We start from the raw sequence: 57,671 nt of genomic DNA on the forward strand, positions 1-57,671 counted from the left end.
CAACATCTTTATCCAGTTTTTGAGGAGGAGGAATCTGTTAGTTCTAATGCAACATTTTAGCTGTGTCAGTCCACTACTCTCTATCAAAAACTACTTCTATCTAATGCCGCTTCAAATTCTTCCAAAGCTTGTACAGTTCCTACTTGCCAAGCTCGTTCAACTGTAGCGGCAATCATTTGAGTTAGAGGGATATTTGGAAAGTTAGGACTCTTATCTGATTCGATGTAATGTCCATCCCTGAGTAAATAAATCCTCAGCTTTTTACTATCGTAAATCCATAGTTCTGGAACAGCGATCGCAACGTATGCATCAAGAGTTGTTTTTGATGTCACATCTGTTTCAATTGCTAAATCAGGAGGCGGATCGTTTGGTTCCAGTTTGCGACGACCAATCATTCTTTGGTAATTTTGGATGTAGAAGCAAGCATCTGGTTCTACCCCCGCTATATTTTCCCGCTTGAAGGTAGTTGAACCGAAGGGTTCATAACTTTTCCCTGCCATCTTCAGCAAGATTTTGACAATATCCGAAATTAAGTCCTTTGATTTTTCGTGTTCGGGTAGAGGAACCATAATTTCTAACGTAGACTTGCTGTAAGCAACTCGTAGCGATCGCTTTTCACCCAATTCCTGCAAAATAGACTCAAATTCCTGCCAACTGATATCCTGGATATTCACTGTACTACCAGGCGCTAGCCGCATTTGGCTAACAGGTTTAACAACGGGGGATACAGCAGTCATAAGCATTTTCCTTAGAAAGGAACTATTCTCAAACTTGAGCCTAGATTAGCTTTAGCGTAACCTAATCAGATCGTTTAGAGGCTATTTGCAAAAATTTTACTCCATTCCCTAAACTCTTTTTTTTCTCAGTACCAGCATTTTGATAAGTTAGTACATAATCTGAAACAATAACAGTTAATACAAAGAGGGGATTACGTTGAGTCACAATCAAGATGCTATAGCCCCGCACGGTGGACAGTTGGTTAACCGTATCGCCACACCAGAACAAAGAGCAGAGTTTCTCTCAAAAGCTGACTTTTTACCACGAGTGCAACTAGACGATCGCGCCGTTTCCGATGTAGAAATGATTGCGATCGGTGCTTTTAGTCCACTCACAGGTTTTATGAACCAAGAAGACTACGATCGCACTGTTACCGAAATGCGACTAGCTAATGGTCTTGTGTGGTCAATCCCAATTACACTATCGGTCAGCGAAGAAGTAGCTTCCCCGTTGCAAGAAGGTGGCTTAATCCGTCTGGATAACTCCAGAGGTGAATTTATTGCAGTTTTGCAACTCACGCAAAAATATAACTACGACAAAACCCGCGAAGCCATTAAAGTCTACCGCACTGATGATGTCAAACATCCCGGCGTACAAGTACTCTATAACCAAGGTACTGTACATCTGGCGGGTGACATTTGGCTATTACAGCGCCAACCTCATCCCCAGTTTCCCAGTTATCAAATCGATCCAGCTGCCTCACGGCAACTATTTAAAGATAAGGGTTGGAAAACCATCGTTGGCTTTCAAACTCGCAACCCCATCCACCGCGCCCATGAATATATTCAAAAGTGCGCTTTAGAAATTGTTGATGGTCTATTTTTGCACCCATTAGTCGGAGCAACAAAAGAAGACGATATCGCCGCCGATGTGCGGATGCGTTGCTATGAAATTTTGCTGGAACACTACTACCCCTTAGACCGGGTAACTTTGGCAATTAATCCAGCCGCAATGCGCTATGCTGGGCCTCGTGAAGCAATATTTCATGCTTTAGTCCGCAAAAATTACGGCTGTACTCACTTTATCGTCGGTCGCGATCATGCAGGCGTTGGTGACTATTATGGCACTTACGATGCTCAATATATCTTTGACGAATTTGCCCCAGGTGAATTAGGCATTGTGCCAATGATGTTTGAACACGCTTTCTACTGCACGCGCACTAAGCAGATGGCAACATCTAAAACCAGCCCCAGCAGGCCAGAAGAACGCATTCATTTATCAGGAACAAAAGTCCGAGAAATGCTGCGACGTGGTGAACTACCTCCACCAGAATTTTCTCGTCCTGAAGTAGCAGCAGAGTTGGCGCGGGCAATGCGGATAGAAGTACCTGTTTAGGGAATTGGGAATTGAGAATTGGGCATTGGGAATTGGGCATTGGGAATTAATTATTTCTCCCCCTGCTCCCCTGCTCCCCTGCCCCCTTGCTTCTTCCCCACTCCCCAAAGTTTTGTAACTTTACAATACAGAGTTCAGCCCTGTAAGCTGCTAGCTAATAGGCTTAGGGCTGATAGCTAATTATGAAACGCCGCACGTTTTTACATAGAATTGGCTCAATACTCGCGGTATTGGGGGTAACTGAAGCTGAGTGGTTGACTTTAGGAAATCGCTATTATCAGGCTTTGGCACAACCCAGTCCGCGAAAGTTGGCATTGTTGATAGGTATTAACCAATACCCCAAAATCCCAAACCTCAATGGTTGCCTGACGGATGTGGAACTGCAAAGAGAACTTTTGATTAACCGCTTTGGTTTTCAAGGGTCAGATATTTTAACCTTAACTGATGAACAAGCTAGCAGGGAATTCATTGAGGCGGCTTTTTTAGACCACCTGGGCAAACAAGCTAAACCTGATGATCTGGTTGTTTTCCACTTTAGCGGTTATGGCAGCCATGTCAAATTAGAAACATCGCCAGATATAATCCAAAATGCTCTTGTGCCAGCAAATGTGATTTCTACTTCACAAGATGAAAAAATAGTCAATTACATATTAGAAGAAACTCTACTGCTATTATTGCGATCGCTCACCACAGACAGAGTAACCGCAGTATTGGATACTAGCTATGACGCTCCTAGCACAGTAATCGGATTAAAAACTCGCGCCCTTCAGGAGTCAGTACCAAAGTTAGCAACAGAAGAACTCGACTTTCTCAAACAACTTAAAACTCAGAAATCCAGCACTCCCATTGTTTTAGCAGCTACCTCAGAACCAAAGCAGCCAGCAAGGGAAGGACTATTTTCTGGTTTTAGTGCTGGGTTATTTACCTATGCCTTAACACAGTATTTGTGGGAATTTACCCCAGCTACCAAAATTCAAATCGCCCTTTCCCAGGTAGAAAATTCTCTATCCAAATTGGGTAGTAAACAACAACCAGCGTTATTAAGTAGTCAGACTTCAGATGTAACGTCTCTACAATCAGATACTATCATTGGTGCAGAAGGCGCGATAAGTGCTATTGAAGAAGATGGTAAAACAGTCCATTTATGGTTAGCAGGATTACCGCCACAAGTGCTGCTACATTATGGAGTTAATTCTAGATTTACTTTAGCAACAACAGAGCAATTAATATTGCGATCGCGCACTGGGTTAACAGCAAAAGCCCAAATTGCCAAAATTGAAGGTGCAAATCCTTTACAAGTTGGGCAACTTATCCAAGAAGCAGTCAGAGTTTTACCCAGAAATATTAATTTAACAATAGCTTTTGATACTGGATTAGAAAGAATTGAGCGGGTAGACGCAACAAGTGCCTTTGCTGGATTTTCTCATATATCCACCGTAGTCGTAGGAGAAAAACCATCTGACTATGTATTTGCCAAGCTACAGGAAACTCCGAGCCGCTATGGCCTATTTTCTCTTGGTGGCGAGCTAATTCCCAATACTATGGGGGAAGCAGGAGAAGCAGTAAAATTAGCAGTGCAAAGGTTAGCGCCAAAATTATCAACCTTGCTAGCAGCCAAGTTATGGCGACTTACAGAAAATCAAGGTTCTTCTCGCTTGCCTCTCAAGGCAACCTTAGAAATAATTAGTAACACATCGCCTCCCGTCGTCATGGAGCGCGAAACAGTGCGAACCTTCAAAACTGAAACTTCGATTAAAAAACCAGTAAAGCCGCAATTAATCGCGTCTCTCGCCACTCCTATAGTGCCTACTGGTAGTCGAATGCAATATCGAGTGGAAAACCAGAGCGATCGCCCAGTATATTTAATCTTGCTGGGATTAAATAATAATCATACAGCAGTTGCCTTCTATTCTTGGGAAACCCCCAAAGAACCAAACACTACTGACACCAAACCCATCCTAAAAGAAATCGTCATCGCCCCAGGTGAAAGCCTCACCCTACCCCAAAATACTGCTTCCCAATGGGTGATTTCCGGGCCATCTTTCTTTTGCGAACAACAACTTATTTTTAGTACTACACCCTTTAGCGGAACTCTCGCCGCCTTGAACACTGCTAACCCGGATTTCACAGCCGAAAAACAGCCGATTGTCCCATTGTTGAATCCCTTAGACGTTGCACAAGCCTTGCTACAAGACTTGCATAACGCCAGCGCTCTCAAAACGGAGATGAACGTTACAGCAACCGACTCATATATTTGGGATGTGAATAATTGGGCAAGTCTTAGCTTTAGTTTTCAAGTAGTATAATACAATTTATTTTTAATAATGAGCTTAATATAATTTGATTAATTTTTGCTCCTTTGAGTGAGTTATACCAGTTCTGTATGAAGGTGCGCTGAACTATATGAAGAACGAACTGCCTCCGGCTTCCCTCTCCTTAATAAGGCTACGGTGTGGACGCGAGAGATAGACGGGTGGGGTAACTTCCCTCAATCTACAAATAACTTCCCTAATCTTATCCACCACACCATCAATATTTTGATAAACTTCTTGATTGGTAAATCTCAAAAACCTCGTACCTTTTGATTCCAAAAATGCTTGGCGATCGCGGTCATATTCTGGAACTCCATCTTGATAGTGACTATCACCATCAGTTTCTATGGCAAGTCTCAATTCCGAAGAATAAAAATCCACTACAAATCTGTCAATACTGTATTGTCTGCGAAATTTACAGCTTTCAATTTGTTGATTTCTAAGTTTTGCCCAAACTATTTTTTCAGATGGGGGCATGTTATTTCTGAGAGTTTGCCGTTTATACCTTTCTGAGGTTTGGTTATAAAGTTTTGTCATCAGCGTTTTCATATCCCTGGACTGTGCTTATTATTCCCAAGATTACCCCCCTTAATCCCCCCTTGGAAAGGGGGGAAAAAGAGAATCTAGTTCCCTCCCCTTTACAAGGGGAGGGTTAGGGTGGGGTAATTCGAGGATTGGTAGTGATTCGATAACTTGTGTGTACACCGTAGCCTTAATAAGGAGAGGGATTGAGGGTGAGGTTTGATCTTATATTTAATTGCGCCTACCTACTTATGAACAATTACTCCTGTCTTGAGGGTGGTGAATTTAAGAAACCACTACTGATGAAATATGAGAAGTATTTATCTAGCAGATTAGCATCCATTGGTGGACAAACAATTCCAGAATCTGCCAAACCATCGAGCGTATTTTGATAGTCATAATCAACTGTATTTTGATACAACTCCATGATTGTCAAAGAATTTTGATAGACTTTTTCAGACATCATCGATAAAAGTGGATGTAAAACATTTTCCTGAGAGTGCTTGAGATTTGCAATTAGCTCATCTTTCCACTGACTATATGGTAACTTCTTCAGTTGATAACCATAAGAACAAATAAACTCAAAAAGCTCGGTGACGCTAATATTTTGATCTTGCGGCGGTACTATATGGAAAGTTTTTCCTAGAGATTCTTGCTTTTTGGATAAATGGACAATTGCTCTGGTGGCGTAATCCACAGGAATCAATTCTTCTTTTTGATCTATGAGTTCTGGAAAACTACCAAGCTGTATGCATCCTTTAATAATTCTAGGTACAAAAGCATCTTTTGTATGAGCAATAGCTGTACCGCTATGTCCCATGAGAAATCCTGTTCTGAAGATGCTCACAGGTATTCCCCTAGACTTGGCAACCCGTACAATATTTTCGGCTACCCATTTGGTTTGAGCATAGCCAATATCCAGAGCAATATAGTCTTTACAAGACTCGATATCGTCATCTTCGTAAACTACTTTTAGTCCTGTAAAATGGTTGATTGCACCAAAAACAGCAATGGTAGAAATGTAATTGACTGGTTTAAGTTTGCCCAGACAAGCTAATCTGAGAACTTCTTGAGTTCCGAGAACATTGGATGCTTTGAGTACAGAGTAGGGTTTAGCAAAATTGATTTGGGCAGCACCGTGATAAATAGTATCAATTTGCAGAGCCAGCTTTTCAAACTGTTCTCTAGGAAGACCCAAATATGGCTGTTCTAAGTCTCCCGGAATCGCAATCATCCGAGAGCTAAAGTTTGGGTGATGAAGGGAATATTTTTCTAGGTTTTGTTGAAGCTTTTTCAATCCTTCATGCTCGTTCGGAGAGCGCACTAAGCAATATATTTTTGCTTGAGTTTGATGTAGCAGTTCATCAACCAAAAAAGCCCCTAAATAGCCTGTAGCTCCTGTGATAAAAATATGACGCAGTTCATCAACCTGAGCAACAGTCCTTCCTTGAGAATTAATTGCGGGATCGAGTACTACCTCAGATTTTAGATCGATCGCACTAGCTAAAGCAGCAACGCCATCTTTACGCACTGTCTCTACTACCTGAGCCAGGGCTTCGACAGTGGATTTCTCAAACAGGCTTTTTAGGGGTAAATCTACTTGAAAGGCTTCTCTGACAAGAAAAATCAACTGGGCTGCTAGCAGAGAATTACCGCCAAGCTCAAAGAAATTATCATGAATCCCAACTTCTGCGATCGCTAGAACTCGGCTCCAAATTTCAGCCATTTGTTCCTCAATCGGGGTACGAGGTGTGACAAATGCTGCCTCCAAATCGCCTCTATCCATTTCTGGCTCTGGTAGACTGCGAAGGTCTACATGACCGTTGGATATCCACTTAGCTTGGCGATCGCCAGGGACTGTTAACAGGGGTAAGTTGGAAATTATCTGGTCTGGGTTAGAGACAATACTCTCTAATAGAGTAGAAAAATGTTCCACCATTAGAGCGATCGTCTCAGCTTTAAATAGGTCAGTACTATATTCCAAGTTGCCCGATATTCCTGCTGCTGTCTCGCGCAGTTCGAGGTATAGATCGAACTTAGATGTCCCGTTGTCAATTCCCAGGCGGTTCATTGTCAATCCGGGAGCAGTCAGCTTAGGCATTGGGGTATTTTGCAGATGAAACATCACTGAAATCAGTGGATTGTGCTTCAAGTCCCGTTTGATCTCTAGAGCATCAACTAGTTTCTCAAACGGTAAGTCTTGGTGGGTATAACCCGATAAAGCTACTTCCCTGACTCGGCCTAACAACTGGCGGAAACTTGGCGAGCCAGACAAATTGGTTCGCAATACCAAAGTATTGAGCAAAAACCCAATTAGTCTTTCTAACTCAGAACGGTGGCGGTTGCTAATAGGAGCGCCTACTAAAATATCTTCTTGCCCTGTGTAATGAAATAGGAGTGTCTGGAATGCCGCCAACAAGGTCATAAACAAGGTAGTTCCCTCTTGACGCGACAGAGCATTGAGAGCATCGGTTAGGGATTTGGGGATAACGACCGATTGGCGTGCGCCCTGATATGTTGGCTCCAATGGTCGTGGATAATCGGTGGGCAATTTTAATATGGGTATGCCACTCAAATGTTGCTGCCAATAAGCAAGTTTATGATCTAAAATTCCACCTTGCAGCCACTGCCGTTGCCAAGCTGCAAAGTCTGCATACTGAATAGCTAAGTCAGGAAGAAGAGAGGGGTTTCCAGTGGAGAAAGCTTGATAGAGGTGTGACAGTTCCTCGAACAAAACATTTAAAGACCAATCATCACAAAGAATATGATGCAGGTTGAGGAGGAATATATGCTCCTCTGAACTCAATTGCAGCAATGTTGTTCGCAGCAATGGCCCTTGAACTAAATCGAAAGGACGTTGGGCTTCTTCAAGTGCGATCTGGCGGATTTGAGATTCCTGGTCATCTGGAGACAGCCCTTGGAGGTTTACTACTAAGAGTTTGCTCGGAAAAGTTGAGTGGATGACCTGTATGGGTTGGCCGTTCGCGCTGGAATAAGTAGTTCGCAGGACTTCATGACGGTTGATAATTTCATTCAAGCTCTGCTCTAATATTGTGGCGCTGAGTACACCTCTGAGGCGAAAGGCTTCGGGAACATTGTAAAAAGCATGGTTGGGCACTAACTGGTCAATAAACCACAACCGTTCTTGCCCAAAGGAAAGCGGTAAATCGCCATTACGCCCAATGGATTGTATTGGCACAGAACATTCTTTATCTTCCTGTTGTGCTTGTGTAATGCTTTGGGCCATTTCAGCGATGGTGGCCGCTTCAAAGAAATGCCGCATTGGTAACTCAACTTGAAAGATATCGCGGATGCGGCAGAGAATCTGGAAGGCTAGTAAGGAGTGTCCTCCCAACGCTAAGAAATTATCATGAATACCAATGTTTTTTAGACCCAATACTTTAGACCAAATTTCTGCTAGTCGTTCCTCAATAGGGGTACGAGGAGCAACAAACTTCTCACTTGCATTCAAAGTTTGAGCGGCTGCTGGGAGTGCCTTACGATCGACTTTTCCGTTAGCTGTTAAGGGTAAAGCACTCAATTGCATGAAGCGAGAAGGGATCATGTAGTCAGGCAATTTCTGTTTGAGAAAACGGCGTAAATTACCAACATTAGTGTCTGGTGATTCGGGCTTGGGAACTACATAAGCTACTAGGCGTTGGTCGCCAGGGGCAAATTCTCTAGCAATCACCACAGCTTCTTGCACGTCAGGATGTTGCCACAGCGCAGTTTCAATTTCTCCTAGCTCAATACGGAAGCCACGAATCTTTACTTGTTGGTCGATGCGCCCAATATACTCAATGTTGCCATCTGGTAAGTAGCGAGCTAAATCCCCAGTTTTATATAATTTTGAATTTTTAACTTTTAATTTTGAATTATTGAAGGGGTTGGGGATAAATCGCCGATCGGTTAGTTCTGGGCGGTTGAGATAGCCTCTAGCTAGTCCCTCACCAGCAATGTACAGTTCCCCAGAAACACCTGTGGGTACTGGCTGCATCTGTTCGTCCAATATAAGACAGATGGTGTTGGTGATCGCGCGCCCGATTGTCACACTGCTGTCACCTTTCTTCACTAAGGCAAATGTGGAATAGGTCGTATCTTCTGTAGGGCCGTATAGATTGAAGACTTTTTGAATATTGTCCAACTCATATATCTGCTGCACCAAACGATTCTGGAGAGGTTCGCCTGCTAAGTTAACGGTGCGTACAGAAGTGGGAATACCATTAATTCTTAGCAACTCTGCGATCGCAGATGGCACTGTATTGATCAAGGTAACTTCTTGAGCAGCAAGTAAGCGAGGTAAATACAAGGCATTTTCTGCCAAAATCACCTTACCACCCCAACAGAGGGGAACAAATATCTCGAAAACTGACAGATCGAAGCAAATAGATGTTGCGGCTAGAACTCCAGCTAGATCCTCGTTTGTAAAAACTTCTCTTGCCCAATGCAACAGAGCTACTGTGCTGTGATGTTCGATAGCTACCCCTTTCGGTTTACCAGTCGAACCGGAGGTATAAATCACATAGGACAGGTTTTTATCTGTTACTATGCTAGTTAAATTATCCTGGCTTTGTTGAGTAATTGTCTCTTCATCACTATCTAGACAAACTACATGGGCCTGATGCTCTGGAAGCTTTGAGAGTAGATGTTGTTGCGTCAATAATATTGGTAACTGTGAGTCCTCTAACATCAAGGCTAGGCGCTCTGAGGGATAGGCTGGATCTAGGGGGACATAAGCTTTGCCTGCTTTGAGAATAGCTAATAGTCCAACGATCATTTCCAGCGATCGCTCCACGCAAATGCCAACTAGAATCTCAGGTTTGGCATTCAAGGTCTGTAGATAATGTGCTAATTGATTAGCTCGCTGGTTAAGCTCTTGGTAAGAAATCTGCTTGTCTTCAAAAATGACCGCAATTTGCTCAGGTGTCTTTTCTACTTGATATTCAAACAACTGATGGATACATACATCACTTACGTAATCTCCTGGATTTTCATGCCATTCCAGAAGCAGCTGCTCTACCTCTGTCTTGGGTAGGCTGAGGTCTTGCTGAGAATTTTCAGTAGAATTTTTCATCACAAATTAGTATTTTTTATTACTAATATTTTAGCCATAAATACTTAAAATGGCTAGTCACTGTGGAAAGTGTACAGTGACTAATTATCTATAGTTATGACAAATGGTTGTCGCCAAAAAAGCATGTACAGCAGGGTTTTTAAAACTTAAGATTCTCAATCCAGTATTTTTCTCTTGCAGGGATCTCGGCTCCATGCAATTTACGACTTTAGTTATATTCCTATTGATTATCTAAGCGTTAAAATGGAGCATTTAACTCAGAAAACATGAATCATAAACTAGAAAATATCTCAACTGAATTCAGTCGCCAGCAGGATGAAACTCAGCACAATATTTTTTATACTAATGAAAATTATAAACAACCTGGAAACAGCGTATGCCTCTTCACAAACTTGAAATCTTTGATCCAAACTATCGAGAAACTTTTGGTGGAGACGACGTAAAAGCACTGGAACTTTATACTGAGGGAGGAGACAGAGTTGGCTCAGTAGCTGATGTTTTAGTTGATGATGATGGTCATTTTCGGTATTTAGTCATTGACACAAGCGTAGATTTTTTTGGTAAGAAAATCTTACTACCAATTGGTCTATCTCGAATTGATTATCCTGCAAGACGTATCTATGTAGATGGTTTAAGTAGACAGCAAGTAGAAGGTTTAGTTGAGTACAAAGAAGATACAATCTTCGATCACCATTACGAAGAAAAAGTACGTAGTGGATTTCGTTCTCCAACTAGCGGGGTAACTTACGATCGTGATACATATAATTACCAGACAGAACCAGCTTTATACGGATTAAATGAGCAATCCCATCAAACTTTCAAACTCTATGAAGAGCGATTGATTGCAAATAAACAGCGCATCAAAACCGGAGAAGTAACGGTTGGTAAACATATTGAAACAGACACTGCAACTGTTACAGTACCTATTCAAAAAGAACGAGTTCTAATTGAGCGAATTGTGCCAACAGAAGCAGGAAAGGTTGTAGATCCCAATGAACTTAAGTTTCAAGAAGGCGAAGTCGCACGCATAGAAGTGTACGAAGAAACGCCTGATATACGAAAAGAAGCCTTTGTGCGTGAAGAAGTTCGAGTTAAGAAAGTAGTAGAACGGGACATTGTGGAAACACAAGAAACCATTCGTCGAGAAGAGTTAGATGTTGATACTGCGGGTAATTTAAACGTGCAGGAACATGGGACTACTACACATGAAGCTATTTAATTAGCACGTCGGTAAATTTATCTGAAATAATTATGCAGGCAAAGTTAATTTTTATCTCTGCCTGTATTTTTTTATTAAACAACAAAATTCCAGATTTCTCTGAGAGGATGTTTAAAAAATTTTTTGCTGTAATTTTAGGCATTTGTCGATTCCCCCTAACCCACGCAGTCAAGATCGCAAGACCGCGCTAGCTCCCCTTAAGAAGGCTACCATGTATACACAAATAGAATTACCCCCTTAATCCCCCCGAGGCATTGAGGGGAAACCGGAAAATCCAGTTCCCTCCTCTTTATAAGGGGAGGGTTAGGGTGGGGTAAAATCAATATTTATCAATTACTTCAGACTTATGTATAGAGAGTAGCTTAAGAAGAGGGAACCGACATGAAAGTTCCCCTTAAAAAGGTGGATTTAGGAGTAACTAAAACTTTTGATACCGATAAGAGGAATTTTCAAATAACCTCTAAGCTGAAAATCTAAACTTTAAAAAAATTTATCTATTGATAAAATATTTAAAATACTAAAATTGCACTTCCTTCATATTGCAATACTTTTACATCTTTACTTAGTCCCTTGCTCTACATCAAAAACTAACTATAACTTTTGATTATTGATCTTTTGAAAAACTTCATTCGCCAGAAGGAGGTAAAAAATTAATTAAATCGTTAATTTAGTTATTAAGAGATGGGAAGAAAAGTTTTGAGGAAAATATTATGGTTCTTTACAAATTACAAGATTTTGAACCTAACTATCGTGATACCTTTGAAGGCAAAGACATCAATGGACTTGGAGTTTATACACAAGGAACTGACGAAAAAGTTGGTACTGTCAGTGATGTTTTAGTTGATGAAGAAGGTCATTTTCGCTATCTGGTTGTTGACTTAGGCTTCTGGATTTTTGGTAAAAAAGTATTACTACCAATTGGTCGTGCCCGTGTTGACTATAATGTTGATCGCGTCTACACAATTGGCTTGACTAGAGAGCAAGCAGAAGATTTACCTGAGTTTAACGAACGTCAAGCCCTTGATTACGACTACGAAGAACGGGTACGTGGTGTATATCGTCAACCTACAGGCTCCACCCTTCCCTTAGAAGCATCAACACCTGTAGATACAACCTATCAGCAAGCGGCAGCTACTCCAACGCCAACTTATAATCGTGATAGCTACAATTACGAACATGAGCCTTCTTTATTTGGGTTAAATGAGCAAGATAATCAAACTCTGAGATTGTATGAAGAAAGGCTAATTGCCAATAAACGCCGCCAAAAAACTGGAGAAGTAACGATTGGCAAGCATATTGAAACTGAGACTGCACGGGTTGCAGTGCCAGTAGAAAGAGAGCGAGTTGTAATTGAACGTGTAACTCCAGCAGATGCAGGTACTGCTGTTTCAGGGCGCGAAGCAGATTTCCGTGAAGGTGAAGTTGCTCGCTTAGAAATCCATGAAGAAACCGCTGATGTTCGTAAAGAAGCATTTTTACGTGAAGAAGTCAGAGTTAGAAAAGTGGTCGAGCAAGACACAGTTGAAACGCAAGAAACTGTGCGTCGTGAAGAGTTAGATATAAATTCTGGCAATCTTCCGATTGAAGAACGCTAATTAAGAGAGTCGTTAGTTAATAACTAATGACTAATAATCAATTCGATACAGTACAGGTGAGGCTGTATAATTAGCTTTGCCTGTGCTTGCAATATCAACATTGCTTTAGCTTTTGGATTGCGAATATTGATCTGAATATGAGTTAGAGAAATGCATTGATTATAAAGATTTTCTAAATGTTATTCAGATGACTAATACATTTAATTTAGCTAAATAGAAACATTATGAATAGCCAACCGATGACAAAAAACATTGGACAGGCAAGGTCTGACTTTCGCACTAGCACCTCACTAGCAGATTTAAGAAAGAAGGTGAACAACTTTACTGTGTTCGATCGGCAAGGTCAGCTAGTAGGGGTAGTTCATGATTTAATTGTGGATAATAATCGCCGATTAAACCTAGTTATATCTAATCAGGTGAGTCCACAAACCCTAGAATATGGTCAGCAGTTAGCCAATAAACATCCTTCTTTATTTAGATTGCAGAGCCAGAGAATAAAAAAAATCGATAAGCCGACTAAATCTGTTTTCATAGACTTAAACAAATCAGAAATTGAATATATGCCTGAATATTTAGAAACAGGAACACCAGGCGATTCCTATCAGCAACCTGCTCCGTATGTTGCCCCACTATCAGATAACTCAACTGAGCAACTAGTCAACGAGCAAACTATAAATAGCCCAGTTGAGGCAATAAACTCAGAAGAAGTCAGCGAAGAACAGATCATTCGTCTACTAGAAGAACGCCTATTAGTTGAAAGCAGTAAGCGAAAAGTTGGTGAGGTGATTGTTCGCAAAGTAATCGAAACCCGGATGGTACAAGTTCCTGTCCGGCGTGAAAGGCTGATTGTGGAACAAATTAGCCCAGAACACAAACAACTTGCAGAAATTGATTTAGATCAAGGGGAAATTTCTGGTATTGACTTGACGGGAGTAGAAGGACTTGAAGTGACACCTTTTGACAGTGGTTTAACGGTAAGCGGCGAATTTAGCTCACCGAAAACTGCTAGTTTATTGTTGAATGCGATCGCACTAGAGCAAAATCACAGCTGCGATCGCGTGCGTATTACCATTGCTGTTGAAGATGAGTCACATCAGCAAAAATACCAGGAGTGGTTTGACCGTTGTTCTCAAGGTCAATCACCAAAGCCTGAAAAATAAGTTTCTAGCAGATAAATTAGTAGGGTGGGCATTGCCTACCCTATTTTTTTTGCTGATTTAATAACTTCAGCCCGGAGAATGTCAAAATACTAAGCAGTTGCCGTTCTTTTGGCTACTTGCAATGAAATTTCGACTGAAGAGACTTTCACGGAAGAAACAACAGCGCCAGCGTCTGATCCCACCTATTCAGATTCAAGTTAAAGATGGAAAATTGGAGATTATTGGTATGGGTGCATGGTATTCTTACTGGCGCGATCCCTACCATTTACTCTTAACAATTCCCTGGATTGGCTTTCTATTCATAATTTGTAGTTCTTATGTAACTATTAATGCTCTATTTGCCCTAGCTTACTTAATAGGGGGAGATTGTATTGCCAACGCCCGACCTGGCTCTTTTTTAGATGTCTTTTTCTTTAGCGTGCAAACCCTAGCATCCATCGGCTATGGGGCAATGTATCCTAAAACAACTTACGCCAACATTATTGTCACCATTGAAGCAATGATCGGTTTGGTAGGAATCGCTGTGATGACGGGACTAGCCTTTGCTCGATTCTCCCGACCTACAGCCCGTGTGCTTTTTAGCCGTGTTGCTGTAATTACACCTCATAATGCAATGCCGACTCTCATATTTCGCACCGCTAATAAGCGTCGCAATATGATTCTGGAGGCGCAAATGCGAGTCTACTTAATGCGCGATGAAGTAACTTTAGAAGGGCAATTTATACGTCGGTTTCACGATCTCAAACTGCTGAGAAACCAAACACCTAGCTTCACATTAAGCTGGTCAGTAATGCATGTCATTGATGAGTTTAGTCCTCTATATGGGATGACACCAGAATCGTTAACTCAAACAAATACTATGCTCGTTATCTCTTTAAGTGGCATTGATGAAACGGTTGCACAAGTAGTCCATGCCCGTCATAGCTATAGTGCTAATGAGATTTTATGGAACAATCAATTTGTTGATATCTTATACCACACAGCCGATGGACATCGCTACATTGATTACAACCGCTTCCACGATGTCTTACCTTTGGATTAAATGCTTTAGATTCCCAATGGGAATTGGGAATTGGGAATGCTTTAAATACCTGAAAATTAATCGGCAGCCTGATTCGGCGAGGGTTGTAGGGCTTTAACAATAACTCGACCATTTTCAACTACAGTGCAATTTTTAACCACACTCTTGCTGTGGTTAACTGGTACATCCTGGCACTGGTTTTGGTGTGAGATATTTTGCTCCTGTTGTTGGTTGAGGACAACAACACAACAGGCGCAGGAGGAAAGGGACATATAAATTATTTTGATCTCTATATCTATTATCGCGCTACTGATGCTGTTTGGCTGAAAAATTTGCTATTGATGTAAGTATTTTCTTTCTTCTGCTTGTAGCCTGTTTGATATATCTATAGCGGTTATCGTTTACGTTAGGTATACCCATAAGGAACGGTACTCGCAATATAATCTTGTACCGCTATATAACTTTTCCCGATCAGATGAGGTGTATCATAGCCCCCTCCTTGCTTGCGGGGAGGGGGTTGGGGGTGGGGTTCTTGTATCTCACCAGACTGGAAAACGCTATAAACCAATTAAATAGGAAAGCGGTTATACATACCGCCCCGCTTTCCTTTCTATCCACAATTGTTTGCCAGGGTTAGACAGTAGGTTTTCTAATGAAAAAATTTTTGAGATACCTGGGTTTAGGTTTGTTATCTACTTTTTTGACTTCTACTCCCGGATTGGCAGCTGAACGCATTAGCTTTTTTTATCCTCCCTTTGGCGAATTCTCGTTGTCGGTAGACTCGCTGGAAACTTTTGCGAAAGTTGGTAAAATCGATCAAGATTTTTCATTTTATGCTAGCCGTGCTACGCCCCAACAACTCGCTCAACTGCGGGATCTGCTCCAGCAACGGTTCAATATCACTCCTACTTTGGTGTCTCAGGTGACTTACTCACCTATAGGCAAACAAGTAATGGAACAACTGGGAAAATTACTCCTCACTGAGTCTCGACAGAATGGCTTCTATGCCATACGTGCCTCTTTGATTTTGGCTGCTGCTGACAAACAAGAGGGTTTAACAGTTGTGAATTTGCTGCGGAAATTTCCTAGCAATACTGTGCGGGTGAATTTCACAGAGGGGTTAAGGATAGTTGATGACTTGTCACAATTAATCAAGAAAAAGGATGAAGTTGTAGCTTCTCTTCAAAAAGAAGCGATCGCTCAAGCAGCCAATTCAACCGTTGACTTCTCAAAACAACCAGATTTGCGATCGCCAGGAAAATTACTCTGGCAGAAAAAAAGCCTAGAGTTAAATGACTTTTCTCGTTCGCGCCGTCTACCGATAGATATCTATTTACCTACAACTCAAAACTCAGAACTGGCTGAACGTCCCGCTAATACAGATCAAAGTTCTCTGTCGTCTCCCTTTCCTCTGATTATAATTTCTCATGGCATCGCCTCAGACCGCTCTACCTTTGTCTATCTGGCTGAACATCTAGCATCCTATGGTTTTGCGGTTGCTGTACTAGAACACCCTGGTAGTAATGCCAAACGCTTTCAGGATTACTTTGCGGGTTTGGCAAGGCCACCAGAACCAGCAGAATTTATCAACCGATCTTTGGATATCAAGTATCTACTCGACGAACTCCAGCGTCTAGATAAATCCGATCCCAGCCTCCAGAGAAAACTTAATTTTCAGCAAGTTGGGGCGATTGGTCAGTCTTTTGGCGGTTATACTGTTTTGACTCTAGCAGGAGCAAAGATTAACTTTGAGCAACTGCGCCAAGATTGTAATCCCAATTATTCATCCTTTAATTTGTCGCTCTTGTTGCAGTGTGAAGCAATTAAGTTGCCTCCAAAAGATTATGAACTCAAAGACGATCGCATCAAAGCAATCATGGCGATTAATCCGATTGACAGTTCAGTTTTGGGTCAGAGCAGCCTGAGTCAAATTAAAATACCTGTAATGCTGGTAGCAGGTAGTCAAGATATTTTTGCCCCACCCGTATTTGAGCAAATTCGCCCCTTCACGTGGCTTCCTGAATCCAATAAGTACCTAGCTTTGATCGAAAACGCCACCCACTTTTCAGCGATCGCCGAACCTACTCCTGAAAATGATGTCTTACCTGTGCCACCTGCCTTACTAGGCCCCGATCGCGATGCTGTTTATTCCTATCTCAATGCCCTCAGCGTCGCTTTTATGGAAACTCATCTCCTCAATCGCCCTGAATACCGTTCCTATTTGCAGCCATCTTATGCCACTTTTATCAGTAAAGAGCCGCTTAATCTCAGTATTTTACAGTCGTTATCGATAGCTCAACTTAATCAAATATCGAGTGAGTCAACTCCCCAGTCAGGCAAACTATCAAATCCTCAACCTACCCCGCGTTAGTTATAAGGGACTTCCAAATAAAAAACGCTTTAAAGGCAGGGGGCAGGGGGCAGGGCAATACGGTTCGGATAAGCATTTTTCATTTTCCTTGTGATCTGGGGAAAGGGTAAGGGGTAAAGGGTAAAGGATGTATTCAAAACCTTTCCCCTTTCCCCTTTTCCCTTTAACCGACAAGTATTGCCTTCTGCCTTTTTAAGTAAATATACGGTATGTGTTGGAAGGCAGAATATTAGAACTTACAGCAAGATCCCCGGTTTCTCTAAGAAGTTAGGGATCTTGCTATTCAGGAATGATTTAAATTTGCGATGCTACAAGTCTCAAAGATTCCTCTGATAAACTCAAAGCTAAACCCAAACCAATTACTATTTACACTAAAGTTTCAACAGATAAAACGCTGTTGTAATTTGCATTAATAATGATGTCATAGCCCTCTCCTATTATTTAAAAATATCCAAGCTCAGAAACCTTTATTGTCAAAAAATCAGTAAATATGCTGATAGAAATATGCCGATAAATCAGTAAGTCTAACTATTGCAACCATCAACCAAAATCCTATAGGTCTTTTTTGTTCCTAAAGGATGAATTAGATATAGAAATTGCCCAAAACAGAGCTATTTGTCATGAAAATGAGATATTCGTACTTAGGGATTTATAAAAACTTATTTAAGAAAGTCTTTTATATATATATGCTTGTCATGAAGAACTATTAAGAAATCCTATTAAAGAATATTGCAATACCTTGATTTAATTGCTAACGTGTGTATGACAACGATGCTGATGAACGCTCTGATCTAGGAGAAATAAAATCTATGAGCTATACCCATTCAGCCAAGTGTGTTGAGCTTTGAGGGGTTAAAAACGAGAGGTTTCTGCCTCGTATAGACAATTATGAGGGATTGCAGATTAACCAAGAAATATCTCGTTGCTATTAGTTTCAGTTTGATTTTAATTACGATTAATTATTTGTCTTACCTTATGCCAACAAGTGAGTAGCTCAAGATTTGTGTGTATCGGCAATAACGAAGAGGTTGGTAAGACTTAGATTTTGGAGGATAAAACTAATGGAGATTCAAGGTAAAGTTGCCCTGATTACAGGGGCTTCGCGTGGGATTGGACGAGCGATCGCTCTGGAATTAGCGCAACAAGGCATCAAACGACTGATATTGGTAGCACGCGATCGCCAAAAGTTAGTTGAGGTAGCTAACGAAATCAAGGCGATGGGAACAGAAACAGCGATCGTGGCATTAGATTTAACTCAAACAATTGAAGTAAATATCGCTGTTGCCCAACTGTGGCGCAATTTTGGACAGATTCACTTGCTAGTTAACTGTGCGGGAGTCGCATACCAAACTTCATTTTTGCAATCTAAAATGCCCCAAGTTCAAGAAGAAATTTCTGTGAACTTGTTAGGGATGTACAACCTTACTAGTCTGATAGCTAGACGTATGGCTAGCCAAAGACAAGGCACAATCGTCAATGTATCGAGTCTGATGGGGAAAGTTGCAGCCCCGACAATGGCGACTTACTCAGCTACTAAGTTTGCCATCTTAGGATTTACCCAAGCTTTACGCCAAGAACTCGCTGAACACAATATCCGAGTCATTGCATTACTACCTTCCCTCACAGACACAGACATGGTGCGCGACTTAAAATTATTTCGCTGGGTGATCCCCATGACTCCCCAGGAAGTGGCTAAAGCACTCGTCGCCGGAATGCAAAATGATTCACCAGAAATTTTAGTCGGATGGCAAAGTCATTTAGCCGTATTATGTCAACGCCTCGCCCCTTGGTTGCTAGAACTAATTTTACGAATCGCAACTCCGCCAGCACGAAAAAGACAACAGCCTGGTGAAAGGCTGAACAAGCTGATCCCGAAACTGAGCTTTTTGACGAGAATCCATCGTTTCAGTGATTTGTTCTTGTCAAGAACATGATTTGTTACATCTACATTTTTAGAGGCGATCGCCTCCTTAATCTGCGGTCAATTGCTTTTACCTTTAAAGTTAAAACAGGACTACCCGACCCAATTAACTAGATTGACTGCAATCGGCAATCCTTACACTACCCAACGCAATCGGCTTCTAATACCGTTTAACTTTAATAACGATACAAATACCTTAGTAGAGCCACGCGATTTATGTAACGTCGGGTCAACTAATCTTTGCAGGTCGATGCATTGGCATTGCAGGTCGATGCATTGGCATTGCAAGTCGGTGCATTGGCATTGCAAGTCGGTGCATTGGCATTGCAAGTCGATGCATTGGCATTGCAAATCAAGATGTGGGGTAGCTTTAAAAAACTTGTGTGTACGCCATAGCCTTACTTGCAGTGAGCAGAGTGGGGAACTTGAGTATATCACTCACTTGAGAACCATTATCTCAACAGATGGTAAATAAACTTTATCAATAAATATGTTATTAGATACTCATGTAGATTTTATAGACATAACTTATTTCGGAGCAGCCAAAAATGCTTTCCTTCCCTACAACTCTCACTCCTTTGCCCGAAATCATTGATGGCTTACCGAATATTTCTGGTTGGGAGACAGAGGTTCTCTCTGTAGTCAACCACGATCGACCAGTATTTTTACCAACAACTAATATTCGCTTAGAAGATGTAAATGCTGTATTTGCGATCGCCTTACACATGCACCAGCCAACTATACCTGCTGGAAATGGCGGTACACTGATCAGCAATCTGCAATATATGTTTGAACATCCCAACGAGGGGGATAACCACAATGCAAATCCGTTTGCATATTGTTATAGCCGCATGGGAGACATGATCCCCGAACTTGTAAATCAAGGTTGCAATCCGCGTGTGATGTTGGATTACTCAGGTAATCTGTTGTGGGGACTGCGCCAAATGGGACGCGGTGATGTTCTCGATAGCCTTAAACGAATTACCTGCGACTCAACCTATCAACCTTATGTAGAATGGCTGGGCACAATGTGGGGTCATGCAGTTATTCCTTCCACACCCATAGCAGATATTAAATTGCATATCGTTGCATGGCAACATCACTTTGCGGCAATTTTTGGCTGGGAAGCACTAGCGCGAGTCAAAGGATTTTCGCCTCCAGAAATGCACCTCCCCAATCATCCCGACGCTCTCTTTGAATTTGTAAAAGCGCTAAAAGAATGTGGATATCGCTGGTTACTCGTTCAAGAACATTCTGTAGAAACAATTAGCGGTCAATCTCTTACCCACAAACATTTACCACATCGTCTAATTGCCCGCAATTCTCAAGGCGAAACAATTAGTATTACAGCCTTAATTAAAACTCAAGGTTCGGATACTAAATTAGTTGCACAAATGCAGCCTTATTATGAAGCTAAAACATTATCTAAACAACAAATTGGCAGTGTATTTGTACCACCAATAGTTAGCCAAATTGGAGATGGTGAAAATGGCGGCGTGATGATGAATGAATTCCCAAGTGCTTTTAAACAAGCTTGGTGGGATATGGTCAATAACGGCGGAGGAAAATCTGGTGTAGTCGGGATGTGCGGTACAGAATATTTAGAATTAATAGAAGCTGCTGGATGCAACCCTGAAGATTATCCAACTTGCCAACCAGTAGGACAACATCAGATTTGGGAGAGAGTTTCACCAGACAATAATCAACCGGAAGCTGTAGAAAATGCAATTCAAGAATTAAAAAAAACAAACTCTAATTTTCATCTAGATGGAGCCTCATGGACAAATCATATCAGTTGGGTAAAAGGATATGAAAATGTCTTATCTCCTATGTATCAATTAAGCAGTTTATTCCATCAAAAATTCGATCCATTACAGCAAACGGATTCAGCAGAACCTTTTACTAGACAATCACACTACCGTAACGTTCTTCTACATAATCTTTTGCTAGAAACCAGTTGTTTTCGTTATTGGGGACAAGGTGCTTGGACTGATTACGCACGGGAAATTTATCAACGTGGCGAAAGCTCGCTAAAAACGATATTTTAATAAAAATTGAAGGAGGCAGGAGGTAGAAGGTTCCGATCAGTTTGGGATTCAAACGCCTCCTGTTGCGCCAGCTTCTCGAAGGGTACGGGAGTCACCAAATTTTAAATTTGATGGGGTCTTAAACTTATAAAATAATCATTGAAATACGATTTCATGCTGATTTCAAAATCGGTATTTTAAGAGTATTTTTCTGAAAAATTTGTTCACGTTTTGGTCAATTTTATAAATGTATATTACTACACCAAAGGTAACAATATTTCAAATTTTGTACCTATACCAATCTGTGAATGGAAATTTAATTTACCACCATGTCTCACGGTGATAATTCGATAACTTACTGCTAAACTAGTATTTTTACTATTCTTTGTTTCGAGAGAGAAAGAATCCATAATTTGCTGTTGTAATTCTTGAGACATTCCAGGGCCATTGTCAGCAATGCGAATTAAGATCCAACGAGAATCGGGTGCATTTGAGTTACTTGCTTCTTGCGAAATTACTTCTGTAGTAATCTCAATTCTAGGTTTTTGAACAGTCTTTGTCTCTTCTGAATGCAACTGCTGTCGCACTGCTTCATTAAGTAAAGTATCTACAACTTCGCTGAAAATATTCATCAAAACCTGGTTTATCTGCCCCATAAAGCAATACACTGGGGGCAATTGACCGTAGTATTTGACTATTTCAATTTCTCCTTGAAGGCGACTATTAATTAACAGTATAATACTATCTATACAAGCATGTAAATCTACTGGTTTTGGATAAAGCTCATCAATATGACAGAAATTTTGTAAACTAGTAACGAGTTTTTTTAATCTTTCTGCTCCAGTGCGGATACTAGCAAGCGATCGCGACAAATCTTGTTCTAAAAAATCAAATTCAATCTCTTCTTTAATCTGATTAATTGTTTGGGAAACTGATGGTAACTCTTGCTCGTAAGCAGCTATCAGCTTGAGTAAATCTTGACTGTAGTTTGAAACATAAGTGAGATTACCCCAAATAAAACCCACTGGGTCTAAAATTTCGTGTGCTACGCCGTCTACTAAACGTCCCAGATTTGCCATTTTATCATTTTGGATCATTTGGGCTTGACTGCGTTCATACCGCACCAAATTGTCAATTCCTCGAATTTGCCAAGAAATAACGTTCAATTCTTGGATATCTAACAGTTTATAAGCACCAGATTCTGTCTCTACTACAATTGGTTCGGCTAATAATTCTGGCGATCGCTTTAAGCTAAGTTGCATCGCAGTTAAAATCGATGTTGTATCAGCAAGGACTAACATCGGTATCCGCGCATAGCTGTAGAGAACAGCTAATGGTTCCTGAACAAATAACTCTTGTCCGAATGGGCGAATCAAAAATTCCAGCAGTCGCAGCCGCGAAATCATCCCAATGAACTTTCCCTGTTCTACCAAAATTACTCCTGGTAGCAAGGGGTATCTTTCCAAAAAACTAGCTACTTCCATACCAGTGTGACTTGTTTCCACTGGAAAGTCATACATTGGTAGTTCTTGGAGGGTTGAATCTAAACTGAGTTCGCGATCGCTACCAAGAGACAAAAATGGCGGTGATATTTGGCTACTGTATTCTTCTGACACTAGACACCCTGATTTTTTCCAAGCTTGGGTAAACAATAAGTTAATATTTTACATTCTGCCACCCGAGAAATTCGGTTTCGTTTCAGGTATCTAATAAAACTATTGGTATCTCAGCGTGAAAATAGTTCTCAGGTAACTCGAAGTAATTGGCGTGCGATTTATAAACTGAGTGGAGAATATTTAGAGAGCGATGTCTACGACGGGCTACGCCTACGCAAGCTAAACTTAAAAATAACCTTTACAAACAGTGCAAAGGTAGTGTTATGACTTCTGTAACCAATCCACCCAGCGCCCTCACTCCTTTCCCTGACCATACCCAGCTTCCAGAGTCTGATGGAACCTTTGTGAAAAACTGGCAAGAGCATCCCCAAAGTCTCCTACTAACTGACTCGATTACGCCCATCCTCAAAGAATTAAATCCTGACGATCAATATTGCATTGGCCAGGATTTAGGCATTTACTGGCGGTTGACCGATCCCCTTGAAAAAGGCGCAGAAGCACCAGATTGGTTTTATGTACCAAATGTACCGTTTTTGCTAAATGGGCAAACGCGACGTTCTTATGTATTGTGGCGAGAGTTTATTGCCCCGTTGATCGTCTTGGAATTTGTCTCTGGAGACGGTAGCGAAGAACGAGATAAAACTCCTTGGAAGGGTAAATTTTGGATTTATGAGCAGGTAATTCGTCCTCCCTTCTACGGCATTTATGAAGTGAATAAAGCCAGTATAGAAGTTTATCATCTGATTGAAGGACAGTATCAGATTTTACCCGCAAATGAACGAGGACATTATCCTATCGTTCCTTTGGGTGTTGAATTAGGTTTATGGCAGGGAGTTTATCAAAATGTGGAATTACCCTGGTTGCGTTGGTGGGATTCACAAGGTAATTTGCTGTTGAGTGGCGATGAAAGAGCCGAACAGGAATCCCAAAGGGCTGAACAGGAACGCCAAAGGGCTGAACAGGAACGCCAAAAGGCTGAACAGGAATCCCAAAGGGCTGAACAGGAACGCCAAAGAGCCGATCGCCTAACTGCCCAACTGCGATCGCTTGGCATTGAACCAGAAGCCTAGTATTTTCCTGTAAATTACGAATTACGAATTAAATCTGTGGCTTAATTTGTTTAGACACAATGTTACTGCTACCAGGGTAATCACAATGACAAATAGACCTCCTTCTGAACCGGAGTCATCCCAAAGAACTGCTCTTGGCTTTGATGAATTTATAGCTATTCTGGTTGCCTTTAGCACTATCGGAGCGATTCTTTTTTGGTCATTGTCCCGCAGGGATTCTAGCTGGAACTTCAACGGGCTGCTGTCTTCTTCCACTCCATCGCCTAGTGTTCAACCAAATCAACTATTGCCCTCTACTCCCAAAGTAGAACCCAATGTAGTCCCCAACAACGTTTTGCCTTCTTCTCCACCGCAGGCTGTTGTTGAACCCACTACACCTTCATTACCAACGAACAGCGCCCCAACCCGCGCAGTGGTACTACCTGCTCAGGTAATCCCGGCTCAACCACAACAACCACAGACACCTGCATCCTCTTCAGCAGGAGTTCAGTCATCAATTAAATCATCAGCATTGCCTTTAGTAACTCCAGCAAAACAAAAATCTATTATTCCGCCGCCAATTGCATTTAACGATGTACCGACTAACTTTTGGGGTCGGCGTTTCATAGATGTTCTTTCTTCCCGTAGTATTCTCAAGGGGTTTCCTGATTATTCATTTAGACCAAATCAGCCTGTAAACCGTGCTGAATTTGCTGCTATAGTCCAAAAAGCCTTTGACCAAGAACCATCTAAGACTGCGATCGCATTTCAAGATGTACCAGCAAAATTCTGGGCAACTCCAGCCATTAACCAAGCCATCAGTGACGGATTTCTCACAGGCTACCCGAAAAAAACCTTCAAACCACAAGAAAATATTTCACGAGTGCAAGTTTTAGTTGCCCTTGTTAGTGGGTTGAATTTGAAAGCACCCACTTCCCCAAATAAGATTTTAAGTGTCTATAAGGATGCTAAAGATATTCCACCTTATGCTGTTGGCAAAATAGCCGCTGCTACAACCAATGGTCTGGTAGTTAACTATCCAAATCCACAAATCCTTGCTCCCAACAAAGTAGCTAGTCGGGCTGAAGTTGCAGCGATGATTCATCAAGCTTTAGTAAAACGGGGCAAGCTGGAGGCAATTTCATCTCCAAGTATAGTGCGATTGCCCAGCGCCTCTCCAGAAATTTCGCGCACTCCCAAGGCTAAAGTATCCCCAAAATCACCATCTCAACAATAATTCGTAATTCGTAATTACAGCAGTTTGCAACTTTGAAAGAAGTCTGAACGCTGATTTGCGGCGTTCAGACTTCGGTGATTTAGAATTAGAACGTACTCTTACATAGAAGTACGTCTCGTAGAGAAGCAATAATTAGATATTAAGCTTCTGGTATTTGTTTACCAACCACTTGTGATTTCAAAGTGGTGATTTCACTAGTTAGCTCTTTCCTGGTTGAGGCTTTGAGTAAATAGCGGTAAACAAACCAGGCAGAGTAACCAATACCTATCAATTCAAAAGTAGGCGCTACTAAGGGAATATCATTCAAAGCATCTAATATTGCCAACAGTACTTTAACCCCAACAATCGATCCCACAATTAAACCAACTGTTACCAGGGGTTGCTTATATTGATTAAAGAAGCTTCCCAAATATTCTGGCAATGTTGCTAAAAAGGTAGAAATTTGCTCCCCGTATTTTAGCCATTCGTCTTGAGACTGTGCGGGAGGCTGAAGTTTAGTGATGGTTCCCGTTTGGGCGTTAATCTCTGCCACTGTAGTCTCTTTGGATGCGGTTTCAGTAAATTCTTGTTCTGGCATTTTCACTCCCATTAATTTGACAGTTGAGTTTTTCTAATCTGGATAATTACAACCAAAAAGTTGTTGATTAGGTAATGCACAAGTGCATCAGTACAAATTGGTTAAAGGGCACAAAAGGGTTTTAGTGTCCTATAACTATAATTGCCCGTAATATCTACTGCATCAACTACAAGGTAGACAGTCAGTAGGGGGATAGAATTCAGAAGGCAGCAGGATGTATTATAATCGGCCTTCTAAGTTCTTTTCTGAATCAACTAGAATCCTCTGGTTGTGATTATCCCATTCCGTGTCATTTGCTCATAATCGTACTAAATCTAAGTACAAATCAGGCAAAAATCAGCCCACCTCTCATTTATATAAGCCTAAAAGCCGATTTTAGCCAATATTAAAGCTATCTTAAGCCGCGTTCGTCCATTAACGCATTCGTCTTGATATTAATACGTAACAAAACTTTTTTTATATACCTAAAGACTTGACTTTTATGTTGTCTTACGATATTGGTGTCTTGGGATTGGATATAAGGAAGAAATAATCAATGCCAATACTTCTCTACGAGAGGCTGCACCCTAAGCGTTCGCGTAGCTTGCTTCCTCGCAGGGGACGCTCAGTACAACTACCCCATACCCCATGCCCCATGCCCAATACTCAATGCCCCACAATCAAACCTTTTGTTTTTTCCTGATTGTATTAATTTTAGAAGGAAGCAGTAAGGTAGACTAGTGGCGTACCTGATGCCAAAAACTCATTACTATCAACTGTATATCGAGGAAAGTGTTGTGGGAAATAGAAGACAGTCTGAGGCTGATCTTTAGTGCAGTAAATTATTCATTGCTGCTGAAAAAAGTGAATTCTATTCCTATCAGTAAGTGTACTTAGCAACATTGCTATCAAAATAACTCATAGTATATAAGGTTGTGCTAATTATCTAGGGATCTTTGATTTGCTATTGCTATAAAACAAGATAATGTAAATGTTAATCACCAATTAAACTGTTTGTACAAGCTAAACCGATTTGGTAATTTTTGCGGGAAGGCAAGGAGGTTTGAGAAATGCCAACTCAAAAGCCAACCCCTATCGACAGCAGTTCAGAAAGCAAAAAAGTGTCAGCCCAAGAGCAATCGACAGATGAACTACCTACCATAGAATTTCCCTCAAGAGGGAAGCTCAAAGCCAGTTCTTGGCGTATACATCAAAAAATTGGCTATGGGTACTTTGTAGCTATAGGAATTGGCTTTTTTGGCTCACTAACTGGGTTAGTGATTGCCAACTACTACCGGGGAACGGAAGTTAGACAATTTAATCAGGCTTATGCACAAGGACAACTACTGAGTAATTATAAAGATGCAGTAGTAGGGGCACAATTACATAGCTCTAATCTGGTTGCTGTATTAGAAAATTCACAACAGCTGCAAAGCAAAAAAGCTGATTTTCTAAAAAATGTTGAAAAAGCCAAGGAATTAGAGTCAGAAATTTCTGGATTTATCGACAGTAAACCTAAAAGACTAGCAGCAACAAGTTCGACTTTACAAACCTTATTGCTGGATTACAAGAATAATTTAAAAGCTTACGTTGACCAAATCGAGGCCGTCTTAGAGAAAATTAACTCCCAAAAAGTTCAGCCTCAGCAGATTTCTTCTGCCCGATCGCAGTTATTGACAATTATGCGTGGTGAAACAGCCATGCGGCTCGATCAGCTTTCGCAAAACTTGGCTAACATCCTACAAACTGCTGAATATCAAGAGCAAGAAAGGCAAAAAGCGGTTGAGCAGGCAAAAGTAGTTGAGCGCTTCATCGTGATTTTGAGTATGCTCGTTTCGGTAGCGATCGCAGCTATTGTAGCTTGGCGTACTAGTCGGGCGATCGCTGAACCAGTTATCACCGTCACCCAGGTAGCTGAACAAGTGGCGCGGAAACATAATTTTGATTTACGAGCGCCTGTCACCACTGAAGATGAAATTGGCCTACTCGCCAAATCTCTAAATCGTCTGATTGAGCGAGTATCTGAGCGAACCAAAGAGCTACAACAAGCTAAAGAATTAGCTGAAGCTGCTAGCAAGGCAAAAAGCGTATTTTTAGCCAATGTCAGCCACGAATTACGCACACCACTAAATGCTGTCATTGGCTTAAGCCAACTTCTAGAAGACGACGCTACCGATCTTGGTTTATCGCCAGACTTTATCACCGACTTAGAAACAATTAACTCTGCTGGTAAACATCTACTGCACTTGATTAACGAAATCCTCGACTTGTCAAAAATTGAAGCGGGGAAAATGACTCTCTATCCAGAGACATTCGAGATTGCAAATCTGATTAATAACGTTGTTCTCACAGTCAAACCAGCGATAGAAAAAAATGCCAATGTTTTAGAAGTAGATTTTGATGACCAACTTGGCACTATGTACGCCGATCAAACTAGGATGCGTCAGGTGTTGTTAAACTTATTAAGCAACGCCAGTAAATTCACTACAAACGGCAAAGTGACGCTGACAGTCAACAGAGAAAAGGATGAAGTACGCCTAGATGCTCCTTTGGGAATGATTACTTTTACCGTTACCGACACAGGTATAGGTATGTCTAACCGTCAACAGCAGCAGTTATTTCAACCTTTTACACAAGGAGATACTTCGACTACGAAAAAGTATGGAGGTACGGGACTGGGGTTAGCAATTAGCCGTCATTTTTGTCAGATGATGGGTGGTGAGATTATTGTTAAAAGTCAGCCGGGACTTGGTTCTACTTTCACTATTCGTCTGCCAATGACTGTGCAGGATTGAAGGGATTGGGAATTGGGAATTGGGAATTGGGAATTGGGGTAAAACAGTTTTGAGTTCTGAGTTAAGGAATGAGATTCTCCGCTCAGGACTCAAACTATGAATTAAGCAATTATACTTACTTTACCTGTGTCCAAGTCGTAACGACCGCCCACAATCTTCAATTTACCGGACTGCACCTGCTCATTTAAAAGCTTTGATTTTTGCAACCGTTCAATTTGATATTGCACATTTGCTACCACAGCATTTTCAACCGCATCACCGGGCTGATCCTTGACCTTTTTCAGGGCTGGCTTAATTGCCTTCACAAAAGTACTAATATCACCGGGTAACGATTCCTTTTTTACAGCTGCGGTTACTGCCCCACAACGCTCATGGCCCATCACCATCAGCAGTGGAGAACCTAACAAGACAACGGCATATTCAATACTACCGATCGCTTCATGTGTGGCGATATTTCCGGCAATCCGAATATCAAAGATATCTCCGATGCCTTGATCGAAAACAATTTCTGCGGGTACTCGTGAATCCGCGCAACTAAGAATAGTTGCAAATGGATGTTGAGCTTGGGCAACTTCCTTCAACCGCAGTGCTGATTGATCGGGATATTGGGGTTGATGCTCAACAAATCGCTGATTTCCTTCTATCAGCTTTTGCAATGCGGCATCGGGATTCAGAGGTTGAGGGAGGTTTGGAGGTGTTTCGTCAGCTTTAGCCTGTTCCACCCGCCAGAGGAAATCACTGGCAGTTAATGCCATTCCAAATGCCCCAGTGATTCCCAACTTTAAAAAGTCACGACGTTCTATAAAATGCTTCATTGAATTTATAATTTTTTACATTGACGCGACACATCTGACAGAGCGAATTTCCATCACATCCGAAACGTAGCAAGTACCTCCGAATTTGTTGAGAAGTGGTTTGAGATTTTCTACAACACGCTTGAGTTCTTCTGGCATACAAAACGCGAGGATGTAAACATTATCAAGCATGGTCATGTCTAAATCTTCTGTCGTTCCTCGTAATCCTTTGCCAGCAACATTTCGGATTATGGCATGGTTATGTACACCCGACTTGTCTAAATTATCTAAAATTTTGGCAAGTTCAAAGGAGTTAGCGATAATTTCTATCTTTTTAACTACGTGCATATTATTACCTCCAAAATAGGTTAATTCCGTAGAGATATAACGGAATTCCCACAATAATATTGAACGGGAATGTCACTGCTATGGCGGTAGAAACATACAGGCTGGGATTTGCTTCGGGAACAGTCATCCGCATAGCCGCCGGGACAGCGATGTAAGAAGCACTGGCACACAATACAGCGAATAATAGCGAATCTCCGCGAGGCATACCGATCAATTTGGCGATCGCTAACCCAATGCCTGCATTGACTATTGGAATTAGTATGGCAAATAAAATCAGGAAAACTCCGGTTTTTTGCAAGTCTTTAATTCTTCTAGCAGCGACTAGTCCCATGTCCAGTAAAAAGAAGGTGAGAACGCCATAAAACAACCCTTGAGTAAAAGGTTCTAATGCGTGCCAACCGCGTTCTCCTGTCAAGACACCTATTAATAGACTACCGACTAATAGAAATACTGAACTATTAAGAAATGCTTCTTGCAAAACTTCCGGCCACGAAAACTCTCGTTTTCCATCGGCGGTGAATATATTCACCAAAATTAGACCAACTATAATCGCTGGAGATTCCATCAGGGCAAGGGCTGCCACCATGTAACCATCAAAAGCAATGCCAAGCTCAGTTAAAAAAGCGCTAGCTGTGATGAAAGTGACGGCACTGATAGAACCGTAGGTTGCTGCGATCGCAGCCGCATCGTAAGTATCCAATTTCCACTTTAGGATAAAAAAGGTGTAAATTGGAACAACACAAGCCATCATCATCGCTGCCGCGAGTGTTAGAATTACATCCTGAGTTACACCGCTTTTGATTAGTTCTACTCCCCCTTTAAAACCAATCGCCATCAGCAGATACAACGAAAATAGTTTGGGTACTGGTGCAGGAATTTCTAGATCGGACTTGACAAAAACAGCAGTCATACCTAAAAAGAAAAATAGGATTGGCGGATTCAAAATGTTGGATACAATTAAGCTGAGATCCATATCCACCCCTCCTTGTATTGGTTAAACCTGAAATTAAAGAAAATTTGCATCTTTAAAAACTTACCGGTTGAATCATGATGTATTGTGTATCGATACCTAATATCAATTGGGTACTCAAGGAGCGATCGTCCTTTTGGTAACAATACTTATTGGTTAGGTGTTAATTAGGGCTGAGAGCAAAAAAGTTAAAGCTTGTCCAGCATTTTTTAATGTTAGATTCCCCGTCGCTGATCTTACGACAGAAAGGGTAAGCAGAACTCGTTAGCGACCTATTTAGCTTAGAAAAAATTAACGTATTTTAGGGGCAATTTATGAATTGCTTCTACACAAACCTTGCTTAAATATCCTGCTTGCTCAAAATGACGGTCAGATGTAAAGACTTGAGTAATCTAGGCAGATGTGAAGACAAAAACTTTCATCAAATTTATGATTCTCGCTTTGGCATCCCATAGAGATAATGGTCATGCTGGTGTGCCAAATCGCTAATATCTGTATCAACTGCACAATTTTGAATCAACTGCCTCAGCTTATCCCAATCTGAGTCTTCTGGCGTTGCTGGCTTAGGTGTGCGGTTTTCTTCGACAAACACAATTATCACTAAATGCCCCTTATGCCCTTCAATTAGTTCATTACGATGAACCACACCGTTTTGCAATGTGCCTTTAACTGACAGCATCGCTTTTTCTTGCTTCTACATAAATTATGATAAAGTACCATTCTGGTTAAGAATATTGCCACACAATCTTTATTGACCAAGTTTCGTTAGGATATTGTAACCTGGGCAATAGCAACTCTCTATTGATGTGACACCAGGCGACGGCGAATAGCCCGTCGTAGACATCGCTTTTTCACATCCATGACAACAACCATCGACTTTCTCAGCCACCTTAACCCCAGCCAACGTCAAGCTGTCGAACACTACTGTGGCCCGTTGCTAGTTGTTGCTGGCGCAGGTTCCGGTAAAACACGAGCGCTGACTTATCGTATTGCGAATCTGATTCTGAAACACCATGTTGATCCAGAAAATATCCTGGCGGTTACTTTTACCAATAAAGCCGCGCGGGAAATGAAAGAACGGATTCAACGGCTGTTTGCGGAACAACTGGCGATGAAACAACACGGTCAGAGATTGGATTTGTTGACAGAATATCAACAAACGCAATTGCGATCGCAAGTTTACAAAAACACGATCAAAGATTTATGGTGTGGCACTTTCCACAGTCTATTTTCTCGCATCCTCCGCTTTGATATTGAAAAATATGTAGATGAAAAAGGACGCAAGTGGAATCGCAATTTCTCTATCTTTGATGAATCAGATGTGATGAGTTTGATCAAAGAAATCGTCAATAAACAGCTAAATTTAGACGATAAGAAGTTTGATGCCCGCTCCGTCCGCTACGCTATTAGTAACGCTAAAAACCAAGGTTTATCGCCCCAAGAATTTGAGCAAGATCAACCCAATTATCGCGGACGGGTAATTGCTCAAGTCTATAGTTTATATCAAGATAAGTTAGCAGAAAATAATGCACTCGATTTTGACGATCTCATTCTCGTACCAACTAGATTATTTCAGCAAAACGAGCAAGTATTGGGTTATTGGCATCGTAAGTTTCGCCATATCCTCGTAGATGAATATCAGGATACTAACCGCACTCAGTATCAACTTATTAATTTATTAGTTACTAATGGCGAAACTAAAAAGAGCGAATGGGAATGGCAAAATCGCTCAGTTTTTGTTGTTGGTGATGCAGACCAATCAATTTATAGCTTTCGGATGGCAGATTTCACCATCTTGCTAGGATTTCAGGAAGATTTTGGTGATGGTTTGGTAGATGATGATACCCGAACGATGGTTAAGCTGGAAGAAAATTATCGTTCTTGTGAAAACATTCTGCAAGCAGCTAATGAACTGATTGAGAATAACACCCAACGGATTGATAAAATTCTGAAGCCAACGCGGGGGCCGGGTGAGCAAATTACTTGTCACAAAGCCGATGAAGAACTTGCAGAAGCGGCATTTGTAATCGATCAAATTAACACTTTAAAAAACCAAAATCCAGAGTTAGACTGGGGCAGTTTTGCTATACTTTATCGGACAAACGCCCAATCTCGACCCTTTGAAGAATTGTTAGTGAAATATCAAATTCCTTACACAGTTGTAGGGGGAATGAGATTTTACGATCGCAAAGAAATCAAAGATGTCATCGCGTATTTAAGAGCGATCGCTAACCCATCTGATACAGTCAGTTTATTACGAGTTATCAATACTCCCCGGCGAGGAGTTGGCAAAACCACTATTGATGCTTTGATGAACGCCTCCCAGCAACTAGGGACAACTTTGTGGGAAATACTCAGCGACGAAACATCAGTTAATACATTAGCTGGACGGGCAACAAAAGCTGTAAATAACTTTGCCGCAATGATTAGCCGTTGGCAAGGGCAAATTGGCACGCTTCCTGTGACAGAGGTTTTGCAAGGAATCCTAGAAGATTCTGGTTACGTTCAAGACTTGATGAATCAAGGCACAGATGAAGCCACAGATCGGGTACAAAACGTTCAGGAACTTTACAACGCCGCACTGCAATTTCAAGAAGAAAACGAAGAGGTTTCACTACAGGACTTTTTAAATAGTGCCGCCCTCAGTTCTGATTTGGATAACTTAAAAGAAGGACAGACAGCCGTTTCTTTGATGACTTTGCACGCTTCCAAAGGTTTGGAATTTCCCGTAGTATTTTTAGTGGGATTAGAACAAGGGCTATTTCCTGGCTACCGTTCCCTAAGCGATCCTGCATCTTTAGAAGAAGAACGCCGCCTATGTTATGTGGGGATTACTCGCGCTCAAGAAAGGTTATATTTATCACACGCGCGGGAACGGCGTTTGTATGGTTCGCGGGAACCTGCTGTGCGATCGCAATTCCTCGACGAACTCCCAGAAGAATTATTATCTACCAAACGCGCAAGCCGTCAAAGTTATACCAAAAGTGCCTCTACTTCTAATGGCAAACAAGACGCAACCCAGACTTGGCAAGTAGGTGATAGAGTCTTACACAAAACTTTTGGTCTTGGTGAAATCACCCATGTCTTCGGAACAGGTAATAAAATGTCTGTAGCAATCAAATTTGCCAGCTTGGGACAAAAAATTGTTGACCCAAGAGTAGCACAGTTGCAAAAAGTTTGAAAACAAAATTCTCAACTTTTCAAAAAAGTAGGGGATCTTGCTTTCATATTTCAACTTCTTCAAAGTGTTCAACAGTGGGAAATGGATCATAAAAATGATGCAGAAGTTTTTTCCACTCTTGATACTCAATAGAATTTCTAAATCCTACAGTATGAGAGTCTAAAGTTTCCCATCTGACAAGTAATAGATATTTACCTTGGACTTCTATACATTTATGCAATTCATGGGATAAATATCCATCTATTGAAGAAATAATTTTAGAAGCTTTTTTGAAAGCAGCTTCAAAATCGGATTCTAGATCATGTTTAACAGGAAGTATAACTACCTCAAGAATCATAAAGTTTTCCAGTGAGTATTAAGCTAATGTTATTTAGTATAATGTGATGTCTACAACGGGCTACGCCATTAAGACTAATTTTTTAGTAAATAGATAATCGCAGCACAAAACTCTTCGTAATATCCTTTAGAATCAGTTTCACTAAAGCCTAAAATTAAGTCTTGTCTCTCTTCCTCTGTGATCGTATTAATAATTTCTAATATTGGCTCAAGAGCTTTGGCACGTAAATCTTTCAGCTTGTTAATATTGAGTGCAAGTTTATCAATTGTTGTTTCAGCAGCTAATTACTTTTCTGAATGATTTGTCGCCAAAATCTGGCCATCATCAGTGTACCTAAAGAACTCAGCACAGTTGACATCTAGAGGTGAAATCATCAGATTGTCATCGTACCATTTATCTTTTATTTTCCCACAATGGAGAGGTTCTTTACGTACTGTATCTTTTTGGCATGATGCCAGTATATTTGTGTATTCTAGCGCTAATTGAGGATAAGTTGTTCTTGGTTTTAAATGTTCAAAATGGCTATCATCAATATTAATCCGTCTTCCACAGTAACAGCAAATAAAACCTTGCTCTTGTAACAAGGAATTATGTACATCGGTTTTTTGTGGTTTGCTGAAGTCGTACCAACTTGGTTGCCAATCCTCATTTGCTAGATTTTTCCAAACGGTAAAACTTTCTGGCTCCTCACTTTTTTTGATATATTTCACCGCTTCAAAATCTCTTTACGTCGAATAGATACACTTGCTTTTACTAATTCTGGTTCATCTTGCCCAATAATATCAGCAATTTCCTGAGATAATTGTCTAGCACCATCAAGATTTCCTTCATCAATGAGTCTAAATAACTCATGTAGACGATCTTTAATTTCTTGTGGACGTGCTGGGACACCCATAAGGTCTTCTAAGATACGATTACTATCTCTCCCAAAGGAACTTTCTGGTCTTTTAACAACAACACCCTCGTCTGTCTTTTCTAGAATATAAATTCCTTCCGGCTTGACTTGGCTAATTACTTGAGGAGAATGGGTGGTGACAATAAATTGACAATTCGGGAATGTTCTTGTCAAAGCCGGAATAATTTCTCGTTGCCATTTAGGGTGTAGATGTAGTTCAATTTCATCAATTAAAACAACACCATTACCCTGGAGTGGATCTGGTAAACTAGGGTTAGCGATCGCTAATCGTCTTGCTAAATCTCCAACCATTGCCAACAAGCATTTCTCTCCATCAGATAGTTGATTGATAATTAGTTCCTTACCCTGTTTCTGTACAGTCATTCTTAAGGGCGATCTCTCAACTCGCAACTTTGAGAAATTGGGTTCCAAAGAACCAATCGCTCCTCTGACCGATTCCAACTGTCTATCTCGATAATTCAGGTGATCCCGCCGCAGTTCATTTTCTAAATCTTCTCGATTTCTGAACCATTCAAAAAAGCTTTTGAAATCAATTTTTCCCCCTGTAAGTGACTGTTCATAGGAATCTATCTGCTTAAATTCATATTTCTCTGCAATCTCCAAGGGAATATCAATAACTGCACGATTGACTGGGTAGTAAACTGCCAAGGGTAAATTCACTTGAGGATTAGATTCTATCTGAATACGTAGCTCATCTATCACTAATTTCAAGTCTTTTGGTAGTACACCGACTACATTATCTTCTAACTCACTGGGTAAGCGTTTAAAATTTTGTCCTAACTCTGATTCCAAGATAATCTTCAAAGATTCATCCTGCTGCAACAATGCCATTGCTGCTATTACCTGAGTCAATGCACTAGTTAAACTTTTACGAACTTCATTTTTAATTTGAGTTAGCGATAAAGTAAATTCGCGCAATTCCAATAAAACTGTAATTTCGTTCTTTGTATCCTTGACTCCATTGCTAATGTCTTGTTTGTTAAATGATCGTATAGAATCAAGTGAGTTTTGAATACTTCCTGTAATTTGTGATACAAGAATAGCGAGACAATCAAGAATACTTGATTTCCCAACGCCATTGATGCCAATAAGTACAGTTGGTTCAGCTTCATCGAAATCAAGAGTCAAATCGCTGATTCCACGGAAGGATTGCATTTTCAAGCGCTTGACTTTCATAGCTTTAACCAGGCTGAACGTAATTTAATACAGTTAAGAAATCGGTAAGAAAAATAGCTAATCAAAAGTAGACTTGACATAATCAACCGCAATAGGCGTAATTTTCTCGACAAGATTATTAATCACTCCTCGTTCATATTCAGTCCAAATTCTAGGATGACCAAAAATGCAGGGTTGTAAAATTCCCCAAAGTTGCGAATCTTGACGGATATGAGCATGAATCAAGGCGCGATGTCCAAAATACTTCTGTTCAAATTCCCGATTCAAGACTTGAGGTTCAGCAGTTTCCACATCTTCGACAAAGATTGAAGGTTTGGCACGTAGCGCAGCCGCAAACATCGGATCATCATCTACTAAAGTTGGGGGTTGTGCTGCCCATTCTTCATTATAAACAGTAGGTACATCTGGAGTTCGAATCCAACAAAAGGCGACTCTACCGAGGTTATTTTCTGGATTGTGCAAGTATAAAAAACATCTATCAGACTGTAAAAAATCGCCTACAGCTGGTAATAGTGCAGAAAATATAGCATCTGGTGTTTGAGATGATTCTACAATATTTTTGAGTGCAGAAGGAAGTTCTTGCTGAGTCATATAACTAAGCTGATTTTAATTGAATAATACCTTTATCGAAAATGCGATTATTAGTAGCGATCGCACTTATTTCTATTCTATCTTTATACACCTCATAAGAAGCAAAACTTAAATCGCTGGTAGAATACCCTGTCCACTCTGAACGCCCTACAGGACGATTACCAGCACCCGCACCACAAATTAAATAAGTTGTACCATCAATAGCACGAGTGCGTTCATAATTATGTTCGTGACCATTGATATAAAGTTGAACGCCGTATTTTTTAAATAGAGGAGTAAAAGTTTTAATAAAATCTGGATTACTCCCATACTGACCCGATGAATAAATCGGATGATGACCAAACACCACTTTCCACGGAGCATTACTAAGACTTAATTCTTTTTCTAACCAAGTTAGCTGGTTTTTCCAATCAGCATTACTGTTAGTATCTAAAGCAAAAAATTGTACTTGATTACGTTTAAATGTGTAGTAACGTCCCTTCATATTAAAGCCAACATATTTCACTTGTAAATCGCCATTAGCAGTGCGAATATCGTGATTACCTAAACAAGCCTGAAATTTCACACCTTGTTTCAGCAAAGGTTGATAAGGACGCTCAAAAACTTCGCCTATTTTTTCAATTTCGCCGTTGTTGTAAATGTTGTCTCCAGCTAAAACAACTAAATCATAAGGATTTTGTTTGTGATAGGCATTCATTGCCCCAGCCACAGCATACTGTCCTTTAGCGCCAGTCCCCGTATCAGCCACAGATACAAAACGTAATAACAAATCTTTTTTCGGTGAATTGGCGGCTATAGCTGTCGTTGAATCGGTAATATCAGCACTTGAATGATTTTGATGAGTAAACATCCAGCTTAAAAATCCTGTACTAATGGCGCTGAAGCTACTTAAAAATAAAAATTGACGACGTTTCAGGTTCATAATTCACCAAATTTAATAAATAGTCAGTTTAGCGGAAACAATGAGCAATGAAGTGATACATTAAGGCAAAAGAAGGCAGCACCAGTAATAATGTACGTTGTTTGTCTTTGATTCGCTGCTTTTGGTGAAAGTTCCATGTCACAAGACAATCAATCAAAACCGACGGATGAGCAGGTACAACCTCCCCAAAAACCTTACCAGAGAGTTCAGCCATTTTGGAAGGCTAAAATTATCCAACTTCTCCAAGGAACGATTGGGGTTTTAGAAACAACAGTGGAGAAACTGGAGACAGCACCCCCACCTGGTAATGAGGAAAAACCCAGTTTTTTCCAGCAGCTTCAGTTGCGATGGGGTGGACTATTAAGGACAATCCGCTTGTTTTTGCCATCGAATTTGTCAACAAAATTATCAGATATTGCTTTGACGGGAATTGTTACAGGAATTGCTGTAATTCTCGTTTGGACAACTGCAACTGTCTTTACTGGTAAACCTACTGAAATAGCAACAGTTCCCCCAGTTGAAGAGGTTCCTGCACCGACACCAACAATAACTACTCCACCGGAGTCAGTTGCACCAGAACCGCCGCCGCCACAGCCACCAGAGGAAATTACGCCACCGCCAGAACCGGAACCAACACTAGAACCGAAACTGGAACCAATTCCCACACCAATACCAACGCCAACACCAGTCATAGAATTGACACCAGAACAAGCCTTGATTGCGGCTATTGAAAATCAGGTGGCTGAAATTAGCGATCGCATTGCCTCTGGTCTGATAAAGTCAATTCAAGCCAACTTCCGCACGAGTAACTTGACTGTCAAAATTAGTGACGATTGGTACGCTCTCAAAGAATCTCAGCAGGATAATCTAGCTGCGGAGATATTACAACGCTCTCAAGAACTTGATTTTACTCATTTAGAAATTATCGACTCCCAAGATAAGCTGATAGCGCGTAACCCAGTTGTCGGTACTGAGATGGTGATTTTTAAACGGCAAACAACTTCGTAATTCGGAATTCGTAATGATGCTTGAATACTCGCTACTGCTACGCTATAAGCGCAGCTATGCCGCAGGCTTTACATAATTCGTAATTATTCGAATTATTTAAAGTAAAGTTAGTGTTCTGCAATAATTAATATCAACACTTAATTGGGACTTTTAACTTAAAGTATTTATGTTAGATAACCTTTCGCTATTGCTCAAAGCTTGTGAAAACTTAAACATCAGCTATGAAATTATTCATCCGGCTGAAAACTTAGTAAAAATAAAACTAAATAATAAACAACATTATTTTTGCAATTATAGTACTCCGATAATAAATCAAGCAGTAGCACAAATTATTAAAGATAAGGAATATACTTACCATATTTTAAAGAAAAAAGTTAAGCTTCCTCGGACAGTAGGTTTTCTTTCTCCTTTTTGTGACCTACAATATAAGATTTACTTAAAATTCCCCAGTTTTGAAGATATTATACTAGAAATCAAAAACAACTTTGAAACGCCCGTAATTGTTAAACGTAATTCTGGTTCAAGTGGGCATAACGTGTTTTTATGTCACAATACAGATGAAGTTGAAACTGCTTTAAAAGAGATTTTTAATGTCAATAATAAAAAGTATGATTACGTTGCGATCGCTCAAGAGTTTATTCAAATAAAATCTGAGTATAGAGCCGTTTTTTTAAATAAAGAGTTAGTTTTGCTCTATGAAAAAGATATAACTCATGCAAAATTTGTAGGCAACCTTAGCCCTCTCCACTGGGATGGTGCGAAAGCAAAGTACATCGATGACCCACAAATCTTGTCAGAGATTGCTAGTTTCGCTAAACCAATTTTTGAAGAATTGGATATCGATTATGGTGGTTTAGATATCGTCTTAGATCGAGATAATCAATATTGGTTAATTGAAATCAATTCTCACCCAAATTATAGTATTTTTACTAGAGACAATGGAGAGGAGCCTGTGTTGAGAATTTTTGAAAAAATGCTCATTAGCCTAGCCTCAAAATAAATAATCAAGAATTTGTCACGCTCCAAAAATCGGGATGACTGGATTCGAACCAGCGGCCCCTTCGTCCCGAACGAAGTGCGCTACCAAGCTGCGCCACATCCCGCCATAAAAATGGCATTGTAAATTAAGAATATCATAACCTGTACCAAATCACAGAATTACATCTATATATATACGATCGCTTCACCCAAGGCTTTGCTTGCTACGATTAAATTTGTATAACTCTAGTGGTAAAAGCGGATTGTGACTGTAAAACCAGACTGGTTGCGGGTAAAAGCACCTGGGCGTGAGCGCATCGGTAACGTTAAAGACATTTTGCGGGATTTATCCCTCAATACAGTTTGCGAGGAAGCATCCTGTCCCAATATTGGCGAATGCTTCAACGCTGGGACTGCCACGTTTTTGATTATGGGCCCGGCTTGTACACGCGCTTGTCCCTATTGCGATATTGATTTTGAAAAAAAACCCAAAGCACTAGACCCCACGGAACCTACACGACTGGCAGAAGCTGTTCGCCGCATGAAACTTAATCATGTAGTAATCACTTCTGTCAACCGAGATGACTTGTTTGATGGTGGTGCATCTCAGTTTGTGGCGTGTATTGATGCGGTTCGCTCTGTTTCACCTAACACTACAATTGAAGTACTAATTCCTGACTTATGCGGTAATTGGAATGCTCTAGAGTTGATTCTACAAGCTGCCCCAGAGGTCTTAAACCACAATACCGAAACTGTTCCACGCCTGTATCGCCGGGTGCGTCCTCAAGGAAACTACGATCGCACATTAGAATTATTACAGCGAACTCGCCAACTTTCTCCTAGCACATACACCAAATCCGGGATTATGGTTGGACTCGGTGAAACTGATGCCGAAATTCGTCAAGTCATGCAAGACTTGCGAACCGTAGATTGCGATATTTTGACCATTGGGCAATATCTCCAACCCAGTCAAAAACATTTACAAGTAAATGAATTTATCAACCCAGAACAATTTGCTGCTTGGAAAGCATTCGGCGAAGAAATCGGATTTTTACAAATTGTCTCTTCACCATTGACAAGAAGCTCATATCATGCAGAGCAAGTCAGGGAATTAATGGAACGTTATCCCCGCAGTCAATTTTAGATTTTAGATTGCTAAGAGAATGGGGTGATTGGGTGATGGGGAGAATGTTAATTAATGACTAATTCAAAATCTGTAGCAATTTTGGGTGCGGGTGCTTGGGGTGCATCTCTGGCAAATCTCGCCGCGGCCAATGGTCATCAGGTGCGTGTGTGGTCGCGTCAAGGTTCCCGAATGGAAGCAGTTTTAGAAGATGCCCAAATAATCCTATCGGCTATCTCGATGATTGGTGTGAGAGATGTTGCTTCCCAAGTCCAATCTTTCCCCGTTTCTCCAGAAGCAATTTTTGTGACGGCGACGAAAGGCTTAGACCCCGAAACTACCTGTATGCCTTCACAAATTTGGCAAACAATATTCCCTAACCATGCAGTGGTTGTTTTATCTGGGCCGAATTTATCTAAAGAAATTCAACTAGAGTTACCAGCAGCAACGGTGGTAGCTAGTAACATTCCCACGGCTGCGGAAGAAGTGCAATTAGTATTTTCTTCTCATCGTTTTCGGGTATATACCAATCCCGACCCCTTGGGAGTGGAACTGGGGGGAACACTGAAAAATGTGATTGCGATCGCAGCTGGTGTATGCGATGGTTTACATCTAGGAACAAATGCCAAAGCTGCTTTAGTCACCCGTGGACTGACAGAAATGGTTCGCATCGGTAATGACTGGGGTGCAAAGACGGAAACCTTTTATGGATTATCCGGTCTTGGAGACTTGTTAGCAACCTGCAATAGTCCCTTAAGTCGCAACTATCAAGTCGGCTATCAGCTAGCTGGTGGTAAAACACTTCAAGAAACTCTTGCAAATTTACCAGGAACTGCTGAAGGAGTAAACACTTGCCAGGTTTTGATGCAACGAGCCAAGCAACAAAACATTCCGGTTCCAATTACCGAGCAAGTTTATCGGTTACTTCAAGGCGAAGTCACACCCCGACAAGCACTTGATGAACTGATGCTGCGAGATATCAAGCCAGAGTACAACTACTAGTTAGTAGTCTGTCAAGTTAACTATGCTGGCTAAATAAGTTTGTAGTAAAGACTTTAGTCCTTATATTAAGTACTGAAGTACTTACTACATAGTAGGCTTTCATTAGCTTGATGGACTACGGAGAGAGTATTTAATAACTTCCCTGCTTTTTCTTTCTCCGTATCGATAGGATTTTTGCCGTTAATCTTAATCACTTCTCCAATATTTATTAGTTCTACTTATACCTAAATAATCCTGAGAAAAAATTGCTAAATCGTCAGGATATTACTTTTGTAGCCATGTAAATGTGACTATGCCAAATATAAAGATGACATTCACTCAAGGATGTTTATACTGTGTTACAAAAGTTACTATCAGAACCGTCAAGGTTGAAATGTTAACTAAGTAGTTGAAATATTGAAAGCCTAGCTGCCAATTTGCATAGCTATTGGTTAAATCAAAAATTTAGCAGCCAATTAAGTCCAGTAATACTGTATCCAATAAAACCATTACAGTTATTTTCTAAAAAAATTGTAATGGAACGTTCAACTATGTTAGTTCATCGTAAATCACGGGAACAATAGCAACAGTTGAATAGCTGACCGTAATCTAAGCTGACCGAAATCTATTGTTACCTGGAGCCATTGAGACGATCTTTTATGCCAGCAACATCTTTTTATGCAGACGCACCCTACAACGCCAAAAAGTCTCGCCAGGCTTTGGACTCGGATCTCACGGTTGATGAAAGCGAGTTATCGGTAGATGACCTACAGGAGCTAGAACTGGCTTCTGCTGACAATGCTAACTTTGCTGCAAGCACTAACCGCCGGAGTACAGACCTGGTACGCCTATACCTCCAAGAAATTGGTCGGGTTCGCTTGTTGGGGCGAGATGAAGAGGTTTCAGAAGCTCAAAAAGTCCAACGTTACTTGCGGATGCGGATAGTACTTGCTAACGCCGCAAAGCAAGGAGATGAAGTGATTACACCCTATCTGAGATTAATTGAAGTTCAAGAACGTCTAACCTCAGAACTAGGACATCGCCCGTCTTTAGAAAGGTGGGCTGCTACTGCTGACATAATTTTGTCCGATCTCAGACCGACTTTGGCAGAAGGCAAACGTCGCTGGGCAGAAATTGCCAAGTTGACTGTAGAAGAGTTGGAGCAAGTTCAGTCCCAAGGATTGCAAGCAAAAGAACACATGATTAAGGCTAATCTTCGCCTAGTTGTGTCTGTTGCTAAGAAATATCAAAATCGTGGTTTAGAATTGTTAGATTTAGTCCAAGAAGGCACACTAGGTTTGGAGCGGGCTGTAGAAAAATTTGACCCAACAAAGGGTTATCGCTTCAGTACTTATGCTTACTGGTGGATTCGTCAGGGAATTACAAGAGCGATCGCAACTTCTAGTCGCACCATTCGCCTCCCTGTCCATATTACCGAAAAGTTAAACAAAATCAAAAAAGCCCAACGCAAAATTGCTCAAGAAAAAGGGCGCACTCCAACTCTAGAAGATTTAGCAACTGAGTTAGAGATGACACCAACCCAAGTACGAGAAGTTTTGTTACGGGTTCCTCGCTCCGTTTCTTTGGAAACCAAAGTCGGCAAAGATAAAGACACTGAATTAGGCGAATTACTCGAAACTGACTCTGTAACTCCAGAAGAAATGTTAATGCGAGAATCTTTACAAAGAGATTTGCATCATCTTCTGTCAGATTTGACTAGCCGGGAACGCGATGTAATTTTGATGCGGTTTGGTTTGGCTGATGGTCATCCTTATTCTTTAGCAGAAATTGGCCGCGCTCTTGACTTATCGCGCGAACGAGTTAGACAAATAGAATCCAAGGCTTTGCAAAAGCTACGCCAACCCAAGCGTCGCAACCTTATCCGCGATTATTTGGAATCTCTAAGTTAATTAATGTTAAGAGTCACTTGTCATTAGTCATTTGTCATTAAAAAACTAAATTTGACAAATGACTAGGGACAAAGGACATTAAAATAATTGCTAATTCGTAATTCGTAATTAAGTTTTGCAATGGGGATTTAGACACTGACACAGAACTTGCTGTCTGTGAGAGGGGAGAATTAACCTTCTAAATTTTTGTTAAAAGATTTTAAGAGGCTTACAGCAAATAATTTGCATTTAGTTGTACAATAGTTTCCCCATACCTTTACTTAGATATCTTGAAGGTGAGATTAACTAAGCAATTCAAAATTCACTTGTTCAAAATTTAAAGTCAAGGAATACACTCGTTACAAGTATCCTAACTATTAACTGTATACAAATTAAATACATTACAGGTTATTAGTTGAATTTTGATTTAGATTTGATGAATTGTTCTTAAATATTTAGCATAAATTCTCAATAGGCAATGATTGTTGCAAATTGCTCCCAAGATTTGTTATATTCTCAATTAACGAGCTTTGTTGAGAAATATTAGTATGACTGTCTACACAACTACTTCACTCAAGGCAGAACTGAACGATCGCGGCTGGCGATTAACTCCCCAGCGTGAAACAATTTTACACATTTTTCAAGAACTTCCGCAAGGTGAACATTTGAGCGCGGAGGATCTTTATCATCGGCTAGAAACTGATGGTGAAGGGATCAGTCTGTCAACTATTTATCGGACTTTGAAGTTGATGGCAAGGATGGGAATTTTACGAGAACTAGAACTGGGCGAAGGACATAAGCATTATGAGATCAACCAGCCCTATCCCCATCATCACCATCACTTAATTTGTGTGAGATGCAACTCAACTATTGAGTTTAAAAATGACTCTATTTTAAAAATTGGGTCGAAAACCGCTCAAAAAGAAGGTTTCCACCTGCTTGACTGTCAAATGACCATTCATGCAGTGTGTCCCAAGTGCCAACGGGCGCTGATGCCGCTTTAGCACTTGGGTGGATGACAAGACGAAACTACTCAAATTAACCAAATAAGTAAAATTTTGAGCAGTTCGTAATTTGCTGTTACTGGAGGCTAGCAACGAGTTGGGGACTGATACTAGCAACACCAAAGCGGATGCTAGAAGCGTCCGCTCTTAAGATCCTTAAGGCTAATGCCGTAGAATTCTTGAGCTTGTTTAATCGCTTTTTTGGTGTCATCTGCCATCACACCGTTCAACTTGCCTTTATAAAAACCCCGCTCCCGTAGTCGCGTTTGGATTTCTAGGGTATTAAATTCGCTTTTGCTAGCAGTATTAACTGAGCTATATAATTTAGCTCTGGTAGTTGGGCCGGCAACACCGCTTGCTTTCAAGTAGTTTGCTGCCTGGAATCTCCTTACAGCGTCGGCAGTATAGGGGCCATAGTAACCATTTGGCTCTCCCTCTAAATATCCTGCTTGGATCAATTGTTCTTGGATAACTCTAACTGGCTCACCGCGATCGCCTACACGGAGTTTATCTCGATTGACTACCTTTTGGGGAGCCTCTTCACCATCACCGATGCCAACTCCCGGCAATTTAGCTAATGTTGCTGGGCCAACAACTCCATCAACGCTTAATTTATAAGCATCTTGGAACCGCTTCACAGCTTCTTCGGTAATTGGGCCAAAAATTCCTGTGGCGTTCCCGTAATAAAAGCCGGCGACTCTTAAGCGTTCTTGTAAAGCCCTGACATTTTCACCTTCATCACCTTTAGTAAGGTAATTGGAATTACGGCGCTGGGTAGTTGCTGTAGTAGTGCTGGGCTTTGTGGCTTGTGTACTTACAACAGTGGCTTTTTTTGCTTGTCTATTTGTAGTACTGGGCCTGTTAGCTTGCCAGTTTTCTAATTTTTGCAGGGTGTTTGCTCCAACAATGCCGTCCACTGGTAAACCGGCGGCCTTTTGGAAGCGGCGCACAGCTTCTTGTGTGGATGCGTCATATACTTGGGTGACAGAAGCTTGGTAAAAACCTGCTGTTTTTAACTTTTGTTGGAGATTTCTGACAGAAGGGCCTTGATCGCCTCTTTCTAATGCTATGACGCTGCTGACAGCGCCAAGAATGGAGAGAGACAGAGCAAGGGGCAACATATACTTCCAAGCTCTACCAGAAAGCCGTTTCCAGTCTGGCGCAGCTGCTTTGTTAAACAAAGAACTGAGGGATACCAATTCACTGGGGTTGCTATCTTCGTAGGCGAAAGCTAGGTGCAAATACGCAAGATTTTCCATATTTGTTTCCTACACCATTGATTTTTCTTCGATCACTGCTTCAGCTTGATGTACTAGGTTCCTCAAAGCTTCTAATGTTTCTATACATACATCTTCCCACAAATTGCGCTTGTGTGCTTCCAATAATTTTTCAGCAATATCACGCAGAGCGTAAGGGTTCTTTTCCTGAATAAATTCAGACACAGATGGATCGAGCAAGTAAGCCTCTACTATGCCTTGATACATATAATCTTCGACACATTTAGCTGTAGCATCATAGGCGAATAAAAAATCTACTGTCGCCGCCATTTCAAAAGCACCTTTGTAACCGTGGCGCATAACTCCGGCAATCCACTTGGGATTAACTACGCGAGAACGATACACTCGGGCAATTTCTTCTTTGAGTTGGCGGACTCGTGGTTGGGCGGGTATGGAATTATCACCAAAATAAGTTTGGGGGTTTTTTCCTTGTAGAGAGCGCACCGCAGCTGTTAAACCACCCTGAAATTGGTAATAATCATCAGAATCGAGTAAATCGTGTTCGCGGTTATCTTGATTGTGCAGGACAACTTGCATTTGGGATAAGCGTTGCTTGAAGGCTTCGGTATTGGGGATTGGGGATTGGGAATTGATTATTTCCCCCCTGCTCCCTGCTCCCTGCTCCCCTGCCTCCCCTGCTCCCGATGAGTAGGCGTAAGAACTCCAGTTAATATAGGCGCGGGCTAAATCTTGGTCGTCTGTCCAGTTTTGTGATTCGATTAAGCCTTGGAGTCCTGCGCCGTAAGCGCCTGGGCGAGAACCAAAGATGCGATAGCGCGATCGCACCACGGCTTCTTGTAAAGTTAATCCTTGGCTTGTCCACAATTCAGTCTCTTGGCGAACTGTATCCGCTAAGGGATTTTGTTCTGGCGGTTCATCTAAATCTGCTACTGCTGATACCGCTTGATCGAATAAGTCTATTAAGTTGGGAAAAGCATCGCGGAAGAATCCCGAAATTCGCAAGGTGACATCTACACGAGGCCGTCCCAAAATCGCTAAGGGCAAAATTTCAAAATCCACTACTCGCCGCGCTGCACCATCCCACACAGGCTGAACTCCGAGTAAAGCCAAAGCTTCGGCAATATCATCACCACCTGTTCTCATTGTGGCTGTGCCCCACAATGACAAACCTAATGTTTTGGGATATTCACCATGCTCTTGAGTGTAATATTCAACCAGGGTTTCAGCAGCTTTTCTCCCGATATCCCAAGCTGTCTCTGTGGGAATGGCGCGAATATCGACAGAATAAAAGTTTTTTCCTGTTGGTAAAACTTCTGGGCGGCCGCGCGTGGGTGCGCCAGATGGGGCGCTGGGGACGTATCTGCCATCTAGTCCGTGTAATAAGTGGGTGATTTCTTGATCGGTTTGTTGTAAAGCTGGGAGAAGGCGATCGCGTATCCAAGTAAAGACGTGATGAATCGCGTCTCCCTCCTCAGCAAAGACGCGATGAATCGCGTCTCTACAAGAATTTTGATTTATTAATTGTTCTACTAGGAGGGCGGCGTGTTCTTCTAGGACTTCGACAATATCGCCGATGGTTCGGCATTCTGTGCCATTGACTAGCGAATATTGACCGCTAGGCATTGACAAATCGGCTGTGAGGGGATCGAAGTCTAAATTCCAATCTTGAGCGATGGCACGGGTAATACCTGAAGAATGGCGATTGGGTATGCGAGCGATCGCTACTATTAAGTCTCGTAGCTGCCTTCCTTGGGGACATTGCCCAAAAATGTGCAAGCCGTCGCGGATTTGGGCTTCTTTCAATTCACACAAATAGCCACCGATAGAATTCAAAACTAGAGATTCCGAATTAAAAATTTCGGTTTCATTTTCGATTCCTAAATCTAGATGGAGATTTTCTTTGATTACCAGTTCGCGGATGCGATCGCGAATTACTGGCAAACGTGAAGGATCTAAACTGTCTGCTTCATAATACTCATCAATTAAATTTTCTAGCTGTTGCAAAGAACCGTAGAGTTCCGCACGAGTCATTGGCGGCGTTAGGTGATCTATAATCACCGCTTGGGCACGACGTTTAGCTTGGGAACCTTCACCAGGATCGTTGACAATAAAGGGGTACAGGTGAGGAAGTGCGCCGAGAGCCACTTCTGGATAACAATTGCTGGATAAAGCCACACTTTTACCGGGTAGCCATTCTAGATTTCCGTGTTTCCCTACATGAACTACAGCATCAGCACCAAAACATTCTCTAATCCAATAATAGAAAGCTAAATAAGCATGGGTTGGTTCTAAATCCGGCGCATGATAATTCAAGGTGGGGTCATTATCATAACCCCTTGGTGGCTGAATTCCCACAAAGATGTTGCCGAGTTGAATTCCGGGAACGGCGATAGAGGCAGAGGGGCGGGGTACAGGGGGCAGAGGTGAAAACTCTTCTCCCCTGCTCCCTGCTCCCTGCTCCCTTGCTTCTTCCCCCATTCCCCACCTTTCACCAATACCTTGCTGAACTGCTGGCGGTAAAGAAGCGAAATATTCTTGGTATTTTTCCCAAGAAAGACTTTGGTGTACTGGAAGTGATTCTTGTCCTTCGGGATCGTTTGTTACGCCATCTGTCAGGCGTTGAATCAACTCATCTCCTTGAGCAGGTGGATTTTCTACTTCATATCCAGCTAGATGTAGAGCTTGCAGGATTTCTACACAACTAGCTGGAGTGTCTAGTCCTACGCCATTGGCAAGCCGTCCATTGCGGTTGGGGTAATTTGCCAAAATTAGGGCAATTCGCCGTTCTTGGGGTGGTTTGGAACGTAGACGCGCCCAGTTTGCTGCTAGTTTAGCAACGAACTCGATGCGATCGCTCACTGGCTCATAAATTACCACATCTGTCTCTAAATGGGGGTTACGAGTTTGTACAGCTTTAAAAGACACAGCACGAGTAATAATCCGTCCGTCTACTTCTGGTAGCGCCACATTCATCCCAATATCGCGGGGAGAAAGCCCTTGAAACTGTGACTCCCACTGCTCAATCGATCCGCCACTAAGGATTACCTGCAATACAGGTACATCTAATTTTTCCCATAATTCAACTTGGGGTGTTTCACTTTCTAACCGTGCTAGAGAAAAACTTGTGGTGTTGAGTAGCACAGTTATTGATTCGCCTTCTTTGGGTTGGAAAAATTCACTTAACTCCGTTTGAACATCGGGTTCACGCAATGAAGAAACAAACACTGGCACTGGTTGTAAATTTTTCTGTACCAAAGCTTGGCATAAAGCATCAATTACTTTTGTATTTCCAGCTAAATAATGGGCGCGGTAGAAAAGAATGCCGACTTTGGGCATGGGGCATGGGGCATGGGGCATTGGGCATTGGGAATGAGGTTCCGAAGTCGATGAACGGAGTTCTGAGGTGGATGAATCCAGTTCTGAGGTGGATGAATCAGTCCCCTTGTCCCCTTGTCCCCCAATCCCCACTCCCCATTCATACAACCCCACGCGCGGAATCGGCCGGGGTAACGGCGGATTGTATGCAGTTAACAGGCAATTATCAGAGATAAATTGGAGAGCATTAACAAAATTTTCTACGCCGCCTTCACTAAAATACTGCCATACCTGGTTAGCAATACCAACAGGTACGGTAGACTGAGAAATTAAGTCGGGATCAAAAGCATCGTCACCTGGCATTACAATGAGGTTTCTACCATTACGTTGCACAATTTCTTGTACTACTTCTAAGCCATAACTCCAATAAGAACGTCCTCCCAAGAGCCGCAAAATAATTACCTGGGCGAGTTCCAAAACTTGCTCTCCATAAGTATCTATACTTAACTGTTGCTGCAACTGCAACAGGTTGGCGACTCTTAATGCCGGAAAATGTGCAGGTAATTTGGGAACAGCAACTGCTAAAGTTTGAATGTCGGTATCCGCAGCCGTAATCAATACAAAAGGCGCTGGAGTTTGTTCCAGAAAAATTAAACCCTCTGACTGATTCCATCCACCCGATGTACTACTTATACGATGCATAATGTTTTATTACTGTCTTAAACTATTATTTATTACACGAGCAAAACAAACTTTTTCCCTGCATTTAGCCCCCTGTTACTAGTAATGATAAAAAATGCTTAGTTCTTCTGATTTGAGCTTTTCTCGAACCTTGCCTATTGTTGTATTTAATCAGCTTGGCGAATTGTTAGAGCAGATGGCTCAAAGATTAGGAAGTGCCACTCTGGTATTGACAGAAGATGTTTTAGCGCGGATTTACATACCTGTGGAGTGGCAAAGACAAAGGTTTACGTTAGTGGTTTCTGAACAATTTAGTACGCTTTTGTTAGGAAATTTTGAGCAAGGGGAGCAGGGAGAACAACTACCTACTCAGGACGGGCTAAACCATAGCTATCCGCTAACGGGACTCAATGCTAAGTTGACATTTAATTTAGAGGCGATCGCCTCCTTTATGCACGAATTGAGAGATTTGTTTGAATGCGATTCCTATACTCATCAAAATCTCGAATCCTATCGCCAAATTATTAGACCTAATGATGCCACGCTCCAAAGTCAATTTACTCTGCTGTTATTAGAATATCTCCTAACTCAGCCAAACCAAGAAATAATAGCACCTCCAAGCCCAACTGCACCGTCAGTTTATATCTGTCAACCGGTGGAAGATGCTTTAAAAAAACAGATTTACCAAGAACGGTTGTTGAATCAGGTAACAACGCAGATCCGCAAAAGCCTTGATTTGGATGTGATTATGGCAACTGCGGTTACGCAGGTGCGTGAGTTTCTAGAATTAGACAGATTAGTAATTTATAAATTTGAAGATTCCAAAGTCAGTACTCAACAATACCAGTCTTCTACACAAGAAGGTAACAATAAAGGCTCAATTTCTATCTCAGTAAATAATCAATGTTCACTAGAAGACTACCAACGATATGGGGGTTATATTGTTTATGAAGCCCGTGCTACGGATGCAATTATATCTGTATTAAATTACACGGAAAAAAATTGCTTTATGCGAACCTCCCAATGTTGGGAGAAGTATCGCCAAGGTTTTATCTTAGCTGTGGATGATGTCGAGAAAAGTTATGCTCTAGAAGAGTGCTTGTTGAATTTTTTAAGGGAAAGCCAAGTTAGAGCTAAGTTAGCAGCACCGATTATATTTGAAGAGAAACTGTGGGGATTGCTGATTGCTCATCAGTGCAATAAACCACGTCAATGGAGTGATAGCGAAAAAAGCTTGCTGACTTCTATTGCTGAACAATTAGCGATCGCAATTCACCAAGCTGAGTTAATGCAAACCCTCACCCAAGAAAAACAAACTCTCGAACAACGAGTGATTGAACGCACAATCGGGCTACGTGATGCCCTCCTCGCCGCCGAAGCTGCTAGCCGCCTCAGAAGTGAATTTCTCGCTACCATCAGTCACGAATTACTCACGCCTTTAACCTATGTGATTGGGATGTCGTCTACATTGTTACGTTGGCCTTTTGGTGAATTGAGCCAACGACAACGCGATTATCTGCAAAAAATCCACGATAGTGGAGAACATTTATTAGGAATGATTAATGACATCCTCGATTTATCGCAAATCGAGGCTGGGAAGACAGCTTTAAATATTTCGGAATTTTCTTTGGTGAATGTTGCCGAAAATGCTATAGAATCATTGCGAAACAAAGCAATAAGCGAACAAATTAATCTCAACCTTGATTTGCAAATCGATCCCAGACGCGATCGCTTCATCGCTGATGCAAAACGAGTAGAACAAATTCTCTGGAATTTGTTAACTAATGCGATTAAATTTACCCCCGAAAGTGGTAGCGTTACCTTGCGCCTTTGGGTGGAAGATGATACCGCTATTTTTCAAGTGGAAGATACCGGGATTGGCATCCGCGAAGAACAATTACCATTACTGTTTGAGAAATTTCAACAACTCGATACACCCTATCGCCGCCGCTACGAAGGTACTGGGCTTGGATTAGCTTTAACTAAACAACTTGTAGAACTCCATCGGGGGCGGATTGAAGTAGAATCAACCATCAGTATTGGCTCCATTTTTACTGTCTGGATACCAACTCAGGCATTAACAATTCAAAATTCAAAATTCAAAATTCAAAATTAAAGACAATTTCAGTTGGGGTTTAAATCTCCGTCTGAAATTGTCTAAAATGTTTGAATTTTGTTAGCGCAGATTGCTAATCTAGGAACCAGCAGCGGTAATGTGAGCATTGCCCTCAATGAGTTACCTGATGCAACCGATACCGAGAAACTAGGAATCAAAGAATTATTGTCGCAGTTGCAAGATGCAATCATCCAATCCACATATTTACCAGAAGAAGAGAAAGCCGAAGCGCTAGAACAGGTGCAAGCTTTAGCAGAAGCAGGTAAAAATCCTCAAGAATCCACCAAGCAGAAGACTGCAAAAACAGCAATCACCATGTTGAAAGGGATATTTACAGGCTTACCTGCGATCGCTACATTAGTTGAAGCGGGTAATAAATTATTGCCTGCGATCGCAAAACTATTCGGTTTAGGATAAAAGCACTGTTCCAGCAAAGATACGATCGATACTAGTAACTCTGCTGGAATTAAACCCGATGTCTTTAACTGAAGAAGTTCTTTCCCAATTACCCGGCGATGTTTTAAAAGGATTGCGTCAAAGCGATCGCATCCTCACATCTCTGCGAGAAAACTCCGCACCAGTACCAACGTTAGTTAAAGAAACTCAACAACCTTTAGGCGCTGTAGACTTCGATGTACTTATCTGCGGTGGTACTTTAGGCATTTTAATTGGTTGCGCCTTAGCTGTGAAGGGGCTACGGGTAGCGTTGATGGAACGGGGAATTTTGCAGGGGAGGGAACAGGAGTGGAATATCTCTCGCAAAGAATTAGATGTGTTTGTGGAATTGAACTTGCTGACTGAGGAAGAATTAGCAAGTGCGATCGCCACTCAATATAACCCAGCGCGAGTTAGTTTTAATGGCGGTACAGAAGTTTGGGTAGAGGATGTTTTAAATATCGGCGTAGATCCGGTTTATCTGCTGGCTACATTGAAAACCCGATTTCTCGCCGTTGGTGGAAAGTTATTAGAAAACACACCTTTTACCGAAGCCGTAGTTCATCCAGATGGGGTGATGGTAAATAACCAATTCAAAACTCGGTTATTAATCGATGCAATGGGACATCTTTCACCCATCAGCCAACAAGCACGCCAAGGCAAAAAACCAGATGCACTGTGCTTAGTGGTGGGAACTTGCGCCCAAGGTTTTGCGGAAAATAACTCAGGCGACTTGTTGTTATCATTTACATCTTTGCAAAATCAATGCCAATACTTCTGGGAAGCGTTTCCAGCCAGAGATGGGAGAACAACTTACTTGTTTACCTACATGGATGCAAATCCCCAACGCTTGAGTTTAGAAGCTCTATTTGAGGAATATCTACGTCTTTTACCAGAATATCAGGGAGTGGAATTGAGCAATCTGAAATTTCAACGGGCGTTGTTTGGTTTCTTTCCTACCCATCGCCAAAGTCCATTAAAAACTCCTTGGAGTCGAATTCTACCAGTGGGAGATAGTAGTGGTAGTCAATCTCCCTTGAGTTTTGGTGGTTTTGGGGCAATGGTACGTCATCTGAAGCGTTTAACTTATGGCATTTATGAAGCACTAGAAACAGAACAATTATCTGCAAAAGCCTTAACACTGCTGCAACCCTATCAGCCAAGTCTAACTGTTACTTGGTTGTTTCAAAAGGCGATGAGTGTTGGTGTAAATCAAAAAATTGCTCCAGATCAAATTAATCAATTACTCTCGGCAGTATTTCAAGAAATGCAGCAATTGGGTACACCAGTGCTAAAACCATTTTTACAGGATATAGTGCAGTTTTCGGCATTAACGCAAACACTGTTAAAAACTGGTTTATCTCATCCGGGAATAGTTGCTAAGATTATTCCGCAAGTAGGTTTAGGAAACTTATTAGATTGGATGGTACATTACAGCAATTTAGGTGTATATACTGCCTTATTTTCTTTAAGTCCAATGTTAGAAACGTGGATTAAGAATCAATCAAATGAACAACAATATTATTGGCATCGTTTGATTGATGCCTGGAACTATGGTTCTGGCGGTGATTACTCAGATTAAACTTAGAATTTTATCGATGTGAGGCGAATATGATTGAACGGAAATCTTCAGGAATAAAATACTTTGCAGTGCTGATTGGATTCCTGCGCGATCGCCCAGGTTTTCTAGAGGAAGTTCGCCAAGGAATAAGATTACCAAATAAAATCATTTCTCTGCTGGTTTGCAGTTCCTTATTTATCGCTGCTTATGGTGGAATCATTGGTGCATACCATAGCTGGATGCAAGCTATATCTTCCGCCATTAAACTCCCAGCCCTTTATCTAATCACACTTTTGATTTGTATCCCGACGTTATTCTTTGCGAATATTATTTTTGGTTCCAAACGGAGTTTTGCCCAGCATTTAGCATTAGTTTTAACTGCGGTTTCAGTTACGAGCGTACTTTTATTTAGCTTTGCGCCAATCACACTGTTTTTCTTGATTACCACCAATAATTACCAGTTTTTAATTTTGTTAAATGTCTTTATCTTTGCCATAACTGGATTTATTGGAATTTCTTCTTTATATCAAGCCACGAGTTTAGTTTTAGAACAAGATGATGAAGGTAGCAAAACGCGCCAGAAGATTTTACAATTTTGGCTATTTCTTTACGCTTTTGTAGGCAGTCAGTTAGGATGGACTCTCAGACCCTTTTTTGGCACACCTGGTTCTGTCTTTGAACTATTCCGCGAAAGAGAAGGTAATTTCTATTTAAGCGTAATTAAATCTCTTAGCTACCTGTTTGGATTCCGTTAATTAGTCATTTGCAATTACACAAAATATACAACCTATAAAATTATGCTGAAAAAGCAAAATCGCGGAATTCAACAATTTAGTGTTTTGGTTAATTTACTGCGCGATCGCCAATCTTTTTTAGAAGAAATTAGTCAGGGAATAAGATTACAAAATAAAATCAGTTCTTTGTTCGTATCTAGTTCTATCTTCTTTGCCCTTTATGGAGGGATTATCGGTGCATCCCATAGTTGGGCACAGGCATTATCCGGCGCTATTAAACTTCCAGCGTTTTATTTATTAACACTGATTATTTGTTTCCCGACTTTGTTCTTTTTTAATGTATTGTTTGGTTCCCGAAGCAGTATTCAACAACATTTTGTTGTATTACTCACCTCTGTGTCAGTGATTAGCGTACTTTTATTTAGCTTGGCACCAGTTACACTATTTTTTCTGATCACTACACCAGATTCTTATCAATTTTTCAAATTGTTGAATGTGTTCATTTTTGGCATTACAGGTATATTTGGTGTGAAATTCTTGTATGAAGGAATGCAATTACTTTCTCAACAAGATGAAGTCGGTAAAAAAACCCGCACCACTATTTTAAGATCCTGGTTATTGCTTTATGCCTTTGTTGGTATGCAGTTAGGATGGTTTCTCAGACCATTTTTTGGTGCCCCTGACTCCAAATTTGAATTATTTCGTGCAGTAAAAGGCAACTTTTATTTAGATATTGTAACGGCAATTTCTGAAATTTTAGGTTTGCGTTAACGGATTGTAGAAGCCCACCTGCCTAAAAGCCTCTGCTAAATTCTTCACTTAGCTTGCTCTGTGAAAGCTGTTTGTGTCATACTTACAGAACTTTCTAATTACTAAATTCCGAGTGAATTTAAGTAGTATTGCTAGCGATCGCCAGAAGACCGAGTTAAAGGTCATAAACTGAAGAAGAAAAGAAAGCAGGATTTAGGCTAATCTTTATGTCAAAGTTGGAGCAAGCAGTGGCAAACACCTTTGCAATCAAAAGCTTAGAAACTCTCCCCAGTATTCTCGATCGGGTTGAGCTTCTGGCTAAGGATTTTGCCACCCGTGCAGGGGTACACGACAAAGATGGTTCTTTTCCCTTTGAAAATTTTACAGCTTTGCATGAGGCAGGATTACTCAGCCTCACCATTCCCCGTGAGTTAGGTGGTGAGGGTTTAGGGTTATCAATTATTTGCCGAGTCATTGAAGGGATAGCGCGTGGCGATGCATCAACCGCCCTAGTACTGACGATGCATTATCTCCAACATGTCAATGCAGCCCGTAGCCGTCGCTGGAATCCAGATGTATATAAGCGGCTTTGTCGTGAATCCATTGAAGGCATTGCCCTGCTGAATGCGGCTCGTGTCGAACCAGAGTTAGGAACACCAGCTAGAGGCGGATTACCTGCTACAATTGCCGAACGCACAACAGAGGGTTGGCGTTTAACAGGGCACAAGCAATACACCACAGGTAGTCCCATCCTGAGTTACTTTGTTGTTTGGGCGCGAACAACTGAAAATGAACCACAAGTTGGCAATTTTCTAGTTCCGCGCGATTTGCCCGGTTTGCAAATTGTCGAAACCTGGGATCATTTAGGGATGAGAGCTACAGGCAGCCACGATCTGATTTTGGAGAATGTATTAATCCCCTCAGAGTACGCCCTGAATATCAATCCCATATCTGCTTTACCATCCTTTGATCCGCTGATTTCTACTTGGGGCAGTTTGACAGTGAGTGCTTTATATCTCGGCGTTGCTACTAGTGCGCGAGACTGGCTGGTTAAATATCTTTGGGAGCGATCGCCTTCTAATCTCAAAGAGCCACTAGCAACTCTACCACGCTTCCAAACTGCCGTAGGTGAAATAGAAGCACTGCTGTTTGCTAACAATACATTAATTTATACTTTGGCTGAAGATATTGACAAGGGCGAGTATGAATCTAACGTAGGATTACAGGCACAAGCTGTTAAATACCTCACTACAACCAACTCAATTCGGGCTGTAGAAATTGCCTTAGAACTGACTGGTAATCCTGGTATGTTAAAAAGGAATCCTTTAGAGCGACACTATCGTGACGTTTTGTGCAGCCGTATCCATACACCACAAAATGATGCTATTTGTCAATCATTAGGTAAATCGGCGCTGAAAGTAAAGTGATTGGGGACTGGGAAGAAGGCAGGGGAGCAGGGGGCAGGGGGCAGGGGAGCAGGGGGCAGGGGGAGAAGAACTATTGATTATTAAGCCATGCCCAATGCCCAATTTCCAATTCCCAATCCTTAATCAGTATCCAGCTTTCTTATCTACAACATTCCGCAAGGGTTGACCAGTTTGGTAGCGTTTGAGATTGTCGAGAAACAGTTGTGCTATGCGCTCTCTCAGGCGTGGCGAAAGGGCTGAACAATGGGGTGTGATAAAGGCATTCGGTAACGACCACAAGGGACTTTCCGGCGGTAGAGGTTCTGTAGCCACTGTATCTAATCCAGCACCCGCAATCCATCCCTCACGTAGTGCAGTGAGTAATGCTGCTTCATCCACGATCGCACCACGAGCGATATTAATTAAGTATGCAGACTGACGCATAGAGCGCAATGCAGCTTCATCAATCAAGCCTTTAGTTTCTGGAGTTAGCGGTGTGGCAATTACTACATAGTCGGCGGCTGGTAGAAGCGATCGCCACTCATCAGCACCTACAATTTTGTCAAAATTCGGTAAGGGTTCAGGATGGCGGCGACTACCCCAAACTTTAACACCAAATGCTTTAGCGCG

At 41.3% G+C, this 57,671-nt stretch carries 44 protein-coding genes and 1 tRNA gene (1 of these 45 running past the window's edge); 26 read left to right on the forward strand and 19 right to left on the reverse strand.

The window, feature by feature from the left end:
* Nucleotides 1-83 precede the first annotated feature (83 nt).
* On the reverse strand, nucleotides 84-737 hold the full coding sequence (locus RMZ41_RS21255) for a Uma2 family endonuclease (RefSeq protein ID WP_322641054.1): 654 nt from the start codon (nucleotides 735-737) through the stop codon (nucleotides 84-86).
* A gap of 196 nt (nucleotides 738-933) precedes the next feature.
* Between RMZ41_RS21255 and sat the strand changes: the two genes are divergently transcribed.
* The gene (sat, locus tag RMZ41_RS21260) at nucleotides 934-2,112 is read left to right on the forward strand and encodes a sulfate adenylyltransferase (RefSeq protein ID WP_322641055.1); all 1,179 of its coding nucleotides are present in this window, start codon (nucleotides 934-936) and stop codon (nucleotides 2,110-2,112) included.
* A gap of 182 nt (nucleotides 2,113-2,294) precedes the next feature.
* Nucleotides 2,295-4,418, forward strand: a complete 2,124-nt coding sequence (locus RMZ41_RS21265) for a caspase family protein (protein WP_322641056.1) — start codon at nucleotides 2,295-2,297, stop codon at nucleotides 4,416-4,418.
* Between the two features lie 93 nt (nucleotides 4,419-4,511).
* On the opposite strand, the gene RMZ41_RS21270 is transcribed toward RMZ41_RS21265, so the two are convergent.
* Nucleotides 4,512-4,961: an endonuclease domain-containing protein gene (locus RMZ41_RS21270; RefSeq protein WP_322641057.1), complete on the reverse strand. Its 450-nt coding sequence runs from the start codon at nucleotides 4,959-4,961 to the stop codon at nucleotides 4,512-4,514.
* Nucleotides 4,962-5,205: 244 nt separating this feature from the next.
* A complete protein-coding gene (locus RMZ41_RS21275) occupies nucleotides 5,206-10,020 on the reverse strand; it encodes a non-ribosomal peptide synthetase (protein WP_322641058.1) in 4,815 nt (1,604 codons plus the stop codon).
* Between the two features lie 376 nt (nucleotides 10,021-10,396).
* Here RMZ41_RS21275 and RMZ41_RS21280 point away from each other — a divergent pair, with 376 nt between their 5' ends.
* From RMZ41_RS21280 to RMZ41_RS21295, 4 genes are all read left to right on the forward strand, one after another.
* Entirely contained in the window at nucleotides 10,397-11,239 is an 843-nt protein-coding gene (locus RMZ41_RS21280) for a DUF2382 domain-containing protein (protein WP_322641059.1), read from the forward strand.
* 710 nt (nucleotides 11,240-11,949) lie between these two features.
* Nucleotides 11,950-12,834, forward strand: coding sequence for a DUF2382 domain-containing protein (locus tag RMZ41_RS21285; RefSeq protein WP_322641060.1), 885 nt, complete (start codon nucleotides 11,950-11,952; stop codon nucleotides 12,832-12,834).
* Nucleotides 12,835-13,073: 239 nt separating this feature from the next.
* The gene (locus RMZ41_RS21290; protein ID WP_322641061.1) at nucleotides 13,074-13,994 is read left to right on the forward strand and encodes a YsnF/AvaK domain-containing protein; all 921 of its coding nucleotides are present in this window, start codon (nucleotides 13,074-13,076) and stop codon (nucleotides 13,992-13,994) included.
* 121 nt (nucleotides 13,995-14,115) lie between these two features.
* Nucleotides 14,116-15,036, forward strand: coding sequence for an ion channel (locus tag RMZ41_RS21295; RefSeq protein ID WP_322641062.1), 921 nt, complete (start codon nucleotides 14,116-14,118; stop codon nucleotides 15,034-15,036).
* A gap of 56 nt (nucleotides 15,037-15,092) precedes the next feature.
* Here the strand turns inward: RMZ41_RS21295 and RMZ41_RS21300 are convergent, their stop codons facing one another.
* Entirely contained in the window at nucleotides 15,093-15,287 is a 195-nt protein-coding gene (locus RMZ41_RS21300; RefSeq protein ID WP_322641063.1) for a hypothetical protein, read from the reverse strand.
* A 380-nt stretch (nucleotides 15,288-15,667) separates the two neighbouring features.
* On the opposite strand from RMZ41_RS21300, the gene RMZ41_RS21305 reads away from it, so the two are divergent.
* From RMZ41_RS21305 to RMZ41_RS21320, 4 genes are all read left to right on the forward strand, one after another.
* The gene (locus RMZ41_RS21305) at nucleotides 15,668-17,386 is read left to right on the forward strand and encodes an alpha/beta hydrolase (RefSeq protein WP_322641064.1); all 1,719 of its coding nucleotides are present in this window, start codon (nucleotides 15,668-15,670) and stop codon (nucleotides 17,384-17,386) included.
* A 1,061-nt stretch (nucleotides 17,387-18,447) separates the two neighbouring features.
* On the forward strand, nucleotides 18,448-19,320 hold the full coding sequence (locus RMZ41_RS21310; protein ID WP_322641065.1) for an SDR family NAD(P)-dependent oxidoreductase: 873 nt from the start codon (nucleotides 18,448-18,450) through the stop codon (nucleotides 19,318-19,320).
* Nucleotides 19,321-19,547: 227 nt separating this feature from the next.
* Complete coding sequence (locus RMZ41_RS21315) at nucleotides 19,548-19,703, forward strand: hypothetical protein (protein ID WP_409875709.1); 156 nt, start codon at nucleotides 19,548-19,550, stop codon at nucleotides 19,701-19,703.
* 152 nt (nucleotides 19,704-19,855) lie between these two features.
* Nucleotides 19,856-21,355: a glycosyl hydrolase family 57 gene (locus RMZ41_RS21320; protein ID WP_322641067.1), complete on the forward strand. Its 1,500-nt coding sequence runs from the start codon at nucleotides 19,856-19,858 to the stop codon at nucleotides 21,353-21,355.
* Between the two features lie 236 nt (nucleotides 21,356-21,591).
* Here RMZ41_RS21320 and RMZ41_RS21325 read toward each other — a convergent pair whose 3' ends face one another.
* Nucleotides 21,592-22,950 carry a sensor histidine kinase gene (locus tag RMZ41_RS21325; RefSeq protein WP_322641068.1) on the reverse strand — a complete coding sequence of 453 codons (1,359 nt, stop codon included), beginning with the start codon at nucleotides 22,948-22,950 and terminating at the stop codon, nucleotides 21,592-21,594.
* A 263-nt stretch (nucleotides 22,951-23,213) separates the two neighbouring features.
* Here RMZ41_RS21325 and RMZ41_RS21330 point away from each other — a divergent pair, with 263 nt between their 5' ends.
* Nucleotides 23,214-24,020: a Uma2 family endonuclease gene (locus tag RMZ41_RS21330; RefSeq protein WP_322641069.1), complete on the forward strand. Its 807-nt coding sequence runs from the start codon at nucleotides 23,214-23,216 to the stop codon at nucleotides 24,018-24,020.
* 85 nt (nucleotides 24,021-24,105) lie between these two features.
* On the forward strand, nucleotides 24,106-25,236 hold the full coding sequence (locus RMZ41_RS21335) for an S-layer homology domain-containing protein (protein ID WP_322641070.1): 1,131 nt from the start codon (nucleotides 24,106-24,108) through the stop codon (nucleotides 25,234-25,236).
* Nucleotides 25,237-25,375: 139 nt separating this feature from the next.
* Here RMZ41_RS21335 and RMZ41_RS21340 read toward each other — a convergent pair whose 3' ends face one another.
* The gene (locus tag RMZ41_RS21340) at nucleotides 25,376-25,813 is read right to left on the reverse strand and encodes a CAAD domain-containing protein (protein ID WP_322641071.1); all 438 of its coding nucleotides are present in this window, start codon (nucleotides 25,811-25,813) and stop codon (nucleotides 25,376-25,378) included.
* A gap of 1,049 nt (nucleotides 25,814-26,862) precedes the next feature.
* On the opposite strand from RMZ41_RS21340, the gene RMZ41_RS21345 reads away from it, so the two are divergent.
* Nucleotides 26,863-28,587: an ATP-binding protein gene (locus RMZ41_RS21345; RefSeq protein ID WP_322641072.1), complete on the forward strand. Its 1,725-nt coding sequence runs from the start codon at nucleotides 26,863-26,865 to the stop codon at nucleotides 28,585-28,587.
* A 101-nt stretch (nucleotides 28,588-28,688) separates the two neighbouring features.
* Here RMZ41_RS21345 and RMZ41_RS21350 read toward each other — a convergent pair whose 3' ends face one another.
* From RMZ41_RS21350 to RMZ41_RS21365, 4 genes are all read right to left on the reverse strand, one after another.
* Nucleotides 28,689-29,402: a carbonic anhydrase gene (locus RMZ41_RS21350; protein WP_322641073.1), complete on the reverse strand. Its 714-nt coding sequence runs from the start codon at nucleotides 29,400-29,402 to the stop codon at nucleotides 28,689-28,691.
* A gap of 15 nt (nucleotides 29,403-29,417) precedes the next feature.
* Nucleotides 29,418-29,729 (reverse strand): P-II family nitrogen regulator, encoded by a 312-nt coding sequence (locus RMZ41_RS21355; protein ID WP_322641074.1) that lies wholly within the window; start codon nucleotides 29,727-29,729, stop codon nucleotides 29,418-29,420.
* A gap of 4 nt (nucleotides 29,730-29,733) precedes the next feature.
* Nucleotides 29,734-30,702, reverse strand: a complete 969-nt coding sequence (locus tag RMZ41_RS21360; protein ID WP_322641075.1) for a sodium-dependent bicarbonate transport family permease — start codon at nucleotides 30,700-30,702, stop codon at nucleotides 29,734-29,736.
* Between the two features lie 424 nt (nucleotides 30,703-31,126).
* The gene (locus tag RMZ41_RS21365) at nucleotides 31,127-31,378 is read right to left on the reverse strand and encodes a hypothetical protein (protein WP_322641076.1); all 252 of its coding nucleotides are present in this window, start codon (nucleotides 31,376-31,378) and stop codon (nucleotides 31,127-31,129) included.
* Between the two features lie 180 nt (nucleotides 31,379-31,558).
* On the opposite strand from RMZ41_RS21365, the gene pcrA reads away from it, so the two are divergent.
* The gene (gene pcrA, locus RMZ41_RS21370; RefSeq protein WP_322641077.1) at nucleotides 31,559-33,880 is read left to right on the forward strand and encodes a DNA helicase PcrA; all 2,322 of its coding nucleotides are present in this window, start codon (nucleotides 31,559-31,561) and stop codon (nucleotides 33,878-33,880) included.
* Nucleotides 33,881-33,923: 43 nt separating this feature from the next.
* Here pcrA and RMZ41_RS21375 read toward each other — a convergent pair whose 3' ends face one another.
* From RMZ41_RS21375 to RMZ41_RS21395, 5 genes are all read right to left on the reverse strand, one after another.
* The gene (locus RMZ41_RS21375) at nucleotides 33,924-34,217 is read right to left on the reverse strand and encodes an antibiotic biosynthesis monooxygenase (RefSeq protein WP_322641078.1); all 294 of its coding nucleotides are present in this window, start codon (nucleotides 34,215-34,217) and stop codon (nucleotides 33,924-33,926) included.
* Between the two features lie 284 nt (nucleotides 34,218-34,501).
* Nucleotides 34,502-34,927, reverse strand: a complete 426-nt coding sequence (locus RMZ41_RS21380; RefSeq protein ID WP_322641079.1) for a retron system putative HNH endonuclease — start codon at nucleotides 34,925-34,927, stop codon at nucleotides 34,502-34,504.
* On the reverse strand, nucleotides 34,924-36,309 hold the full coding sequence (locus RMZ41_RS21385) for an AAA family ATPase (RefSeq protein ID WP_322641080.1): 1,386 nt from the start codon (nucleotides 36,307-36,309) through the stop codon (nucleotides 34,924-34,926). Before RMZ41_RS21385 ends, RMZ41_RS21380 begins: the two co-directional genes overlap by 4 nt.
* Nucleotides 36,310-36,366: 57 nt before the next feature.
* Nucleotides 36,367-36,900: a GAF domain-containing protein gene (locus RMZ41_RS21390; RefSeq protein ID WP_322641081.1), complete on the reverse strand. Its 534-nt coding sequence runs from the start codon at nucleotides 36,898-36,900 to the stop codon at nucleotides 36,367-36,369.
* Nucleotides 36,901-36,904: 4 nt separating this feature from the next.
* A complete protein-coding gene (locus tag RMZ41_RS21395; RefSeq protein WP_322641082.1) occupies nucleotides 36,905-37,822 on the reverse strand; it encodes a metallophosphoesterase family protein in 918 nt (305 codons plus the stop codon).
* A 135-nt stretch (nucleotides 37,823-37,957) separates the two neighbouring features.
* On the opposite strand from RMZ41_RS21395, the gene RMZ41_RS21400 reads away from it, so the two are divergent.
* Both RMZ41_RS21400 and RMZ41_RS21405 read left to right on the forward strand, forming a co-directional pair.
* The gene (locus RMZ41_RS21400) at nucleotides 37,958-38,830 is read left to right on the forward strand and encodes a hypothetical protein (protein ID WP_322641083.1); all 873 of its coding nucleotides are present in this window, start codon (nucleotides 37,958-37,960) and stop codon (nucleotides 38,828-38,830) included.
* A gap of 166 nt (nucleotides 38,831-38,996) precedes the next feature.
* The gene (locus tag RMZ41_RS21405) at nucleotides 38,997-39,830 is read left to right on the forward strand and encodes a RimK family alpha-L-glutamate ligase (protein WP_322641084.1); all 834 of its coding nucleotides are present in this window, start codon (nucleotides 38,997-38,999) and stop codon (nucleotides 39,828-39,830) included.
* 29 nt (nucleotides 39,831-39,859) lie between these two features.
* Here RMZ41_RS21405 and RMZ41_RS21410 read toward each other — a convergent pair.
* A tRNA-Pro gene (locus RMZ41_RS21410) sits at nucleotides 39,860-39,933 on the reverse strand.
* A 140-nt stretch (nucleotides 39,934-40,073) separates the two neighbouring features.
* On the opposite strand from RMZ41_RS21410, the gene lipA reads away from it, so the two are divergent.
* The 4 genes from lipA to RMZ41_RS21430 all read left to right on the forward strand — a co-directional run bounded on the left by lipA (nucleotide 40,074) and on the right by RMZ41_RS21430 (nucleotide 44,805).
* On the forward strand, nucleotides 40,074-40,952 hold the full coding sequence (gene lipA, locus RMZ41_RS21415; protein WP_322641085.1) for a lipoyl synthase: 879 nt from the start codon (nucleotides 40,074-40,076) through the stop codon (nucleotides 40,950-40,952).
* A 54-nt stretch (nucleotides 40,953-41,006) separates the two neighbouring features.
* Entirely contained in the window at nucleotides 41,007-41,933 is a 927-nt protein-coding gene (locus tag RMZ41_RS21420; RefSeq protein ID WP_322641086.1) for an NAD(P)H-dependent glycerol-3-phosphate dehydrogenase, read from the forward strand.
* Between the two features lie 638 nt (nucleotides 41,934-42,571).
* A complete protein-coding gene (gene sigC / locus RMZ41_RS21425) occupies nucleotides 42,572-43,822 on the forward strand; it encodes an RNA polymerase sigma factor SigC (protein ID WP_322641087.1) in 1,251 nt (416 codons plus the stop codon).
* A gap of 527 nt (nucleotides 43,823-44,349) precedes the next feature.
* Complete coding sequence (locus tag RMZ41_RS21430) at nucleotides 44,350-44,805, forward strand: Fur family transcriptional regulator (protein ID WP_292844215.1); 456 nt, start codon at nucleotides 44,350-44,352, stop codon at nucleotides 44,803-44,805.
* Between the two features lie 131 nt (nucleotides 44,806-44,936).
* Here the strand turns inward: RMZ41_RS21430 and RMZ41_RS21435 are convergent, their stop codons facing one another.
* Together RMZ41_RS21435 and cobN are read right to left on the reverse strand one after the other, a co-directional pair.
* Complete coding sequence (locus tag RMZ41_RS21435) at nucleotides 44,937-46,064, reverse strand: peptidoglycan-binding protein (RefSeq protein ID WP_322641088.1); 1,128 nt, start codon at nucleotides 46,062-46,064, stop codon at nucleotides 44,937-44,939.
* A 9-nt stretch (nucleotides 46,065-46,073) separates the two neighbouring features.
* Entirely contained in the window at nucleotides 46,074-50,060 is a 3,987-nt protein-coding gene (gene cobN / locus RMZ41_RS21440) for a cobaltochelatase subunit CobN (protein ID WP_322641089.1), read from the reverse strand.
* A gap of 94 nt (nucleotides 50,061-50,154) precedes the next feature.
* Between cobN and RMZ41_RS21445 the strand changes: the two genes are divergently transcribed.
* The 6 genes from RMZ41_RS21445 (at nucleotide 50,155) to RMZ41_RS21470 (ending at nucleotide 57,062) form a co-directional block, all read left to right on the forward strand.
* Nucleotides 50,155-52,155, forward strand: a complete 2,001-nt coding sequence (locus tag RMZ41_RS21445) for a GAF domain-containing sensor histidine kinase (protein ID WP_322641090.1) — start codon at nucleotides 50,155-50,157, stop codon at nucleotides 52,153-52,155.
* A 99-nt stretch (nucleotides 52,156-52,254) separates the two neighbouring features.
* A complete protein-coding gene (locus RMZ41_RS21450) occupies nucleotides 52,255-52,572 on the forward strand; it encodes a hypothetical protein (RefSeq protein ID WP_322641091.1) in 318 nt (105 codons plus the stop codon).
* A 58-nt stretch (nucleotides 52,573-52,630) separates the two neighbouring features.
* A complete protein-coding gene (locus tag RMZ41_RS21455; RefSeq protein WP_322641092.1) occupies nucleotides 52,631-54,172 on the forward strand; it encodes an FAD-binding oxidoreductase in 1,542 nt (513 codons plus the stop codon).
* Nucleotides 54,173-54,201: 29 nt separating this feature from the next.
* Nucleotides 54,202-54,906, forward strand: a complete 705-nt coding sequence (locus tag RMZ41_RS21460; RefSeq protein WP_322641093.1) for an actin-binding WH2 domain-containing protein — start codon at nucleotides 54,202-54,204, stop codon at nucleotides 54,904-54,906.
* 42 nt (nucleotides 54,907-54,948) lie between these two features.
* Nucleotides 54,949-55,656, forward strand: coding sequence for an actin-binding WH2 domain-containing protein (locus tag RMZ41_RS21465; RefSeq protein WP_322641094.1), 708 nt, complete (start codon nucleotides 54,949-54,951; stop codon nucleotides 55,654-55,656).
* 206 nt (nucleotides 55,657-55,862) lie between these two features.
* Nucleotides 55,863-57,062, forward strand: a complete 1,200-nt coding sequence (locus tag RMZ41_RS21470; RefSeq protein ID WP_322641095.1) for an acyl-CoA dehydrogenase family protein — start codon at nucleotides 55,863-55,865, stop codon at nucleotides 57,060-57,062.
* A 123-nt stretch (nucleotides 57,063-57,185) separates the two neighbouring features.
* On the opposite strand, the gene RMZ41_RS21475 is transcribed toward RMZ41_RS21470, so the two are convergent.
* Nucleotides 57,186-57,671 carry the 3' portion of a D-2-hydroxyacid dehydrogenase gene (locus tag RMZ41_RS21475; protein ID WP_322641096.1) on the reverse strand. The gene runs 462 nt beyond the window's last position, so only the last 486 of its 948 coding nucleotides appear in the window; its start codon lies off the right edge, out of view — the gene reads right to left on this strand; it ends in the stop codon at nucleotides 57,186-57,188.

Source organism: Nostoc sp. DedVER02 (genome assembly GCF_034530675.2).
GTDB lineage: Bacteria > Cyanobacteriota > Cyanobacteriia > Cyanobacteriales > Nostocaceae > Nostoc.

Excerpts from the sequence above, each read along its gene's own strand:
- RMZ41_RS21255 (WP_322641054.1), bottom strand. The coding sequence starts at position 737 with ATGACTGCTGTATCCCCCGTTGTTAAACCTGTTAGCCAAATGCGGCTA.
- RMZ41_RS21265 (WP_322641056.1), top strand. The coding sequence starts at position 2,295 with ATGAAACGCCGCACGTTTTTACATAGAATTGGCTCAATACTCGCGGTA.
- RMZ41_RS21270 (WP_322641057.1), bottom strand. The coding sequence starts at position 4,961 with ATGACAAAACTTTATAACCAAACCTCAGAAAGGTATAAACGGCAAACT.
- RMZ41_RS21275 (WP_322641058.1), bottom strand. The coding sequence starts at position 10,020 with ATGAAAAATTCTACTGAAAATTCTCAGCAAGACCTCAGCCTACCCAAG.
- RMZ41_RS21280 (WP_322641059.1), top strand. The coding sequence starts at position 10,397 with ATGCCTCTTCACAAACTTGAAATCTTTGATCCAAACTATCGAGAAACT.
- RMZ41_RS21285 (WP_322641060.1), top strand. The coding sequence starts at position 11,950 with ATGGTTCTTTACAAATTACAAGATTTTGAACCTAACTATCGTGATACC.
- RMZ41_RS21290 (WP_322641061.1), top strand. The coding sequence starts at position 13,074 with ATGACAAAAAACATTGGACAGGCAAGGTCTGACTTTCGCACTAGCACC.
- RMZ41_RS21295 (WP_322641062.1), top strand. The coding sequence starts at position 14,116 with ATGAAATTTCGACTGAAGAGACTTTCACGGAAGAAACAACAGCGCCAG.
- RMZ41_RS21300 (WP_322641063.1), bottom strand. The coding sequence starts at position 15,287 with ATGTCCCTTTCCTCCTGCGCCTGTTGTGTTGTTGTCCTCAACCAACAA.
- RMZ41_RS21305 (WP_322641064.1), top strand. The coding sequence starts at position 15,668 with ATGAAAAAATTTTTGAGATACCTGGGTTTAGGTTTGTTATCTACTTTT.
- RMZ41_RS21310 (WP_322641065.1), top strand. The coding sequence starts at position 18,448 with ATGGAGATTCAAGGTAAAGTTGCCCTGATTACAGGGGCTTCGCGTGGG.
- RMZ41_RS21320 (WP_322641067.1), top strand. The coding sequence starts at position 19,856 with ATGCTTTCCTTCCCTACAACTCTCACTCCTTTGCCCGAAATCATTGAT.
- RMZ41_RS21330 (WP_322641069.1), top strand. The coding sequence starts at position 23,214 with ATGACTTCTGTAACCAATCCACCCAGCGCCCTCACTCCTTTCCCTGAC.
- RMZ41_RS21335 (WP_322641070.1), top strand. The coding sequence starts at position 24,106 with ATGACAAATAGACCTCCTTCTGAACCGGAGTCATCCCAAAGAACTGCT.
- RMZ41_RS21340 (WP_322641071.1), bottom strand. The coding sequence starts at position 25,813 with ATGCCAGAACAAGAATTTACTGAAACCGCATCCAAAGAGACTACAGTG.
- RMZ41_RS21345 (WP_322641072.1), top strand. The coding sequence starts at position 26,863 with ATGCCAACTCAAAAGCCAACCCCTATCGACAGCAGTTCAGAAAGCAAA.
- RMZ41_RS21350 (WP_322641073.1), bottom strand. The coding sequence starts at position 29,402 with ATGAAGCATTTTATAGAACGTCGTGACTTTTTAAAGTTGGGAATCACT.
- RMZ41_RS21355 (WP_322641074.1), bottom strand. The coding sequence starts at position 29,729 with ATGCACGTAGTTAAAAAGATAGAAATTATCGCTAACTCCTTTGAACTT.
- RMZ41_RS21360 (WP_322641075.1), bottom strand. The coding sequence starts at position 30,702 with ATGGATCTCAGCTTAATTGTATCCAACATTTTGAATCCGCCAATCCTA.
- RMZ41_RS21365 (WP_322641076.1), bottom strand. The coding sequence starts at position 31,378 with ATGCTGTCAGTTAAAGGCACATTGCAAAACGGTGTGGTTCATCGTAAT.
- pcrA (WP_322641077.1), top strand. The coding sequence starts at position 31,559 with ATGACAACAACCATCGACTTTCTCAGCCACCTTAACCCCAGCCAACGT.
- RMZ41_RS21375 (WP_322641078.1), bottom strand. The coding sequence starts at position 34,217 with ATGATTCTTGAGGTAGTTATACTTCCTGTTAAACATGATCTAGAATCC.
- RMZ41_RS21385 (WP_322641080.1), bottom strand. The coding sequence starts at position 36,309 with ATGAAAGTCAAGCGCTTGAAAATGCAATCCTTCCGTGGAATCAGCGAT.
- RMZ41_RS21390 (WP_322641081.1), bottom strand. The coding sequence starts at position 36,900 with ATGACTCAGCAAGAACTTCCTTCTGCACTCAAAAATATTGTAGAATCA.
- RMZ41_RS21395 (WP_322641082.1), bottom strand. The coding sequence starts at position 37,822 with ATGAACCTGAAACGTCGTCAATTTTTATTTTTAAGTAGCTTCAGCGCC.
- RMZ41_RS21400 (WP_322641083.1), top strand. The coding sequence starts at position 37,958 with ATGTCACAAGACAATCAATCAAAACCGACGGATGAGCAGGTACAACCT.
- RMZ41_RS21405 (WP_322641084.1), top strand. The coding sequence starts at position 38,997 with ATGTTAGATAACCTTTCGCTATTGCTCAAAGCTTGTGAAAACTTAAAC.
- RMZ41_RS21420 (WP_322641086.1), top strand. The coding sequence starts at position 41,007 with ATGACTAATTCAAAATCTGTAGCAATTTTGGGTGCGGGTGCTTGGGGT.
- sigC (WP_322641087.1), top strand. The coding sequence starts at position 42,572 with ATGCCAGCAACATCTTTTTATGCAGACGCACCCTACAACGCCAAAAAG.
- RMZ41_RS21430 (WP_292844215.1), top strand. The coding sequence starts at position 44,350 with ATGACTGTCTACACAACTACTTCACTCAAGGCAGAACTGAACGATCGC.
- RMZ41_RS21435 (WP_322641088.1), bottom strand. The coding sequence starts at position 46,064 with ATGGAAAATCTTGCGTATTTGCACCTAGCTTTCGCCTACGAAGATAGC.
- cobN (WP_322641089.1), bottom strand. The coding sequence starts at position 50,060 with ATGCATCGTATAAGTAGTACATCGGGTGGATGGAATCAGTCAGAGGGT.
- RMZ41_RS21445 (WP_322641090.1), top strand. The coding sequence starts at position 50,155 with ATGCTTAGTTCTTCTGATTTGAGCTTTTCTCGAACCTTGCCTATTGTT.
- RMZ41_RS21455 (WP_322641092.1), top strand. The coding sequence starts at position 52,631 with ATGTCTTTAACTGAAGAAGTTCTTTCCCAATTACCCGGCGATGTTTTA.
- RMZ41_RS21460 (WP_322641093.1), top strand. The coding sequence starts at position 54,202 with ATGATTGAACGGAAATCTTCAGGAATAAAATACTTTGCAGTGCTGATT.
- RMZ41_RS21465 (WP_322641094.1), top strand. The coding sequence starts at position 54,949 with ATGCTGAAAAAGCAAAATCGCGGAATTCAACAATTTAGTGTTTTGGTT.
- RMZ41_RS21470 (WP_322641095.1), top strand. The coding sequence starts at position 55,863 with ATGTCAAAGTTGGAGCAAGCAGTGGCAAACACCTTTGCAATCAAAAGC.